Origin of the sequence: Streptomyces sp. NPDC047982 (genome assembly GCF_043204165.1) — a bacterium.
Lineage (GTDB): Bacteria > Actinomycetota > Actinomycetes > Streptomycetales > Streptomycetaceae > Streptomyces.
Map to the genome: position 1 here is coordinate 15,466 of NZ_JBIDBS010000005.1, position 57,671 is coordinate 73,136.

37 protein-coding genes and 8 pseudogenes (1 of these 45 running past the window's edge) are annotated in these 57,671 nt (G+C 71.1%); 29 read left to right on the plus strand and 16 right to left on the minus strand.

Features of this window, described 5'->3' with window-relative positions; all coding sequences use genetic code 11:
- Positions 1-1,396, plus strand: a 1,396-nt coding sequence (locus tag ACGF2V_RS07500) for an Ig-like domain-containing protein (RefSeq protein WP_392911131.1), incomplete at its 5' end; no start/stop codon positions are given.
- A 40-nt stretch (positions 1,397-1,436) separates the two neighbouring features.
- On the opposite strand, the gene ACGF2V_RS07505 is transcribed toward ACGF2V_RS07500, so the two are convergent.
- Entirely contained in the window at positions 1,437-1,559 is a 123-nt protein-coding gene (locus tag ACGF2V_RS07505; RefSeq protein ID WP_392911349.1) for a hypothetical protein, read from the minus strand.
- A 161-nt stretch (positions 1,560-1,720) separates the two neighbouring features.
- Here ACGF2V_RS07505 and ACGF2V_RS07510 point away from each other — a divergent pair, with 161 nt between their 5' ends.
- A complete protein-coding gene (locus ACGF2V_RS07510) occupies positions 1,721-2,386 on the plus strand; it encodes a maleylpyruvate isomerase family mycothiol-dependent enzyme (RefSeq protein WP_362629616.1) in 666 nt (221 codons plus the stop codon).
- Between the two features lie 59 nt (positions 2,387-2,445).
- Here ACGF2V_RS07510 and ACGF2V_RS07515 read toward each other — a convergent pair.
- Positions 2,446-2,670 (minus strand): annotated as a pseudogene (locus tag ACGF2V_RS07515) (ATP-binding protein); the annotation flags it as partial.
- A 1,208-nt stretch (positions 2,671-3,878) separates the two neighbouring features.
- Positions 3,879-4,643 (minus strand): TnsA-like heteromeric transposase endonuclease subunit, encoded by a 765-nt coding sequence (locus ACGF2V_RS07520; protein WP_362629613.1) that lies wholly within the window; start codon positions 4,641-4,643, stop codon positions 3,879-3,881.
- A gap of 257 nt (positions 4,644-4,900) precedes the next feature.
- On the opposite strand from ACGF2V_RS07520, the pseudogene ACGF2V_RS07525 reads away from it, so the two are divergent.
- A pseudogene (locus ACGF2V_RS07525) lies at positions 4,901-5,083 on the plus strand (hypothetical protein); the annotation flags it as partial.
- Between the two features lie 76 nt (positions 5,084-5,159).
- Here the strand turns inward: ACGF2V_RS07525 and ACGF2V_RS07530 are convergent.
- From ACGF2V_RS07530 to ACGF2V_RS07540, 3 genes are all read right to left on the minus strand, one after another.
- Positions 5,160-5,579, minus strand: coding sequence for a hypothetical protein (locus ACGF2V_RS07530; RefSeq protein ID WP_362630922.1), 420 nt, complete (start codon positions 5,577-5,579; stop codon positions 5,160-5,162).
- A complete protein-coding gene (locus ACGF2V_RS07535) occupies positions 5,576-6,406 on the minus strand; it encodes an IS5 family transposase (RefSeq protein WP_362630925.1) in 831 nt (276 codons plus the stop codon). Before ACGF2V_RS07535 ends, ACGF2V_RS07530 begins: the two co-directional genes overlap by 4 nt.
- A gap of 156 nt (positions 6,407-6,562) precedes the next feature.
- Positions 6,563-6,994: a GNAT family N-acetyltransferase gene (locus ACGF2V_RS07540; protein WP_362625265.1), complete on the minus strand. Its 432-nt coding sequence runs from the start codon at positions 6,992-6,994 to the stop codon at positions 6,563-6,565.
- Between the two features lie 536 nt (positions 6,995-7,530).
- On the opposite strand from ACGF2V_RS07540, the gene ACGF2V_RS07545 reads away from it, so the two are divergent.
- Both ACGF2V_RS07545 and ACGF2V_RS07550 read left to right on the plus strand, forming a co-directional pair.
- Positions 7,531-7,773, plus strand: coding sequence for a hypothetical protein (locus ACGF2V_RS07545; RefSeq protein WP_362625267.1), 243 nt, complete (start codon positions 7,531-7,533; stop codon positions 7,771-7,773).
- Between the two features lie 113 nt (positions 7,774-7,886).
- Complete coding sequence (locus ACGF2V_RS07550) at positions 7,887-8,429, plus strand: hypothetical protein (protein ID WP_362625269.1); 543 nt, start codon at positions 7,887-7,889, stop codon at positions 8,427-8,429.
- 6 nt (positions 8,430-8,435) lie between these two features.
- On the opposite strand, the pseudogene ACGF2V_RS07555 reads toward ACGF2V_RS07550, so the two are convergent.
- Positions 8,436-8,699: pseudogene (locus ACGF2V_RS07555) on the minus strand (recombinase family protein); the annotation flags it as partial.
- 315 nt (positions 8,700-9,014) lie between these two features.
- On the opposite strand from ACGF2V_RS07555, the pseudogene ACGF2V_RS07560 reads away from it, so the two are divergent.
- The 8 genes and pseudogenes from ACGF2V_RS07560 to ACGF2V_RS07595 form a co-directional block, all read left to right on the plus strand.
- Positions 9,015-9,140 (plus strand): annotated as a pseudogene (locus ACGF2V_RS07560) (transposase family protein); the annotation flags it as partial.
- 290 nt (positions 9,141-9,430) lie between these two features.
- A complete protein-coding gene (locus ACGF2V_RS07565; RefSeq protein ID WP_362625359.1) occupies positions 9,431-10,351 on the plus strand; it encodes a transposase in 921 nt (306 codons plus the stop codon).
- Positions 10,352-10,671: 320 nt separating this feature from the next.
- Positions 10,672-10,882 (plus strand): annotated as a pseudogene (locus tag ACGF2V_RS07570) (helicase); the annotation flags it as partial.
- Between the two features lie 513 nt (positions 10,883-11,395).
- Positions 11,396-16,567 carry an acyltransferase domain-containing protein gene (locus ACGF2V_RS07575; RefSeq protein WP_362704506.1) on the plus strand — a complete coding sequence of 1,724 codons (5,172 nt, stop codon included), beginning with the start codon at positions 11,396-11,398 and terminating at the stop codon, positions 16,565-16,567.
- Positions 16,564-19,818: a beta-ketoacyl synthase N-terminal-like domain-containing protein gene (locus ACGF2V_RS07580; protein ID WP_362704509.1), complete on the plus strand. Its 3,255-nt coding sequence runs from the start codon at positions 16,564-16,566 to the stop codon at positions 19,816-19,818. The genes ACGF2V_RS07575 and ACGF2V_RS07580 overlap by 4 nt, the downstream gene beginning before the upstream one ends.
- A complete protein-coding gene (locus ACGF2V_RS07585) occupies positions 19,815-27,830 on the plus strand; it encodes a non-ribosomal peptide synthetase/type I polyketide synthase (RefSeq protein WP_362704512.1) in 8,016 nt (2,671 codons plus the stop codon). The genes ACGF2V_RS07580 and ACGF2V_RS07585 overlap by 4 nt, the downstream gene beginning before the upstream one ends.
- A gap of 47 nt (positions 27,831-27,877) precedes the next feature.
- Entirely contained in the window at positions 27,878-28,429 is a 552-nt protein-coding gene (locus ACGF2V_RS07590) for a carboxymuconolactone decarboxylase family protein (protein WP_362625275.1), read from the plus strand.
- A gap of 72 nt (positions 28,430-28,501) precedes the next feature.
- Positions 28,502-29,419: a hypothetical protein gene (locus ACGF2V_RS07595; protein ID WP_362704515.1), complete on the plus strand. Its 918-nt coding sequence runs from the start codon at positions 28,502-28,504 to the stop codon at positions 29,417-29,419.
- A 175-nt stretch (positions 29,420-29,594) separates the two neighbouring features.
- Here ACGF2V_RS07595 and ACGF2V_RS07600 read toward each other — a convergent pair whose 3' ends face one another.
- Positions 29,595-29,924 (minus strand): MarR family transcriptional regulator, encoded by a 330-nt coding sequence (locus tag ACGF2V_RS07600; protein ID WP_362704517.1) that lies wholly within the window; start codon positions 29,922-29,924, stop codon positions 29,595-29,597.
- Between the two features lie 9 nt (positions 29,925-29,933).
- Between ACGF2V_RS07600 and ACGF2V_RS07605 the strand changes: the two genes are divergently transcribed.
- Positions 29,934-30,089, plus strand: coding sequence for a hypothetical protein (locus ACGF2V_RS07605; RefSeq protein ID WP_362704520.1), 156 nt, complete (start codon positions 29,934-29,936; stop codon positions 30,087-30,089).
- A gap of 448 nt (positions 30,090-30,537) precedes the next feature.
- On the opposite strand, the gene ACGF2V_RS07610 is transcribed toward ACGF2V_RS07605, so the two are convergent.
- The gene (locus ACGF2V_RS07610) at positions 30,538-30,858 is read right to left on the minus strand and encodes a hypothetical protein (protein ID WP_362704523.1); all 321 of its coding nucleotides are present in this window, start codon (positions 30,856-30,858) and stop codon (positions 30,538-30,540) included.
- 253 nt (positions 30,859-31,111) lie between these two features.
- Between ACGF2V_RS07610 and ACGF2V_RS07615 the strand changes: the two are divergent.
- Positions 31,112-31,219, plus strand: a pseudogene (locus ACGF2V_RS07615) (DNA-binding response regulator); the annotation flags it as partial.
- Between the two features lie 123 nt (positions 31,220-31,342).
- Here ACGF2V_RS07615 and ACGF2V_RS07620 read toward each other — a convergent pair.
- Positions 31,343-31,906: pseudogene (locus ACGF2V_RS07620) on the minus strand (E3 binding domain-containing protein); the annotation flags it as partial.
- Between ACGF2V_RS07620 and ACGF2V_RS07625 the strand changes: the two are divergent.
- Positions 31,860-32,705 carry a universal stress protein gene (locus ACGF2V_RS07625; protein ID WP_362625283.1) on the plus strand — a complete coding sequence of 282 codons (846 nt, stop codon included), beginning with the start codon at positions 31,860-31,862 and terminating at the stop codon, positions 32,703-32,705. The pseudogene ACGF2V_RS07620 and the gene ACGF2V_RS07625 overlap by 47 nt on opposite strands.
- Before the next feature lie 584 nt (positions 32,706-33,289).
- Here ACGF2V_RS07625 and ACGF2V_RS07630 read toward each other — a convergent pair.
- Both ACGF2V_RS07630 and ACGF2V_RS07635 read right to left on the minus strand, forming a co-directional pair.
- Positions 33,290-33,970 (minus strand): CBS domain-containing protein, encoded by a 681-nt coding sequence (locus tag ACGF2V_RS07630; RefSeq protein ID WP_362625285.1) that lies wholly within the window; start codon positions 33,968-33,970, stop codon positions 33,290-33,292.
- A 43-nt stretch (positions 33,971-34,013) separates the two neighbouring features.
- The gene (locus ACGF2V_RS07635) at positions 34,014-34,475 is read right to left on the minus strand and encodes a cyclic nucleotide-binding domain-containing protein (protein WP_362625287.1); all 462 of its coding nucleotides are present in this window, start codon (positions 34,473-34,475) and stop codon (positions 34,014-34,016) included.
- Positions 34,476-35,007: 532 nt separating this feature from the next.
- On the opposite strand from ACGF2V_RS07635, the gene ACGF2V_RS07640 reads away from it, so the two are divergent.
- Positions 35,008-37,407, plus strand: coding sequence for a glycosyl hydrolase family 65 protein (locus ACGF2V_RS07640; RefSeq protein ID WP_362704526.1), 2,400 nt, complete (start codon positions 35,008-35,010; stop codon positions 37,405-37,407).
- Between the two features lie 455 nt (positions 37,408-37,862).
- Positions 37,863-38,231 carry a hypothetical protein gene (locus ACGF2V_RS07645; RefSeq protein WP_362704529.1) on the plus strand — a complete coding sequence of 123 codons (369 nt, stop codon included), beginning with the start codon at positions 37,863-37,865 and terminating at the stop codon, positions 38,229-38,231.
- Between the two features lie 151 nt (positions 38,232-38,382).
- Here ACGF2V_RS07645 and fdhF read toward each other — a convergent pair whose 3' ends face one another.
- The gene (gene fdhF / locus ACGF2V_RS07650) at positions 38,383-41,073 is read right to left on the minus strand and encodes a formate dehydrogenase subunit alpha (protein ID WP_362704532.1); all 2,691 of its coding nucleotides are present in this window, start codon (positions 41,071-41,073) and stop codon (positions 38,383-38,385) included.
- Complete coding sequence (locus ACGF2V_RS07655) at positions 41,070-42,755, minus strand: NAD(P)H-dependent oxidoreductase subunit E (RefSeq protein WP_362704535.1); 1,686 nt, start codon at positions 42,753-42,755, stop codon at positions 41,070-41,072. Before ACGF2V_RS07655 ends, fdhF begins: the two co-directional genes overlap by 4 nt.
- A gap of 949 nt (positions 42,756-43,704) precedes the next feature.
- Here ACGF2V_RS07655 and ACGF2V_RS07660 point away from each other — a divergent pair.
- A complete protein-coding gene (locus ACGF2V_RS07660) occupies positions 43,705-44,358 on the plus strand; it encodes a hypothetical protein (RefSeq protein ID WP_362704538.1) in 654 nt (217 codons plus the stop codon).
- 140 nt (positions 44,359-44,498) lie between these two features.
- Here the strand turns inward: ACGF2V_RS07660 and ACGF2V_RS07665 are convergent.
- Positions 44,499-44,909: pseudogene (locus ACGF2V_RS07665) on the minus strand (Ku protein); the annotation flags it as partial.
- A 663-nt stretch (positions 44,910-45,572) separates the two neighbouring features.
- On the opposite strand from ACGF2V_RS07665, the gene ACGF2V_RS07670 reads away from it, so the two are divergent.
- The 7 genes from ACGF2V_RS07670 (at position 45,573) to ACGF2V_RS07700 (ending at position 53,977) form a co-directional block, all read left to right on the plus strand.
- Complete coding sequence (locus ACGF2V_RS07670) at positions 45,573-47,612, plus strand: PhoX family phosphatase (protein WP_362704541.1); 2,040 nt, start codon at positions 45,573-45,575, stop codon at positions 47,610-47,612.
- Positions 47,613-47,991: 379 nt separating this feature from the next.
- Positions 47,992-48,732 carry a class I SAM-dependent methyltransferase gene (locus ACGF2V_RS07675; RefSeq protein ID WP_362704544.1) on the plus strand — a complete coding sequence of 247 codons (741 nt, stop codon included), beginning with the start codon at positions 47,992-47,994 and terminating at the stop codon, positions 48,730-48,732.
- Positions 48,729-49,379: a bifunctional 4-hydroxy-2-oxoglutarate aldolase/2-dehydro-3-deoxy-phosphogluconate aldolase gene (locus ACGF2V_RS07680; protein ID WP_362625302.1), complete on the plus strand. Its 651-nt coding sequence runs from the start codon at positions 48,729-48,731 to the stop codon at positions 49,377-49,379. The genes ACGF2V_RS07675 and ACGF2V_RS07680 overlap by 4 nt, the downstream gene beginning before the upstream one ends.
- An 83-nt stretch (positions 49,380-49,462) precedes the next feature.
- Positions 49,463-50,716: an aminotransferase class III-fold pyridoxal phosphate-dependent enzyme gene (locus tag ACGF2V_RS07685; RefSeq protein ID WP_362625303.1), complete on the plus strand. Its 1,254-nt coding sequence runs from the start codon at positions 49,463-49,465 to the stop codon at positions 50,714-50,716.
- Entirely contained in the window at positions 50,713-52,092 is a 1,380-nt protein-coding gene (locus ACGF2V_RS07690) for an aspartate aminotransferase family protein (RefSeq protein ID WP_362625305.1), read from the plus strand. The genes ACGF2V_RS07685 and ACGF2V_RS07690 overlap by 4 nt, the downstream gene beginning before the upstream one ends.
- Positions 52,089-52,904 (plus strand): inositol monophosphatase, encoded by an 816-nt coding sequence (locus ACGF2V_RS07695; RefSeq protein WP_362704547.1) that lies wholly within the window; start codon positions 52,089-52,091, stop codon positions 52,902-52,904. Before ACGF2V_RS07690 ends, ACGF2V_RS07695 begins: the two co-directional genes overlap by 4 nt.
- On the plus strand, positions 52,901-53,977 hold the full coding sequence (locus tag ACGF2V_RS07700; protein WP_362704550.1) for a Gfo/Idh/MocA family oxidoreductase: 1,077 nt from the start codon (positions 52,901-52,903) through the stop codon (positions 53,975-53,977). Before ACGF2V_RS07695 ends, ACGF2V_RS07700 begins: the two co-directional genes overlap by 4 nt.
- Positions 53,978-54,111: 134 nt before the next feature.
- Here ACGF2V_RS07700 and ACGF2V_RS07705 read toward each other — a convergent pair whose 3' ends face one another.
- Complete coding sequence (locus ACGF2V_RS07705) at positions 54,112-55,020, minus strand: hypothetical protein (protein WP_362625311.1); 909 nt, start codon at positions 55,018-55,020, stop codon at positions 54,112-54,114.
- Positions 55,021-55,047: 27 nt separating this feature from the next.
- Here ACGF2V_RS07705 and ACGF2V_RS07710 point away from each other — a divergent pair, with 27 nt between their 5' ends.
- The 3 genes in view from ACGF2V_RS07710 to ACGF2V_RS07720 are tightly spaced (each overlapping or abutting the next) and all read left to right on the plus strand, a layout consistent with a single transcriptional unit that may run on beyond the window.
- Positions 55,048-55,758 carry a hypothetical protein gene (locus tag ACGF2V_RS07710; RefSeq protein ID WP_362625313.1) on the plus strand — a complete coding sequence of 237 codons (711 nt, stop codon included), beginning with the start codon at positions 55,048-55,050 and terminating at the stop codon, positions 55,756-55,758.
- Positions 55,751-57,442: a GMC family oxidoreductase gene (locus ACGF2V_RS07715; RefSeq protein WP_362625315.1), complete on the plus strand. Its 1,692-nt coding sequence runs from the start codon at positions 55,751-55,753 to the stop codon at positions 57,440-57,442. Before ACGF2V_RS07710 ends, ACGF2V_RS07715 begins: the two co-directional genes overlap by 8 nt.
- Positions 57,439-57,671 carry the 5' end (the start) of a hypothetical protein gene (locus ACGF2V_RS07720; protein WP_362704555.1) on the plus strand. Its footprint extends 823 nt past the window's final position, so 233 of the gene's 1,056 nt are visible here — the first part of the coding sequence; its start codon is at positions 57,439-57,441; the stop codon falls past the right edge of the window. Before ACGF2V_RS07715 ends, ACGF2V_RS07720 begins: the two co-directional genes overlap by 4 nt.

Genomic DNA, 57,671 nt, shown 5'->3' on the forward strand with positions numbered 1-57,671 from the left:
CGTCGCGCCGGGCGCGGGAACCCCCACCGGCACCGTCACCTTCACCTTCGGCGACGGCACCGCCACCGCCCCGGCACCCCTGGTCAACGGGGTCGCCACTACGCAGCACACCTACAGCGCGGCCGGGCCGTACACCGTCACCGCCGCCTACGGCAACGACAGCAACTTCCGTTCCTCCAGCGGCACCGACACGCAGACCGTCAACCAGGCCACGACCACCACCACCGTCGCCACCACGCCGGACCCGTCGGTGGTGGGCCAACCGGTCGCCTTCACCGCGACTGTCGCCCCCGTCGCGCCGGGCGCGGGAACCCCCACCGGCACCGTCACCTTCACCTTCGGCGACGGCACCGCCACCGCCCCGGCACCCCTGGTCAACGGGGTCGCCACCCTCACCCATACATACGCGACGCGCTCCGGCAGCCCCTTCACCGTCACCGCCGCCTACAACGGCTCCCCCGACCACGCCCCCTCCGCCGGCACCGACACCCAGACCCTCAATCGGGCCACGACGACGACGGCGCTCACCTCGTCCCCGAACCCGTGCGTGGCGGGCCAACCCGTCACCCTCATCGCGACCGTGGCCCCGGCGGCACCCGCCACGGGAACCCCCACGGGCACCGTCACCTTCACGTGGGGCGACGGGACCGCCAGTACTTCGGCGCCGCTCGTCAACGGGGTCGCCACGCTCACCCATACGTATGCGACGCGCTCCGGCAGCCCCTTCACCGTCACCGCCGCCTACGGCGGCGACACCAGCTACACGACCTCCAGCGGAACCGGCACACAAACGGTCAACCAGGCCACGACCGCCACGACGGTGACCTCCACACCGGACCCGTCGGGGATCGGGCAGCAGGTGACCGCCACCGCCGCGGTGGCCGCCGCGGCCCCGGCGTCCGGCACGCCGCCCGGCACCGTGACGTTCAGCTTCGGGAACGGCACCGCACCCGTCACCGCCGCGCTGGCGAACGGGGTGGCAACGGCCACGACCACGTACAGCGGCACGACAGGCAGCCCGTTCTCGATCACGGCCGCCTACGGCGGCGAGACGGGCTACGCACCCTCCACCGGCACCGACACCCAGACCGTCAGCGGCGCGGCGACCACCACCTCGGTGACCACGTCCCCCAATCCCTCACGGCCGGGAAACAAAATCACCACCACTGCCACGGTGGCCGTGGTCCCCCCGGCCACCGGCACCCCCACCGGATACGTCACGCTCACCCTCGCCGACCGCGAGACCCAGGTCCTGCCCCTGAAAGGGGGCATCGCCACCACTACCTTCACCTCCGTCGACCCTGGCACCTACCCGGTCACCGCGACCTACTCCGGTACCGGCACCTTCGCACCCTCCACGGGAACGACCACTCAGATCGTCAACCAGCCGTCCTGAGGGGTTGTCAATTTAACGACGATCTTGGTTGTTGAGTTGGTCAGTGGTCGGTGGGGGGCAGGCGGCCCTCGAAGGCGACCTGGAAAGCGTTCAAGGGCGCCTTCCAGCGCATGGTCCACCGCTTGCGGCCCTTGCCGGTCGGGTCCAGGCTCATCAGCGCCATGTCTGCGAGGTCCCGGTTCGGGCGCCTCGAGGAATGGTCACCCTGTGGGCGATGACTTTGCTCTAGTGGGAGAGTCTCTTCTTCGAACACCCTGCCGGACGACCACGTGTTCCGGTCCAGGTGCAATGCAGAGCACGACTCGTGACAGGAGACTCGCCCGTATGACTGGTTCGGAACTGGCAGCAGATCGCAGTCCGGGGACCGGGGTCTGGCCACTGATCGGTACTGAGCGAGCGGCACTGGTAGCCGATCTTGCAGATTTGTCTGACGATCAGTGGGCGACCCCGTCGCTGTGCACCGGGTTGATGGTGCGTGAGGTGCTGGCGCATCTCACTGCGGGGGCGAGCCTCAATGCTGTGCGCTGGCTGCTGGGCGTGATCCGCTGCCGATTCGACTTCGACAAACAGGTAGCAATGCGGCTAGCCGAACAGCTCGGTGCAACCCCGGCCGAGACACTTGAGCGGTTCCGGCGTGTTGTCCCCAGCAGAACCAAGCCTCCCCTCCCTGCCGTGGCCATGCTTGGCGAGACGATCGTGCATGCGGAGGACATCCGGCGTCCGCTGGGCATTCGTCGCGACTACCCAACTGAGGCGGTCACATGGGTGGCTGAGTACTACCAGGGGTCGGATCAGGTGGTCCTTGCCAAGGGACGCATCGGCGACCTACGACTCGTCGCGAACGACGGCCCGTTCAAGACCGGAGCCGGGGCACTCGTGTCCGGCAGTACCTTGGCCCTGACGATGACCATGACCGGACGCGCGGCGTATCTCGACGACCTGGAAGGCGACGGCGTTGAGCGCCTCCGCGAGCGCTGTGGAATGGCGTAACGGTGAAGGCGGCCCACCGCCCGTGAAGGCAGCGGGCCGCCGAGGTGGACCTGCGGGTGTCAGCCGGCCTGGGCGGGTTCTTCGGTCCGGGCTCGGGTGGAAGCCAGGCGGTAGGAGTCGGTGCCGGTTTCGATGATGGTGCCGTTGAAGGTGAGACGGTCGACGATGGCCGCGCAGAGGCGGGGGTCGGTGAACGTCTTGGTCCAGCCGCCGAAGGACTCGTTGGAAGCGATGGCGACGCTGTTCTTCTCCTCGCGTTCGGTCAGGACCTGGAAGAGGAGTTCGCGCCGTGGCGGTCGAGCCGGCATCCGCGGGCGCTCCGCCATGACCCACGTCCAGCTCGCCGACGCCCTCGACCCCGCCAAGGGCACATGAGGGACGCTTGAGCGCCGCGCGGGGTCGCCGCTCTCTGTCCTGACTTCGCAGCCGTACTGCCGGTTGAGTCCTTACAGCCCGTGCACGTGCGGTAGGCGGACCTTCTCGCCGCGCAGGTCATCGGGCGCGACGGCCGGCGTCGCGTCCGGAGCCTGATCTGGAAGACCCTGTGTGTCCGGCCTGCGCGGACCGTACTTCTACGTCGATGGAGTCCTCGGCGAGCCGGACGCTCGATCCGGCCTATCCGGCGTTTGCTGTGTTTTCGCAAATTTCCTTTACTCGGGCCGGAGTTCGCGTGTTCGCTGCTGGGTGGGGGTGGCGTCCGGGTGGCGCGGGATGGCTTAAATCTGCTGGATGAGCGATGGCGAACTGGTATGCGTCACCAGCCATTCACTCTCGGTAACTTTCTTTGGGTTGCCACTGCACACATCAGGATCCGAAGACGTCGTTGTGGGTGGAGGCACGCAACAGCGCGCTCCGGGACCCGTCCGCGGGCCCCCGCCTTAGGGAAGGAACCATCACCGGTGAACAGTCAACTCGCTGCGGACTGCTCACTTTGGCCGTAGCGTTCGGGTGTTCGGCCGTGACGCCGCCGTACTCCTGCGTCGGATCGCGGCCGCCGGAGTAAGGGCTGGCGTGTCGGAGCTCACCGACCGCGGCGCGGAAAGGGACGTGTGGTGACCAAGAGCAGCTTCGCGTGAGCAGGGTCCAGAGCCGCGAGCTCCGCCACCTTCGCGTGCCAGCGCTCGGTGAGCGTCGTCGTCGCCGGGTCGTCTCGGTTCACCCGGGCCCGGGTGGAACGGGTCACCGGAGCGGAACCCAGTCGCCACTTCCAGCAGGTGGGCCATCCGCAGCTCGGTCAGCTCCAGCCGGCCCGCTTTCAGGTCCTCGGACGCCTTGCGCTGGCGGCCCCGGTCGGCCCCCGCCGCCGACGTCCGCGACGACGGCCGACACTGCGGATGGTTAGCGAGGAACCTGAAGGTCATCCGCTCGCGGGTGCCGTCGGCGTTCACCAACTGCACCCGGCCCAGGTGCGGTTCGCGCCGCTCGACCGCCCACTCCGTCCCGTCCAGCACCAGCCCGGCACCGGGGGAAAGGTCCAGCACCGCCGCCGCGGTCACCGGCCCGCCTCCCCGGCGGGCAGCACGAGCGAGCGGTCCTGCAGCGGGCCGGCCAGGTCGACTCCCAACTGCCGGGACCACAGCAGGTGCAGCAGATGGGCCCGGGCGACCGGCTCGAAGCCCGTGACCGCCGCGAGCTCGCCGAATCTTCGCCCCCCTTCGGCCTCGGCGAGCAGCACCGGCTGAAGCCCCAGCGGATCGGACCTCAGCCGGCGCCGCGACGCCATCGCGTCCAGCCCTGCGAAGGCGTGCTCGCTCCAGCGGGCGGCCACCGCGTAGCGCCAACCGCAGGCGACGGCGACCTCGGCGGCCGCGGCGAACGACTCCCAGTCCGCCTCCTTGATCAGAGGCTCGGGGCGTACATCGATCAGCCAGACGCCGCGGCGGGTCACCGCGAGGTAGTCAGGGGTGTGGGCACGGCGCTTTCCGCAGGTGGCGAAGGAGATCTTCAGTGGCTGCGAGACGACGTCGACCACGTCGCCGGCAAAGTCAAGGGCAAGCAGCACCCGGCTCTCCTCCAGGATCTCCGCGCCATGGTGACGGCCGGTACTGGTCAGAAACTGCAGGCCAGGACGGTGCCGTTGGTCCCGGCGCCAGGTGAAGTGCCGCATCGGGTCGCTCGTGAACACCGGCTCCTGTACGAGATCGTGCACCGAGCAGGACGCATCGTCCCCACCGGCCCGCCACGAGACCGTCCACCGTCTCGTCCAGCCGTCGCCCAGCTCCAGGCCGGACCTGCCCGCATCGACGTCCGTCGGCACGAAAAGGTCCTCCTATCTGCACTGATGCGACCAGACGGACCCGGCGTCAGCGGGTTCGACCGACCTGCCTGATCCGGCATGTGTGTAGCGGCCATGAGCTCATCGAAGCGCCGCGGAGAACCTCTGGCTCCCGATCTTCGTTTCTGGTGACAGAAAGACTGCTGAATGAGCGTCTGTGACAAGACGGACGCCTCGTCTGCGGCGGTCGGGGCGATATTAAATCGCTGGGACTGGCCGTCCACTGGCAGGCTGCCCGCATGGATCACGCAGAAGTACTGCTTATCGGAGGACGAGCTGGTGTCGGCAAGACGACAGTGGGGTGGGAAGTCTCGGCGCTGCTGCGCTCCGCGGCAGTCGCTCACGCGATCATCGATGGTGACTTCATGGGGCAGGTGCATCCTGCACCAGAGGGAGACCCGCACCGTGCGCAGATCACTGAGAGGGCGGTATGAGACTTGATGCCCGATTCTTCGTTTCGTGCGGGACGAGTGGGCAGGTCGCGGCGACGTCGGTCGACTATGGCCGAGGCTGGGTGAACAAGCCTGGCTCGGTCTCGGCCAGGATCCCGCGGTCGGCCAGCCGCTTGAGTTTCAGGCGGACGTTGTTGATGTTGTTGGGCGCGACCGCCAGGTCCATCGCCTCGCACACCTGCCGGGCCCGCAGCGGATGGTCGGCTGCGGTGAACACCGCCATGATCTGCTGGTAGGCCGGATGATCCGGCAGCTTCGGTGCCGGCGGCGCGGGCGGTTGCGGGTCGGGCAGCCCCAGCAGTGTCTTGCGGGTGATCCGGACTTCCTCGGCGGCCCGGCCGAGTTCGTCGAGCTGTGCGGTCAACTGCGCGATCTGTTCCCGCGTCTCCTCGGCCTGCGCGGTGATCTCCCGTTCCCGCTCCTCCAGCCGCGCCAGCACCGCGCCAAGGGTCAGCTCCCCGGTCATGCGGTGCGCCAAGCCGGCACGGTCGCCCCGGTCAGCCGACGCAGTATCACCGCGGTCATCGCCCAGTACACCCGCGACTCCGAACTGCGGGGCAGATGCTCGTAGTCGCGCACCAGCCTGCGGTGCAACATCAAGATCCCATAGGCGCGCTCCACGACCCACCGCTTGGCCTGGGGAACGAACCCGGTCTGCGCGGGGTTGCGCTCCACGACCTCCACCTCGATGCCTACCTTGTCCCCGTGCGTGACGACGGCGTTCTTGAAGCCCTGGTCGACCAGGGCCTTCTCCACGGCGTCGGTGTCGGCGGCGACCTTGTCCAGCAGCGCGATCCCGACGGCGTTCTCGTGCGCCGACGCGGCCACCACGACCACTGCGATCACCAGCCCCAGAACATCAACGGCCAGGCCGCGCTTGCGGCCCGGTACTTTTTTTGCCGGATCGTGCCCCGTCGACTCAGCGGGCACTCCGGCCGCCGCGTGCACGCTCTGGGTGTCGAGCACCACCAGGCTCGGGTCCGCCTTCCGACGCGCCATTTCCCGCACCTGCCAGCGCAGCAGGTCGTGAATGGTCTGGTCGATGCCGTCGTCGCGCCAGGTGTAGAAGTAGTACTTCACCGCGCCGGGCGGCGGGAAGTCGTGCGGGAGCAGCTCCCACTGGCAACCGGTCCGGCCCTGGTAGAGCAGCGCGTTGACGATCTCCCGCATCGCGTACCGGCCCTGATGGCCACTGACCGAGGGATGCGCGGCCTTCCACGCGGCGATCACCGGCTCGACCAGCATCCACTGCTCGTCGCTCACGTCGGTCTTGTAGGGCTTGCGCTCGCTCACGGTGCCCAGCCCAACATGCCCATGGCCGCCGACCGGCCGGGACGCCGCACCGCCACACGTTCAGGTGACGACAAAACTCCTATGTACTCTCATTCCGCCCTCTAAGACGTCATCTCATTTAGCGAGTCCGCTACCGCAGGCTGTCCGCTCCCTTCACTACTCGGCGCTCAGAATCATGAAGTTCTCCGGGTTCGGTACGGGGGTGAATCCGGCCTTCGCGTAGACCTCGTGCGCGTCGAGGGTCGACAGGAGAACGCGCTGGAGTTGATAGGGAGCAAGGTGGTCGCGAACCGCTGTCGCAAGCCACGTCCCGAGTCCCTTGCCGCGGTGGGCGGGGGCAACGTAAACGTCGCAAAGCCAAGCGAAGGTGGCACGGTCGGTGACCACGCGAGCGTAGGCAGCCTGGTCGCCGCCGGCGTCGTAGATGGCGAAGTTCAGCGAGCCGCGCATCGACTCTTCGACAGTCTTCCGGGTGCGCCCCAGGGCCCAGAACGCGTCCGTTGAGAGCCAACGGTGCACCAGTTCCACGTCGAGGCGATCCGGGTCTGTCGAGAGCTCGTACCCGTTGTTTCCACCGTTGGCGGCCATGGAGCGGCAGCGTATCCGTGATACTTGGTTTTTCCAAGTAATTGTCACGCGGGATCGGCGATGAACCCCAAACCCAGGATGCGGGGACGACCTGACCGGCGGCGGTCCCTTCCGCCGACAACCTGCTAGTCCCTTGCCCACGGGCGGGCGCCAACAGGCGCCCGCCCGTCCGCATTCCTGTCAGGGGAAGCAGCCGGGCGGGCTCCGTGGACCACACGCTACCGGCCGCCACAGACCGCCATCCGCACCTGACCGCCTCCCTCCCAAGACCCCCACGAAACGTCACCCGATCGAGGGGTGGGGCCACTCCAAACCGTTCCTCTCCAGCACCGCCGTGGCCCGTCACCCACACGGCCCAAAAGTGGGGCCAGGCGAAACCGTTCCAGTGGGGCCAAAACACACCGTCGAAAACAGACGGCGCCCTGGAGGTCCTGGCGGGCGGCGCGCACGAGCGCCCGCTAGCGGCCCTGCTCGCCGCGTACGGGAAGCACACGCTCCACAGCGTCCTGCTCGCCGCGTTCGGCATCGAGGCCACCATGACCCGCGATGAGACCGGCCAGCGCGTGGCGGAGCTCAACGGCGACCCCATGGCGCGCATCGTCTTTCTCCTGACCGACTCCCTGCACCACGAAGCCGTCCTCGCCGGCGACGACCTCGTCACCGCCAAACGAATCGGCAAGTCCATCCTGCTCGCGATCCACGCCTTCACCGACGCGGACAACCCGGACGCCCTGACCCTGCTGCGGGCCCTGCGCAGCCAGGTACTCCAAGCCGGCTGAATCGCCCCCGCACGCCCTGGTCCCGCCCGCCGAAGCGAAGGGCGATGGAGTCGTGGGCAAGCAGCACGGGGACCAGGAGTACGGCGCCGAACCAGCGCGGCCACCGACGCCAGTTGTTGATCTTGAGACCCGGATGGCGTGTCGCCCGCGAGGGTGCTGACGCGGTTCGCGTACTCGCGGCGTGCCTTGCGCTGGGCCGGGACCGCCGGGAAGCCCTGGCCGCCGTCGAGGGGCTGGCAGAGGTCGAGGAGTCGGCGGTGGATCGCGGGGACGGCGGTGACGTGCAGGGTGTAGCCCTGGCCACGCCGTGCGGTCACACCCTGGTCGAGCGCGGTCCGCTCGACGGGCTCCAGCTCGGCCGCGCGGAGGAAGTCCGCGACCTTGCCCGGTATGTCGAGAGTGACAGGCAGCTCCGGGACCGGGGCGCCCTGGTCGTCGGCGGTGTGCTCGGGGAAAAAAAGGAGGTCGGCGACGGCGGTGCGGATGGCGCCGCGGCTGACGCCGTGGTCGCGGGCGAGGGCGGCGATGGAGCGGCCTTCCAGGTACGCGGTGCGTACGGCGTCGGTCTTGTCGGCCGGGACGGCGGGGCGGCGCCCGCCCTTGTTACCCTTCGCCTCGGCGGCCCGCAGCCCGTCGTACGTCAGCTCCCGCTGTAGGTCGCGCTGGAGTTCGCCGGCGGCGGCGAGGGTCTGCACCATGAACTTCACGCTGGACAGCAGTTCGCCGGTGCGCGGGTGGCGGGCGGTGAGGTGCATCGCGGAGAACGCGCCGTCGTGGACGCGCAGGGCGAGGCGGTCGCGGTGGAGGACATCGAGCACGTCGAGAATGTGCCCGGTGCCGCGCACCAGGCGGAACATCTCTGAGATGCGCACGGTGTCGCCCGGCCGCGCGTACGTCAGCAGCTCGCCGAACTTCGGGCGCTCCAGTGGGTGGAGGCGGCTGGAGGTGCCGGCCTGCTCCTCGAAGACGACCGGGTCCTCGGTCCCGGTGGCTTTGTTCGCGAGTTTCGGTTCTGGCTCACTTTCCGTGGACCACCACGCTGAGTGACGTTTGTCGGGCGGGCAGGGCCTCGGGAAGCTGCCTGAAAATGATCCGTCCCCAGTGCGGTGTGGCTGACAGTTCGGCCCGTGGAAGAAGTGGTGCTCCGGCTGGAGGAGTTGCTGTTTCCGTCAATCGCAGACGTGGCTGTGCTGTCGGTCGACGTGAACGATGAGGCGGTACGCATTGAGGCCCGAAGCACGGTGGCCGGGTCCGCTTGCCCTGGCTGCGGGAGCTGGTCTCGGCGCGTTCACAGCTCCTACCTGCGGTTTCCCGCTGATGTGCCCAGTGGGGGCAGACGGGTCGTCCTCTGCTTACGCGTCCGCCGGTTCCTCTGCCCGGTCATCTCTTGCGGGCGCCGGACCTTCGCTGAGCAGATGTCGGGGCTCACTCGTCGATATGGCCGGCGGACCGAGCGCCTGCGGTCGACGCTGGCTGCGGTCGACCTCGCGCTCGCCGGTCGGGCCGGGGCCCGCATGGCGAGAGTCTTCGGCTTGTCCGTCAGCCGCAGCACGGTGCTGAGGCTGGTCGAAGCCTTGCCCGACCCGGAAGTTCCCGCCCGCGCGTCGTCGGCGTCGATGAGTACGCGACCCGCAAAGGCCGCCACTACGGGACCGTCCTGGTCGACGTCGAAAGCCGGCGTCCGGTGGACCTGCTGCCCGACCGGGAAGCCTCTAGCCTGGCCGCTTGGCTCGCGAAGCGGCCAGGGGCCGAAGTGGTCTGCCGCGATCGGGCACCGTTCTTCGCCGAAGGCGCCACCGCCGGGGCGCCCCAGGCGGTGCAGGTTGCGGACAGGTGGCACCTCTGGCACAACCTGAGCGAGGCCGCCGAGCGTTGCGTCGCAGACCACCGTGGGTGCCTGCGGGTGCTGGCGGCAGATCCAGCTCAGCCTGCCCCCGAGCCGGAGAAGTTCGCAGACCCGTCTGGCTCGCCGTGGCCTACCGGCCATCGATTCGCCGACCGCACCCGCGCCAAGCACGCGACCGTCCACGAACTGCTGGCGGGCGGGCTCAGTCGTAGGGCGATCGGCCGCCAGCTCCGCATGACCTCGCGCACCGTCAAGCTCTTCGCCGACGCAGCCGCCCCAGAGGACCTTTTCCGCGGGCAATGGCAGGGTCGGCCGTCCAAGCTGGATGCGTTCAAGCCCTACCTGGATGACCGCTGGAACCAGGGCTGCACCAACGCCTGGACCGTGTGGGAGGGGATCGTGCCACTTGGCTATCAGGGCAGCTACCAGCGCGTTCGCGCCTACTTCCGGGAGAAGAGGACCTCTCCCAACCCGATCACAGCTCGGCCGCCGTCACCGCGCGTCGTCGCTGACTGGATTCTCCGACGCCCCGAAACCCTCCCAGAGATCGACCACCTTCGACTCAAGGCCGTCCTGGTCCACTGCCCCGAACTCGACGCCCTCACCACTCACGTCCGGGCCTTCGCCCAGATGCTCACCGAGCGCCAAGGCGAACGGCTGCCGCAGTGGCTCGACGCCGTCCGACGACGACCTCCCCAGCCTCCACACTCTCGCCGCGGGCATCGACCGTGACCGCAACGCCGTCATCGCCGGGCTCACCCTGCCCTGGAACTCCGGCGTCGTCGAAGGACACGTCAACCGGATCAAGATGCTCAAGAGGCAGATGTTCGGCCGTGCAGGGTTCCCGCTCCTTCGAAAGCGCGTTCTTCTCGCGTGACCCTGCGTGACTGGCTCACGGAACTTGTGCCAGACCCCAAAACACACCGTCGAAAACACGCGATCGTCCCGGGCTGGTGCCCCGCCTGGGACACCACCCCAGAACCCTGGAGAACACGGATGTACCTGATCCCCCTGCTGCTGAGCCGACGTGCAGGAGGGCCTGAGTTCCCACTCATCGCCGGGCCGGCCGGCTGTGCGTGCTCGCCTCTCGTCACCGGCAGGCGTGCATCGTCGTCGCCCGCGAGGGCATCGCCGATCTTCTGGACAGCCACCCCTCGACCGACCCGGTGCACCTGTCCGTGCGCGCCAAGTTCCCCGACGGCTGGGAAGCCAACCACGCCGTGCTGACGCACCTGGGCGCGGAGGCGGGCCTGGCGGCCGTAGGGGCCGCCCGGCCCATCGCGCCGCAGCGGGAACCGGAACCGCCGAGCCCGCCGAGCCGTCGAACCCGGAACCCTCCGAACGCCGAACCCGCTGAGCCCGCCGAACAGGAGCCGTGGGTCCGGGCGGTGGCGGGACGGGTCCGTGACCGGATTCCGCCGGGCATCATTTCGCCACCGCCGAACTCCCGAAGATCGTGCCCGTGAACGGTTCGGGTGCTTCGGGGTGGAGCGCGGTGGTCATCCCTGCAGGTCTTGGCCCTGCCCCGGAAGGGAGGTGCGGGTGCGCCACCGTCGATGGCGCGCCAACTCCCCCTTAAATACCGGTCGGTACGCACGTAATTCCTCTCTCGCCGCCGGACCCTTTGATATCGTCAACCCAGTTGACGATCATTAGGGGATTCGGGGGGTTCTCCAGCATGTCTTCCGGGCTGCCGTACCGGCGTGCCATCGATCCGCTTTCGGATCTACCCACTTCCGGCATCGAAACAATCCGGCCTCGCACGGGACGGTGCGCATGACCTGCACTCCGGCCGAACGGGACGTGGCGGCCGTCGCTGACTGGATCGCCTCCCATCTCGGCGCCGAACTGTCCACTCCTGTGGAGCAGTTGGACCGGGAGGCGACCTTCTTCTCGCTCGGCCTCACCTCACAGGCCGCCGTGACCATGGTCAGCCGCTTGGGCGTGCGCCTCGGCCGTGACGTCCCCGTCGCCACACTGTGGGCCTCCCCGACGGTGAACGGGCTCGCCGCCGCGGTGGTGTCCGCGGAGCACGGCACCGACGTACCAGGGGGCCGGCGGTCCACCGACGCGCGACCGGGTGAGCCCCTGGCAATCGTGTCCATGGCGGCGCGGCTTCCGGGCGCCGACTCCGTCGCGCAGCTGTGGGAACTGGTCCTCGCCGGCAAGGACGCGATCGGCCCGCCCCCCGCCGGGCGGTTCCCGGACGCCCGGGAGGCGATGCCCGACGCGGGCTATCTGAGCCAGCGGCTCGACGAGTTCGACCACCGGTTCTTCCACCTCTCGCCCCGTGAGGTGGCAGCGCTCGATCCGGTACAGCGGCTCTTCCTGGAGGTGTGCTGGGAGGCCATCGAGGCGTCGTCGCTGCCTCGGACGGGACTGCGGGGCAGCGCGACCGGGGTGTACGTCGGAAGCATCTGGAACGAGCGCGGCGCGGCGTCGAGGCCGGGCCGGCACACGATGCACACGGCGACCGGTTCGAGCCTGTCGATGGTCGCGAACCGGATCTCCTACCTGTACGACCTGCACGGGCCATCGGTCACGCTGGACTCCGCCTGCTCGTCCTCCCTGGTGGCCGTGCATATGGCCGCCCAGGCACTGCGTCTGGGCGAGATCGACGCCGCCGTCGTCGGCGGCGTCAACCTCCTCCAGTCGGCGGCGACCATGGACGACCTCACCGCCTTCGGAGGACTGGCTCCCGACGGGCGCAGCAAGGCGTTCGGTGCCCTGGCCGACGGCTTCGGCCGTGGCGAGGGTGCCGTTTCGCTGGTCCTCAAACGCCTCTGCGACGCCGAGCGGGACGGCGACTACATCTGGTGCCTGCTCCGTGGAACGGCGGTCAACAACGACGGGCACACCAACGGGCTGACCGCGCCCAGTCCCGGCGCGCAGCAGGCCGTCATCCAGGATGCGCACGCACGGGGCGGGACGGATCCGGCCGAGGTGCGGTTCGTCGAGACGCACGGCACCGGAACCGCGCTGGGCGACCCGATCGAGGCGTCGGCCCTGGCCGCCGCGCTCCGGGGCGCCACTGCCCCGGTCCACCTCGGCACGCTCAAGGCCAACATCGGCCATCTCGAAGGCGCCGCGGGGGTGGCGGGGCTGGTCAAGGCCGCTCTGGTCATGAATCACGGTGTCGTCCCGCCGTGTGTCCTGTCCGGTGGGACCAACCCGCACATCGACCTGGACGCGCTCAACCTCGCCCTCCCCCTCGCCCCCGTGTGCCTGCCGTCCGGCGAGCCCTTCCTCGGCGGGGTCAGCAGCTTCGGCTGGGGCGGCACCAACGCACACGTCGTGGTCGAGCCCTACCACCGCCCGGGTGCCCCGGCGCAGAAATCTCCCGCCGAAGCGGCCGAAGCGGCCGATGGGACCGACGGAACCGACGGCGTCGGCCTCGAGCCGGCCTTCGTGTTCTCGCCCTTCGGCGGGCAGTGGACGGAAATGGGCCGGGAACTCCTGCGGGCCGACGCGGAGTTCCGCGCCGCGGTCGCCGAATGCTCCCGCGGCGCGGCCCCGGTGCTCGGCCTCTCGCTCCTGGAGCTCATCGCCTCCGGTGCCGACCTCGAACCGTACGGCGTGGCCGTGGCTCAGCCGGCGGTCTACGCGATCCAGGTCGGCCTGGCCCGGAGCCTGGCGGCCCGCGGTATCCGGCCCGCCGTGGTCGTCGGCCATTCGCTCGGCGAGATCGCCGGAGCGGTCGTGGTCGATGCGCTCACCGCGTACGAGGGCGGCCGGATCGTGGCCCACTACGCGGCGGCGCAGCAGCGGCTGACCGGCCGCGGCGGCGGTATGGCCGTGGTGGCGCTCTCGCGCGAGGAGCTGGCTCCATATCTCGGAACCCGGCCGGGCATCGTGGTCGCCGGGATCAGTTCGGCACGTTCGACCAACCTGTCCGGGCAGGTCCACGAGTTGGACGAGTTGGTCTCGGCCCTCTCCGAGGAGGGCCACAAGGCCAGCCGGATCAATGTCGGGCTCGCCGCGCACGGCCCGGACATCGACGAGGTGCGCGGCGACCTGGTCGAGGCGCTCGGGGAGATCGACCAGTACCCGCCCGCGCTCCCGATGGTCTCGGCGCTGGACGGCCGGGTCATGGCCGCCGGCGGCTTCACCGCCGAGTACTTCGCGAAGGCCCTGCGCGAACCGGTCGACTTCGCCGCCGCGCTGGCACACCCTTTGCTGAGTGCCCCGGACGCCCTGGTCGAGATCAACGCCCATCCCATCCTGGGCAACGCCCTGCGCGAGACGTACGGCGAACGGGTACGCGTCGTTCCGGCGTACTCGCGTTCCGGTCACGGTCCGGCCGATGTCGTCGCCGTGTGCGGAGCGGTCGCGCCGCCGTCCCGGGAGGCGCTGCTGACCTTGAGCGCGCACACCCCTGCGGCGCTGGCACGACGTTGCCGGGAAGTCGCGCAGTGGTGGCCCGCGGGCAGCACGCCCGCCGCCGTCGCTCCCGTGCTGGGGGGCCTGGCGACCCTTCCGTACCGGGCGAGCTTCGTCGCGGACGACCGCGACCGGGCGGTGGCCCGGCTGAGCGAGCACGCGGACGCCCTCGATGCCGCGGGCGCTTCGGCCGCCGACCCGGCCCCCCGCGTCGTCTTCGTCTTCCCGGGCCAGGGCGGGCAGTGGTTAGGCATGGGCCGCGATCTGTACGCCCGCGACGCGGTGTTCGCGCGGCAGTTGCGGCGCTGCGACGCGGCGGTGCGCGAGGCGTGCGGCGCACGGATTCTGCCGCTGCTGCTCGACGGCGCCGACGACGACGCGTTCACCAACGTCGCGACCGCCCAGCCACTGCTGTTCGCCATGCAGGTGGCGCTGGCGCGGACGCTGGAGCACTACGGTGTCGCCCCACACGCGGTGGTCGGCCACAGCATGGGCGAGGCGGCGGCGGCACACATTGCCGGTGCCCTGTCGCTGCACGACGCGGCGGCGATCATCGGCCGCCGGTCCCGGCTGATGAACGACCTCACTGGGACGGGGGCGATGCTGGCCACCGAGTTGACGCTCCACGAAGCCGAGGCCGTGTGCGCCGGCACTCCCTCGATATCGGTGGCCGTCAGCAACTCGGCTCGCTCGACCGTGCTGTCCGGAGCCTGCGCCGACATCGGGCGGACGGCGCGCGAGCTCACCGGGCGAGGGGTCTTCAACCGGCCCGTCCGGGTCCAGGTCGCCTCGCACAGCCCGCAGATGGACCCGATCCTCCCCGCGCTGGTCGAGGCCCTCGCGGGCATCTCCCCGACCTCTTCGGCGCTGCCGGTCTACTCGACCGTCCTGGGCCGGGTGGCCGACGGGGCCGAGATGGATGCCGGCTACTGGGCTCGGAACCTCCGCGACCCCGTGCTGTTCGCGGACGCCGTGGGCCTGTTGCTGGACGACGGCTTCTCCTGCTTCGTCGAGATCAGCCCGCACGCGGTGCTCAGCCCGGCCGTCGAGGAGACGGGCGCGGGCCGGGACCCGCTCGTGGTCCCGGCGCTGCGCAAGGAGCAGCCGGAGTGGCCGACGCTGCTGGCTGCGCTCGGCCGGCTCCACGACGCCGGTGTCCCGGTCGATCGTGCCGCGCTGGATCCGGCGGGCCGCCCCGCGCCGCTGCCCCTGCCGTATCCGTGGCAGCGGGTCTCCTCGCCGGTCCTGACCGGCACGGCCGGCCGCGGGAGCAACGATCCGCTCGGCGTCCGTACGCAGGTTCCGCACGATCCCGCGCTGTCCGTGTACGCCGGCCGGCTGGGACCGTCGACGTGGTCGCTGGAGGACCATGTCGTCGGCGGCCGGGTCATGGTTCCCGCCGCTGCCTTCGCGGCCGCGGCCCTTCAGGTCGCCGGTCCCCTGCCGGCGGACGGTCCGGTGTCCGTCCGTGACCTCGTGCTGACGGCGTCCCTGGAGGTGACCGGCGAGGACACGGCCCTCCAGACCACCATCCGGGTCGACGGCCAGACGCCCCGGGTCGAGTTCTTCGGAAGGGAGGGCGGGACCTGGGTGCGCGTCGGGACCGCCGCTGTCGAACGGGCCGCCACCGGCGCCCCGCCCCTCGAACGGCCCGCCGGTGAGGGGGGCCCGGCCGACGAGCTGTACGCGGGGTTCGGCGCACGGGGGCTGGACTTCGGCCCGCAGTACCGCCGGGTGCGTCGGCTCGATGTCGGGGAGAACGGCGCGACCGCCGAGATCGACTGGAACCCCCGCCACGCCGACGCCCGGCTCCCGCTCGACCCGCGGCTGCTGGACGCGGCCCTCCAGGTCGCCGCGGCGCCCCTGCTGACCGGGCCGGGTGCGGTGGGGGCCGACCGGTCCCTGCTCACCACGATGGTCCGTGAGGTGTCCGTGCTGTCCGGTGTGGGTGCCGATCCGCGGGCGGTGGCGACCGTCACCGCCGGCCCGGACCCCGACACCCGTCTCGCGGACGTCGACCTGATCAGTGGCGACCAGGTGGCCCTGCGCATCCGCGGGGTCGAGATCCGCCAGATTCCGATGGTGCCGTCCGGCACGGCCGACGAGGCCGCGCCGGCGCTGAGGGACGAACTGCTGGCGCTTCCGGCGGCGGAGCGCGTCGCGCGGACGGCCCGGGTGGTGCAGGAGACCGTCGGCGACATAGCGGGCCTCGCGACCGCCGAGGTGGACCCGGCCGAGCCGTTCCACAGCCTCGGACTCAACTCGATCATGGGGCTGGAGCTCCGCAACCGCCTGGAACGCCGGCTCGGGACGACGCTGTCCTCGACGGTGGTGTGGAACTACCCCACCGTCGACGCCCTCGCCGCCGAGCTCACCGCCCGGCTGGAGACGGCCGGAGAAGCGGGAGCGGACCGTACGACGCACCGGCCGGAACGGCCGCGCACCACCGAACGGCCGCGTACCGCCGGCCGGGACTCGATGGCCGAGGAAGCGCCCTCGGACGGGAGCGATCTCGACGCCCTGCGCCGGGAACTGGCGGAACTGGAAGAACTCATGGGGGAGATATGACGGAGCAGGGCGAGTCCGACATAGCACTGAGCACTGCCCTGACAGCCGTCAGGGGTCTCCGGGCCCGGGTCGAGGAGCTGACACGGGCGCGGCGGGAACCCATCGCGATCGTCGGCCTCGGCGTACGGCTGCCCGGCGGCATCACCACGCCCGGGGCCCTCCACGAGTCGCTGGCCGACGGGATCGACGCGATCGGCGAGATCGGGTCGGACCGCTGGGACCACGCCGCCTTCTACGACCCGGACCCCGAGGCCGTCGGACGCACCCACATGCGGCATGCGGGGCTCGTCGACGACGTGGACGCCTTCGACGCGGCGTTCTTCGGGATCTCGCCGCGCGAGGCCGCTCATGTCGATCCTCAGCAGCGCCTTCTGCTGGAAGTCGCCTGGGAGTCCTTCGAGGACGCCGGGATGCCCGCCGACCGGCTGGCCGGCTCGGGGACCGGCGTCTACGTCGGCGCCAACTCCGCCGACTACCTCACCATGCAGCTGGCGCGGCCGGAGACCGTCGACCTCTACACCGTCGTCGGCGGCACCAACTGCATCATCGCCAACCGGCTGAGCTACCAGCTCGATCTGCGCGGCCCCAGCCTGTCCGTCGACACGGCCTGCTCGTCCTCCCTGGTCGCCGTGCACCTGGCCGTACAGGCGCTGCGCTCCGGCGAGTGCGACTCGGCGGTCGCGGCCGGGGTGAACCTACTGCTGTCCCCGGCCAGTACGGTCGCCCACTCCAAGGGGTTGCCGCTGTCCCCGGACGGGCGGTGCAAGACCTTCGACGCCGCCGCCGACGGCTACGTCCGCGGCGAAGGCGTGGTCGCCGTCGTCCTGAAACGGCTCTCCGACGCGATCGGCGACCGCGACCGCATCTACGCGACCATCCGCGGCTCGGCGGTCAACCAGGACGGCCGGACCAACGGCCTCACCGCGCCCAGCGGGCGCGCCCAGCGGGAGTGCATCACGTCCGCGCTGAGGAATGCCGGAGCCGACCCGTCACAGGTGAGCCTCGTGGAGGCGCACGGCACGGGCACCAGCCTCGGTGACCCCATCGAGGTCGAGGCCCTCGCCCAGGTCTACGGCACGACCTCCGGCCCGGTCTGCCACCTGGGGTCCCTGAAGACCAACATGGGTCATCTGGAGGCCGCCGCCGGTATCGCGGGGCTGGTGAAGGCCGCCCTGTCCGTGCACCACAGGACCGTCTACCCGTCGCTGCACCTGAAGACGGTCAACCCGCACCTCCAACTGGACGGCGTACGGCTGGACCTGCCGCGCGACCGGGCCCGCCCCTGGGAGGCGGAGGACGGACAGCGGCTCGCGGCCGTTTCCGCGTTCGGCGCGGGCGGAACGAACGCGCACGTGATCCTGGGGCCGGTGGACGGGCGCCTTTCGGATGCCGGGTCCGGGGCCGGAGCCGATGACGCGTCCGGTGACGAGACCGGGGCGGCGCCGCTGACCTTGCGGATCTCTGCCGCCACTCCCACCGCCCTGGCCCGGCTCGCGGACCGGTACGCCGACCTGCTGGACGGCGCCGACCCGGCGCACGCCCGGGATGTCGTCCGTGCGGCCGACCACCGCAGGACCCTGCTGACCAGTCGGCTGTCGGTCTCCGGTGCCTCACCGGCGGAACTCGTCACGCTGCTGCGCGAGGCGGCCGCGGGCGAGCCCGGCCCGGCCGGTGTGACCGGACCGGCCAAGGGATCGGGCCGCACGGTCTTCGTCTTCCCGGGCCAGGGGCCGCACTGGATCGGCATGACGGCCCGACTCCAGGCCACCGACCCCGCGTTCGCCGCGGCCACACGCGAGGTCGACCAGGCCATGCGCCCGGTGCTGGGCCGCAGCGTGCTCGAACTGATCGAGCACGGCGACCAGGGGCGGCTGCCCACCGAGTTCGTCCAGCCGGCGCTGTTCACGATCGCCGTCGGACTGGCGGCGATGTGGCGCGCGGCCGGGGTGGTCCCCAACGCGGTCATCGGGCACAGCATGGGCGAGGTCGCGGCGGCGTACGTCGCCGGTGCCCTGCCGCTGCCGGACGCCGTGCGGGTCGTCTGCGAGCGCTCGCGGCTGCTGGCACGCATCGCCGGGCAGGGCCGCATGCTCGTCGTGGGCGTCGGCCAGGAGCGGGCCCGGCAGCTGTGCGAGGGGTACGACGACATCTGCGTCGCGGTGATCAACTCACCGCACTCCACCGTGCTGTCCGGGGCCGGTGCGTCGTTGGAGCGGGTCGCCGCCGGGCTCGCGGACGAGAACGTGTTCAGCAAGTTCGTCGCCGTGGACGTCGCCTCGCACAGCCCCCAGATCGACGGGCTGCGGACGGGGCTGCTGGGAGCGCTCGACGGTATCCGGTCCTCGGTTCCGCAGGTGGAGATGGTGTCCACGGTGACGGGCGCACCCCTGACCTCGGCCCCCACGCCGGACTACTGGTACGCCAATATGCGCGAAACCGTCCGCTTCACTCAGGGCATCGGGACGCTGCTCGCCGGCGGCCACGACACCTTCATCGAGATGTCGCCCCACCCCACGCTCGTCGACGCGCTCGAAGGACTGTGCGCGCAAGCCGACGGGGCGGCCGCGGCCACCTGGACGCTCCACCGCGACCTCCCCGACGACATCGCCGTAGAGCGGAACTTCGGGTTCATGTACACCCACCGGCGACGCGGCCCCTGGCCGCACCGGGGCGACGCCCGGGCGGACCGGGCGGTTCCCATGGTGCCGCTGCCGACGTACCCGTTCGCCCGGGTGCGCTGCTGGTTCACCGAGGACCGGTGGGGGAACCCGTGGGCGGCCGGCCCGGCGGCGGACTCCTCTCCGGTGCCTGTCCCCTCCGCCGCAGACGCCCCGCCGACGTCCGCGGAGTGGACCCGGCAGGAGGCGACCGCGGCCGTCGTCGGCGCCGTCGCCAGGACCTTGGGGCTGGACCCGGACCATCTCGACCTGGATGCGGGCTTCTTCGCCCTCGGCATGGACTCCATGCTCGCCACGCGGGTCAAGAACGAGCTGGCCCGGACCTTCGGACTTCCCCTGCCCACCCGGGTGATGTTCGAGTACCCCACGACGTCGGAGCTCGCCGCGTTCCTCGTGGCCTCGGTCTGCCCGGGCGGGCCTTCCGGCGAGGTCCCCGGAACCGCGCCGGCCGGGCCCGGCCCCGTCGAGCCGCCGCCCTCGGCATCAGCCGCGCTCGCCGACGACGAACTCATCAACGCGCTGGCAGCCGAGATCGCGCGGTCGTACCAGCCGACGCCCGGGGGACACGCATGACCACCCATATACCAGAACACGCGCGCGAGCTGCTGAGCGCGGCGCTGGACCGCATCAAGTCCCTGACCAGCGAACGGGACGCGCTGCGGGCCGAGACGACCGAACCGATCGCCGTCGTCGGCATGGGCGCGCGGATGCCCGGCGGGGCCGACAACACGGCGGCGCTGTGGGACCTGCTGGCTGAGGGGCGCAGCGCGGTGGCACCGTACCCGTCCGCACGGCTGGACGACGTCCCCGGCGGGTTCCCGGAAGGGGTGCCCTCGGGCGGCTTCCTGGAGTCGGTCGACAGCTTCGACGCCGGGTTCTTCGGGATCTCCCCGCGCGAGGCACGCTACATCGACCCGCAGCAGCGGTTGCTGCTGGAGGTCGCCTGGGAGGCGCTGGAGAACGCCGGTGCCAGGCCCGCCTCCCTGAAGGGCAGCAGGGTCGGCATCTACATCGGAGTGACCAACAACGACTACATGCAGTCGCTGCTCACCCAGGTGGCGCCAAAGGAGCTGGAGGCGTACGCCCTCACCGGCAATGCGTCGACGTTCGCGGCCGGCCGGATCGCCTACTGGCTCGGGGTGCACGGCCCCAGCCTGTCCGTGGACACCGCGTGCTCCTCGTCCCTGGTCGCCGTCCACCTCGCCGTGCAGGCGCTGCGGAGCCAGGACGCCGACATGGCGCTGGTCGGCGGCGTCAACGTACTGCTCTCGCCGGAGTGGTACACCGTGCTCGGCAAGGCGAACATGCTCTCCCCGGACGCACGGTGCAAGACCTTCGACGCCGCCGCCAACGGCTACGTGCGTTCCGAGGGGTGCGGTGTCGTCGTCCTCAAGCGCCTGTCGGACGCGCGGGTCGACGGGGACCGGGTCCTCGGTGTCATCCGCGGCAGTGCGGTGGGCCAGGACGGCCGGGCCAGCGGCATCACCGTGCCCAACGCCAAGGCGCAGCGGGACGTCATACGCACCGCCCTGTCCGCGGCCGGGCTGACGGCCGAGGACATCGACTACGTCGAGGCGCACGGCACCGGTACGGCGCTCGGCGACCCGATCGAGGCGGGCGCGCTGGCGGACGTGCTGTGCCCGCAGACCCGTGCCACGCCCCTGCTCGTGGGTTCGGTGAAGGCCAACCTCGGCCACCTCGAACCGGCGGCCGGCATCACCGGTCTCATCAAGGTCCTGCTCAGCCTGAACCACGGCCTGCTCCCGCCCCATCCCGGGCTGTCGCGGGTCAACCCCGAGATCGACCTGGACCGGCTCAAGCTCGCTGTACCGGTCGAAGGCCGGCCCTGGCCCGCGGGGGAACGGATCCGGCGCGCGGGCATCAGTTCGTTCGGCGCCAGCGGCACGAACGCGCACGTCATCGTCGAGGAGGCACCGGCCCGGGAGGCGGGCGACCCGCCGTACAACGACCCCGGAACCTGCGTCCTGCCGCTGTCGGCCCGCACTGCGGACGGTGTCATCGAACTTGCCCGGAAGTACCTGGCGCGGCTCGGCGAGGACGGCGAGACCCCGCCCGACGCGGCGATGGCGGACCTGGCCTACACGGCCGGCGCGGCCCGTGACCACTGGCCCGTCCGGTACGCCGCCGTCGCCGGGACCGCGTCCGGGATGCGCGCCGAGCTGCGGCGGCTGGTCGACGGGGAGTGCGACCTGCCCGACGCGGTGTCGAGGTCCCGCGGCCGGACCGCATTCCTGTTCACGGGCCAGGGGTCGCAGTACCCCCGGATGGGGGCCGACCTCTTCGAGTCCTCGCCCGTCTTCCGTACCAGCCTGCAGCACTGCGCGGGCCTGGTCGACGGTCTGCTGGACCGTCCGCTGCTGGACGTCATGTTCTGTCCCGACGACCCCGCTGTCCACGACACCCGCTACACCCAGCCGGCGCTGGTGGCGCTGGAGTGGTCGCTGGCGCAGATGTGGCGCTCCCTGGGCATCGAGCCCGACGTCGTCGTCGGGCACAGCGTGGGTGAGATCGCCGCGGCCGCGGTGGCCGGGATCCTGGACATCGGTGACGCGCTCGCCGTGGCGGCCGGCCGTGGCCGGCTGATGCAGGAGCTGACCGAGCCGGGTGCGATGGCGGCGGTCTTCGCGTCCGCGGAGGTCGTACGCGAACTGCTCGAAGACACGGGACGCGTCGGTGTGGCCGCCGTCAACGGGCCGGAGCACGTGGTGGTCTCGGGCCACCCCGAGGACGTCCGCGAGGTACTGGACCGGGCCGGCGCGCGCGGGCTGCGCAGCAGACCGCTGAAGAGCGGCCGGGCCTTCCACTCGCCCCTGATGCGCCCGATGCTCGACGCCTTCGAGCGCGAGCTGTCCGGGATCGACTTCGCCGCGCCCTCCGTCCCGCTGGTGTCGACGCTGACGGCGCGGACGGTGGGCCCCGGGGAGTGGAACGCGGCCTATCTGCGGGAGCACTCGCTCCAGCGGGTCGACTTCCACGGCGCGATGACGACGCTCATGCGGAGCGGGGTCGACCACGTCCTGGAGCTGGGGCCGGCCCCGACGCTCATCGCGGCGGCGCGCAGGTTCGTCCCCGAGGAACAGCGCCCGGGGCTGTGGGGCGCGTCCCTGCGGCCGGGCCGCACCGACCGCTCGGCCGTCGCGGCCGCGGTGGCCGAGGCCTACACCGCCGGTCTGGACATCGACTGGCTGCGGCTGTGGTCCGGCCGGGCCGCCGCGCTGACCGACGCCCCGACGTACCCGTTCCAGCGGTCGCGGCACTGGTACGAGCCGAGCCGCGTGGTCGGCGGCACCGTGGCGCGGCGGCAGCCCGCCGTTCTTCTGCCGCGCGGCTCCGACTCCCTCCTCGGGACGCGCGTGCCGGCCCCCGGTTCCGGCGCGGCCTTCCTGACGACCTTGGACAGCGCCGACGACCCCGCCCTCGCCGACTGTGTGATCGGGGGCGAGCCCATCGTCAACGTGGGCTTCTTCCTGGAGGCCGCCGTGCAGGCGGCCCGGGCGGTCGGCCGGCGGGACACCATCCGGCTGGAGGGCGTCACGGTGCTGCGGCGCCTGGGGTACGACAAGGAGCACCGCCCCACGGTCGTGCTCACCCTGGAGCCCGCGCCCGACGGGACGCTGGGCTTCGCCTACCAGTCCGACCCGGCCGACCCGGCTCTGGCCTGGCACGTGCACTGCCGCGGTCGCGTCTCCGGTACCGGGGCGGCTCCGGCTGCACCGGCCGAACCGCCTGCGGATCTTCCGCACCGCATGACCGGCGCCGAGTTCTACCGGCAGATGTGGTCCCGCGGCCTGTACCTGGGCGACGGGGCCAAGTGGCTGGAGGAGGTCGCCTTCGACCGCGACCACGCCTGGGCCCGGATGCGGCCCGCCGCACCGGAGGAGGCCGGACGGTACGTGGTGCCTCCCGGTCTGACCGACGCGATGTTCCAGGCGCTCTTCGCGCCCCTGACCGCCCGTGGCGCGTCGGACACGGCCTTCATGGTGGTGGGGATCGACTCCTTCGCCGTACGCCCCGGGCTGCCGGCCGGTCCCCTCCAGGTGCGGCTGCGGCTGCGTGAGGGAGCGGCGGACGCGCGCACGCTCGTGGCCGATGTGTTCCTGCTCGACGAGGCCGGTGCCTGCCGGGTGTCGGCGTCCGGCATCACGCTCGCCCAGGCCCGGGCGCGGCCCAGGACCGAGGCGGACGGCCGGGCACCGGACGCGCAGGCGTGGCAGCCGGTGACGGCGCCCGCGCAGTCCGGGCGTCCGGCCCTACGGGAGGAGGCGCTGGACCCGCTCGCGGTGGTGACCAGGGCGTGCGCCCGGTCGCTGCGCACCGATCCGGACAGCATCCCGCAGGACGAGCCGTTGCAGAACCTCGGCCTGGACTCGCTGATGGCCCTGGAGATCAAGGACGCCGTCGCGGCCCTCGGCGATGTGTCGATCCCGCTCGCCGTGTTCCTCGACGGTGCGAGCCTCGCCGAGCTGGCGGCGTACGTCGAGCAGCACTCCCCCACCGCCACCGCCGCCCACCGGCCGGTACCGGTGTCCCGGATCGACGAGGCGCGCGGCGCCGGCCGTGACGCCGCGTCCGCAACCGGCGCACCCGGTCGTGAACTGGTCGTCGATGCCGCCGCCCGGTATGAGCCGTTCGAGCTGACCGACCTCCAGCAGGCGTACTTCGTCGGCCGTTCGGAGGGCATCGAGCTGGGTGGCGTCTCGACCTTCTTCTTCATCGAGACCGATCTGCGCGGGCTGGACGTCGCGCGGTTCGAGGAGGCCGTCGGCGCGGCCGTGGGTCGGCACGACATGCTGCGCGCGGTGATGACCGACGACGGCCGGCAGCGGGTCCTCCCGGAGGTCGGGCGCTACCGTGTCGACCGCCTCGACCTCACCTCAGTGCCGGCGGAGCGGCTGGCGGCCGAACTGGCCGAACGTTCCCGGAAGTTGTCCGCACAGGTCTTCGACCCGACCGTGTGGCCCCTGTTCCACCTGGCCGTCACGGAGCTGCCCGGTGGGGTGAGCCGCCTCCATGTCGGCATCGACGCGCTCATCATCGACGCCTGGAGCACGGCGCTCTTCTTCGCCGAGCTGGCGCTGACGTACCACGGGCAGGACCTCGCCCCGCTCGAACTGACCTTCCGGGACTACGTCGGGCACGTCCGGGCCCTGGAGTCCGAGCCGGCGTACGCTGCGGCACGGGCCTACTGGATGGACCGGATCGCTGCCCTGCCCCCCGCACCGGAACTGCCGCTGACCGCCGACCCGGCCACGATCGGGCGGCCCGAGTTCGCCCATCTGAGCGGGACGATCCCGCCGGAGCGCTGGGAGCGGTTCAAGGCCCACGCCAGTGCCGCGGGGGTCACCCCCTCGGCAGCCGTCGCCGCCGCGTACGCCGAGACCATCGCGCGCTGGTCGGCGAACCCGCACTTCACGCTGACGTTGCTGTTCTTCAACCGCAGGCCGGTCCATCCCGAGGTGCGTTCGGTGCTGGGCAACTTCTCCACCACCACGCTGCTGGAGGTCGACACGCGGGGCTCGGCCGACTTCGCGGCCCGCAGCAAGCGGTTGCAGGGCCAGCTGTGGCGCGACTTGGAGCACAGCGCGTTCAGCGGGGTGCAGGTCCTGCGCGAGCTGGCCACACTGCACGGTTCCGCCAAGGCCGGCCGCGCGCCGGTGGTCTACGCCAGCACGCTCAACTTCTCCTCGGACGAGGGCCACGCGTCCAGTGCGCTGACCGACCACCTGATCGCGCTGACGGGCGACGGACACGAGGTGTCCTCGTTCATCCGGACGCCCCAGGTGTGGCTGGACCACCAGGTGATCGAGGACGCGAGCGGGCTGCGCCTGAACTGGGACTACGTGCGGCAGCTGCTCCCCGAGCCCACGGTCGCGTCCATGTTCGCGAGCTACCGCGGACTCATCGAGCGGCTCTGCGACGACGAACAGGCATGGAGCAGCGCGCCGGAGATCGAGCTGGGCGAACAGGAACTCGAACCGCGCCGGCGGGCCAACGCCACGGCCGGGGAGCGCCCCACCGGGTTGCTCCACCACGGCTTCGAGAAGGCCGCCGCGCAGTATCCGGACGCCGTCGCCGTGGTGTGCGGCGAGGAGTCGCTCGACTACGCCGGGCTCGACCGGCGCGCCCACGAGATGGCCTGCCGTATCGCGGCCCGTACGGGTCCCGATCCCGAAGAGCTGGTGGCGGTCATGCTGCCCAAGGGGATCGACCAGGTCGTGGCCGTCCTCGCGGTGCTGAAGGCCGGCAAGTCGTACGTGCCCGTCGCCGCCGACCTGCCGCCCGAGCGTGCCCGCCGGACGCTGGAGCTGTCGGGCGCGACGCTGACCGTGGTGGACTCCGAGGTCCGTACGGCGCATCCGTGGCTCGACGCGTGTGCGGTACTGGACGTCACGGAGGCGGCCCCGGACGGTGGAGCGGCCGGTGAACTCCCCGCCGTGGTGGCCGAACCCGACAACATCGCCTATGTCATCTTCACCTCCGGCTCCACCGGGCAGCCCAAGGGCGTGGTGATCGAGCACCGCGCCGCCCTGGGAACGCTCCAGGACGTCGGCGAGCGGTACGGGATCGGGCCCGCGGACCGGGCGCTGGGGCTCTCGGCGCTCACCTTCGACCTGTCGGTCTTCGACGTCTTCGGCATCCTGGCGGCGGGCGGCACACTGGTGCTGCCCCGACCGGATCAGCTGCGCGACCCGCAGGCGTGGTCGGAGCTGGTGCGCGAGCACGAAATCACGGTCTGGAACTCGGTGCCCGCCCTGCTCCAGATGCTGGTGGACCATCTGGAGGGCCAGGACGCCACGGTCCGGTCCCTGCGCACGATCATGCTCAGCGGTGACTGGATACCCACCCGTCTGCCCGACCGGGCGCGGCGGTGCGCACCCGGCGCACGGGTCCATTCGCTGGGCGGCGCCACCGAGGCCAGCATCTGGTCGATCACGTACCCGGTCGACACCGTGGACGCGTCGTGGTCGTCGATCCCGTACGGGAAGCCGTTGCGGAACCAGTCCTTCTTTGTTCTGGACGAGCAGTTGCGGCACCGGCCCACCTGGGTTCCGGGAGATCTCTACATCGCCGGCGACGGTCTGGCACGCGGCTATCTGGCCGATCCCGACAGGACCGCGGCGAGCTTCGTGGACACCCCGCACGGACGGCTCTACCGCACCGGGGACCTGAGCCGGTACCTGCCCGACGGCAACCTGGAATTCCTCGGCCGCCAGGACGGCCAGGTCAAGATCCAGGGGTACCGGATCGAGCTGGGGGAGATCGAGAGCGCGCTGAGCGCGATGCCCGGCGTCCGCGCGGCAGTCGCCGCGGCGGTCGGCGGGTCCATGGAGTCCAGGACCCTGGTGGCCGCTGTCGTCCCGGAGACGGCGGGGGCGGATCTCGGCGCGTTCACCGAGGCGTTGCGCGCCCAGCTGCCCGCGTACATGGTTCCCAGCCGGCTCGTGGAGCTGGACGCCGTGCCGATCACCGCCAACGGCAAGGTGGACCGCCGCGCCCTGGAGGAGCTCTGCCGGGTGTCGGCACCCCGGGCCTCGGCAGAGCCGCCGCGGGACGGCACCGAGCGCGCCGTGGCCGAGTTGTGGGCCCAGTTGCTTCCGAACGCCCCCGTCAGCAGGGACGACGACTTCTTCGCGCTCGGCGGGAACTCCCTGCTCGGCGTACAGCTGATGTCCCGCGTCAGGACCGGTCTGGGAGCGACGCTCCCGCTGTCGGTGCTGTTCACGCACTCCACGGTCGCGGCCATGGCCGAGGCGGTCCGCGACGGGCGGGCGCTGCGCACGACGCTGGTGCCGATACGGTCCGGGGGGACCGGCCCGACGTCGTACTGGATCCACCCCGTGGGCGGCGATGTCGTCTGCTACCGCGGTCTGGCGCAGTTCCTCGACATGCCGATGACCGGTGTCCAGGTCCCCGACGGCCTGGCCGCTCCGTTCGGCCTCGACCAGCTCGCGGACCTGTACGCCGACGCGATCGCCGACGACGCCACGGGCCAGGAGGTACGGATCGCCGGCTGGTCGATGGGCGGGGTTCTCGCGCTGGAGGTCGCCGAGCGGCTGGCGGCACGCGGCTTCGCCGTGGCGCCGGTCGTCGCGCTCGACCTGATGGAGCACCCCGACGAGGACCGGAGCGAGGTGTTCCACGCCGAGTTGCTGGCGTGGTTCGCCCGGGACGTCGCGCACATCGCCGGCGCGCCCGATCCCCTGGCCGGGCACGACCTTGCGGGGGACGAGGACCCGGACGCCGTGCTGGCCGAGCGGCTGCGCCTCAGCGGGCTGCTGGGGCCGGACACCGACGACGAGACGATCAGCGCGCTGCTGGCTCGCTTCACCGCCAACTCCCGCGCTCTGTCCGCCCATCGCCCCGGCACCTACCACGTGCCCTCGGTACTGGTCCGCGCCAGTGACGGGGCGTCGAAGGCCGTGACATCGGCGTGGGCCGGCCGTCTCAAGGACCTGGTCGCCGTCCACACCCTCGACGGCGACCACTACTCCGTGCTCCAGCCCGACCGGATCGAGAGGTTCGCCTCGGCGGTGCGCGCGAGCTGGAACACCCAAGACCAATGAGCGACAACCCCGTCGCTCGCATCACACCCCTCAGAAAGGAAGTCATCATGACCTTCACTCGCCACGACGTCTCGTCGGCGCCGGAGCAGTCCCGCCCGATCGTGGAGAACACCGCCAAGGGCTTCGGTTTCCTGCCCGCGCCGGTGGCGATGATGGCGGAGTCGCCGGAGCTGCTCGAAGCCTTCATGACCGGTAACGGGCTGTTCAACAAGACGAGCCTGAGCCAGCTGGAGCGTGAGGTCTTCATCCTCACCATGGCCACCACGGTGGAGTGCCACTACTGCGTGGCCATGCACTCCTCCATCCTGACCCGGTCGAAGGCGGACCCGTCCCTCATCGAGGCGCTGCGCGCCCGCAAGTCCCTGGACGACCCGAAGCTGGAGACGATGCGGGTCTTCACCCTCGCCGTCATGGAGGGGCACGGGCACGTCGAGCCGGAGACGATGGAGGCGTTCCTCGCCGCCGGCTACACCCGGCGCAACGCGCTCGAGGTCGTTCTCGGCCTGGGCGTCTACACCATCTCGACGTACGCGAACCGTATGACCGGGGCCCCTGTCGACGAGCCCTTCAAGGCGTTCGAGTGGCACGCCGGGCACTGAGCGCCTGAGAACCACGCGCAGGAGCCGCGTGCAGGAACCACGTGTAGGAACCAAGGGGGGAGAAAGCCACCGATGAAGATGTCCGCAAGCCGTGTGCGCTGGTCGCTGGTCGGCCTCGCGTTCGGCGTGACCACGATGATCGGGCTCGCTCCGATGGTCTCGGCGATGAACGCCTCGGACTCCGCCGTGGAAGCGGCCGATTCCGACCTTCCGGCGCTCAAGCTGTTCAACCAGGTCTCCCTGGGCGACGGCTTCGTCCAGACCCTTTACGCCACCGACGGTGCGAATCACCCGAAGGTTCTGGCAGTCAAGATCGACGCGGCAGCAGTGAACTCACTGCCGACGACGCCGACCCACGACGGCCAGACGTGTTTCGACAAAGACGGCGACGGCATCGGCCTCGAAACGGACTGCGCGAGCGGCCACGAGCGGAACCTGTGGTTTCCCAAGCTCCCGGGGCTTCCGTTCAAGTGGCTGATGTTCAACTGGCAGCGCAATGGCCACGGTCCGACGCATGTCTTCGACAAGCCGCACTTCGACTTCCACTTCTTCATCCAGGATTTCACGGAGCGGAACAAGATACGGACGGGGCCGTGCAATCTCGTCATCAACTGCGATGACGAGGCGACAGCGATGAAGCCGGTCCCGTCGCAGTACATGCCCGCGGGATGGGGCATGCCCGGCGCCGCCGGCCGCATGGGGAACCACATCGTCAACCCCAACGCGGCCCCGGCCAACGGGGATCCGTTCACCCAGGCGTTCGCCTACGGCACCTGGGACGGGCATGTCACCTACTGGGAGCCGGTCGTCAACAGGGACTGGGTCGTCGCGACCAAGCCCGCCAAGGCATGCCAGCCGATCACCCAGGCACCGGAGGTGGAGCTCTCCGGCTACTACCCGACCCAGATGTGCACCCGCTACGGCTCTGCCGGTGACGTCACATTCACCATGGAGGACTTCGTGCAACGCACGGCCCCGAGCGGGTCCTGACCTCCGATGCACCCCCATCGGACCCCGGCCCGCGCGACAGCGCCCTGACGGCGGGCCCGTCACCGTGCCCGTGCGGCTCACCGACCGTGAGCCGCACGGGCACCGCGCTGTCGGCACTGCTTCCCGCCCGTACGCCAGTGCTGTGGCCGGTGTCCCGTACGCCGTCCCGTGACGGTCAGGGGCCCAGCCAGCCCATGACACGTTCGATTCCGCCGGGCCGGCCGACCCGGGCCAGCGTGTCCTCGACCAGGGCCATCTCGGGCCCGCCCACTGTCGCGGCCCACTCCTCGCGCAGTTCGTTGAGGATCTCACCGGACAGCGCGAGCGCCTCCATCCCTCGTTCCGTGAGTGCGACGTCGACCTGACGCTGGTCCGTGGCGCTCGGAGTCCGACGGACATATCCGAGTTGCTCCAGCCCTCCGACCGTCTTGTGGGCAGCCTGCTTGGACACTCCCAGCCGCCGTCCGAGATCGGAGATACTCCCGCCCTGCCTGATCATTTGCATGGCGAACCCATGGGCCGGGCGCAGATCGGGATGACCGACCTCGGCGAGGCGTACGTGGAGCTCATCGATCAGGGTGCGGAAAGCCTGGAGGAGAAGAAAGGGAAGCGCATTCCCAGGGCGGTGCGACGGCATGAGGAGACCCGAATTATACGTGCGTTCACTTAATTTAAAGTGAAACTGTATCAGCTCCTGGAAGGTACGTTACGCGACCCCTGTCCAGAACGATCGCACAATCTTGCCCCTCGGCTTCCACGCGGCCGATCGAGATCTAAATCGTATCCCCTGCGTAACATTTCGCCTGCGCATGAACAAAGCAGGGAGAGTCACCTGCCGGCCCGGAAGGACGCTTCGACCAGGAAGCATCACGGCACCCTCCGCACCCTGCGCCGCCCCCTGCCGGGAACCGAAACGACCGGTCCGGTCACAAGATCGGAGCAACACAAAAGCCCCGGCCCGCACGGCCGTCAGGGCACCCGGAGCCCCGCGAGATGAGCCAGGACCGCGTCACCGACCCGCCGGCTCGGTGGCGGTGCACCGGGCCGCGAGCCGCCCGGCAGCCCCGGAGAAGGGTGCCGGAACCCGTGCGGGCCAGGGCGTGTGTCGCTTCAACCGGTCACGGACCGGCGATGTCTCCAGCACGCTTGAGCACGGAGTCGAGCGTGTCCAGCACGTCGTTGTGCCGCCTCGCGCGCACCACCCGGTCCGCCGGCACCAGCCGCACGGCGGCCTGCACGGCGCAGGCGTCCGGGTTGCCGAAGGCAGTTTGCGGGTGCTCTCCCGTATCCGCGCAGTGCGCCGTGACGTCCTTGACCGCTTGGAGCACGACTGCCCGGTCCACGCCCGGCTGCATGGCCAGCCGTACCTGGAAACGCGCCATCCACTTCTCGCGGCCCTCCTCCCCCGCCGCGTCCGTCGTCCGGTCCTTCTTCACCACGTGCTCTCCCGGTCGATCGGCAGTTGTCCGTCATGGAGTTGGACGCCCGGGCATCGAAGTGGGTTCCTGAAGCAGGAATCTGATGAGCTTTCAGATAACTGCCGGGACAGCCGCACCGGGCCCCTACCGGCCGGTCCACTGTTGCAGAACGTCACAGAGCGCGGGCTCTGGCACAGTTTCCAGACTGTGCTCCTGTGGCTGTGGCGTTGTCGTTGCGTTTTGGGTAGGTCGCGGTGGCAGGTGGGGTATTCGCTCCGTCACGGTCGCCGGGGACGGTCTCGCCGCCCTGGCCGAGGTCCGGCATCGGGAGCCCGATCTGCTGGTGCCCGATGTGATGATGCCGCGGGCCGAGGCCGGCGATCGCCTGGCGCACGGCCGCCGTCCGGTCCTCGGTAGGGCGTGGAGGCTGCTGTGCGGGGGTGGTGACGTGGCGCGGAGGCGGGGCCACGGCCGTGGGACCGGGCGCTGCTGTGCGTACGTCTGCGGCGCGGAGGGCTGAATCCTTGCCGGTGCCGGCCACCGTTGCCAGGTCGACGTCCAGTTCGGCTGCGAGCCGACGGGCGAGGGGCGTGGCCCGTACGCGCGACGGCCGAGCGGCGCTCGCGCATCCGCGGTACAGCGTCCTTGCGGATCGTCTCCCAGTGCATGGGGCGCTCCTCCCGACGCCTACCTCTCCCGGGTCGCCGAGCCTGTCGCGGACCGCATCGCCACGGGCGTCGACCTCGACCTGGCGTGGTGCCGCGGTGCGGCCCGGTCCGGTGAACGAACGGTCCTTCGGTGCGGGGCAGCCCTGCCGCGGTCGGCAGGGCTGCCCACGGTGGCGACTGGCTCCGTGGCGACTGGCTCCGTGTCGTAAGAAGCTGGAATGGCGGTGACCGAGTCCGTCTGTCCATGCGGCGGCGGCACGCCAAGCACGCCATTTCTCGTCCGAGGAATAGCCCGAACCTTCCTGCGGCGCGTACGCACCCATGGAGGCGGGGCTCGGGAGCGTGGAATCCGCCATGAGAGAGGAGACGTGGACCGAGATGATTCCCCTGGTGGTCGGCATCGACGGGTCCGAGTCGAGCTTGGAGGCGGTGGACTGGGCCGCGGACGAAGCGGTTCGGCACAACGTGCCGCTCCACCTCGTGCACGCGGCGGCGCCGTACCACGAGCCGTCCGACATGATCGCCACTGCCTTCGAACGGGCCAGGAAGAATGCTCCCACGGTGCGGCTGTCGAGCGAGGCGCTCCACGACGATCCGGCCTCCGCCCTGGTGAGCACAGGGCGCAACGCCTTCGCGCTCGTGCTCGGGTCCAGAGGGCTCGGAGATCTCGCCGGGATGCTCCTGGGCTCGGTCAGCCTGGCCGTGGCAGCGCGAGCCGATTGCCCGGTCGTCGTCGTGCGCGGCGCGGCGGAGCACCGGGACGCACGGTTCGGGAGCGTCGTCGTCGGCGTGGAGGACGGAGAGGGAAGCGGCACGGCGGTGCAGTTCGCGTTCCGCGAGGCCCACGTGCGGCGCTGCGGGCTGGTGGCGGTGCACGCCTGGTGTGCCCCGTTCGGGGCCGCTTGCGAGCCTCCGCCTGCGTCGGAATACGCGTTCGAGGCCCACCGCCGTCCGCCGGCGCAAGTGCTCGACGACGCTCTGCGCGACCCCGCGGAGCAGTACCGGAACGCCGCCCCAGTCAGCCGCCGGGTGGTCGAGGGGCCGGCGCGGCAGGCGCTCCTGGAGGCCGCATCGGATGCCGACCTGCTCGTCGTCGGAGCCCGCAGGCGGCGTGGGGGCCTCGGCCTGCAACTGGGTCTGATCAACCACGCGGTGCTGCATCACGCACCGTGTCCGATAGCGGTCGTTCCGCAGATTTGACTGCCACCCAAGCAGACCCCGGTCACAGGAGCTGAAGGTCCCCGGCGGGCGGCACTGGAGTCCCCCGCGTCAGCCGACGCGGTCGGTCCCCAGCACATCCCCTCCCGCAGGTAGGACAGGGCCATCGTCACTTCATACAGATCGGTCGTCGTCGCATCGGACATCGGTAATCACCTCCACGGCTTCGGAGCAGCCGTGGACCCGCCACGGACACCAGCCAGTCGGTGGCCCTCGCGTTGCACACGGGCATCGGCGGGCGGCCTATGGTTCCGTCCCGGTCCACCCGGATCCGCGCCCCGGCGCCCTCGGCCGTGCCCGACTTCGCTCCGGTCCGGCGGGGCGGACCGGAGCGTACGGCGAACCTCGTGCATTCACGGTCTCGCCTCCAGCAAGCTGCTGGTCCGTTCGCCCACCGCCACGAAACGGCAACCGCCCGCACCTGGCCGGTGAACTTCAGACCGCGCAGCGGCTCCAGATCCCGCGGCGGCCGGTGCAGCGCGGAGGCGAAGGCATCGATGTCCTCAGGGCCGACGTGGGGACGCCGACGAGCACCACCTGTCCGCGCACCCGTGCCGATGCCCGTGTCACTGGGCGGCCCCCTCGGATCCGGCCGGGGTGCCGGAGGCGCCGGTGAGATGGGGCTCGACGTCCACCACGCCCTCCACGGCGCGGACGAGGCGCGCGGCAACCGAGACGAGCGAGGTGTCCTGCACTTTCCCGCGGAGGGTGACAACTCCCTCGTGCACGTTCACATGGATGGTGTGGCTGAGCGCGGGGAACAGGTAGGACACCACGGTTCGGCGCACCTCTTCCTCGATGTCGTCATCCGATCGCAGGAAGACCTTCAGCAGATCCCCGCGGCTGACGATCCCCTTCAGCACGCCCTCGTCATCGACCACGGGGAGGCGCTTGACGTGCCTCACCGCCATGATCCGGGCCGCCTGGGCCAGCGTGACGTCGGGATGCACCGAGATGGCGGGCGTGCTCATGGCCTCCTCCGCGGTCACCGCTCCCGCCTTGGCGACGTCGGACAGGCGCTGACGCTGCTGGCGCAGGCTCGCAGTGCTGTCGCGGAACTCCTCCTTGGGCAGCAGGTCGGCCTCCGAGACCACACCGATGACGCGCCCATCGCCCTCCAGGACCGGAAGGGCACTGACCTTCCACTGCCCCATGGTCCGGACGATCTCCTTGAAGGGTGCGTCGCGCCTGACGGCCACCACCTTCCGGGTCATCACATCGCTCACGATGTGCGGAGTCTCAGGCACGTCGATCCTCCTCCCTTGCCCCGGTCAGGGCACGTCTGCCCCGTCAGGGCACATCGCCTGCTCCGTAGGGCGCGTACAGGTCCAGCAGTCGCACCCGCGCAGCCCTGAGCCGGTCCGCTATCACCCCGGCGACATAGGCACACAGGGCGTGATCGAGCGCCGGGTCCTTCTGGCACAGCTCACGGACCGCGGCCGCGTCGAACTCGTAGGCACGGACCGGGCTGCCGGCCTCGGCCCCCAGGTGCCAGTGCCGGGGAGGGACGAACCAGGACCAGCCCAGCATCCGTCCGGCACCGAGGCTCTCGACGACCACCGCACGCCGGCCCGGCACGTGGAGGTCGAGGGCCACCGTTCCCGTGTGGATGACCCAGAAGCGGTCGGCCTTGCCGCCCTCGTCGAAGATGCGCTCGCCCGTATCGAAGGACACCTCACGGGCGAGTGACATGAGCTGGTCGCGATGGTCCTTGGCCAGGGCGCCGAAAAAGCCTGCCCGTGCACCGGCCATGGCCTTCACTCTCTCCCTGGTCTCGAAGGTCTCGGGTCTCGAAAGGTCTCGAAGTGAGGGACGCATTGCTTGTCCAGTCGCGCACGCCCCGGCACACGGGACGCGCCGGACTTCATCGGCGAGACCGAGCAGCGTCTGTTTCCGCTGGACGGCGGGCGACCGGCGGCTCCGGGGCGCTGTTCCTCTCGGCCGTATGACTCCACCATCGCTGCAAACCAGGGCCGTGCAAGTCGGCCTCAGGCCCCGAGCCGGCGAGCCGGTCCGCATGTCGCGGCGGTTCCCGTGCGGTGCGACGGTAGTCACAGGGTCTCTCGGCGACTGGACAGGAAGGTGAGGAGGACATGGAATTTCCGCTGGTCGTGGGTGTCGACGGCTCGGGTTCCAGCCTGCAGACCGTGGACGAGCAGGGTCGCCCACGCCCTGCCGCATCACGCCGCGTGCCCGCTCGCCGTCCTCTCCCAGCGTGCCTGACCTGCGGCACGTGAACCGCGTTCCTGTGCATCTCGCGAAGGGAAAGAGGTGAGGGCGGGGGATGTCGGAGTGGACGTGGGAGTACGAGGGCTACGACCCCGCTGCCGAGCGATTGCGTGAATCGCTGTGCACGCTCGGCAACGGCTACTTCGCCACGCGTGGCGCGGTGCCCGAGTGCAGGGCCGGCCTGGTGCACTGCCCCGGGACCTATGTGGCCGGATGCTACAACCGCCTGGAGTCGACCGTGGCGGGGCGACAGGTGGTGAACGAGGACCTCGTCAACCTCCCGAACTGGGTGCCCTTGCGGTTCCGTTGCCGCTTGCCCGGCGGACCCTGGGGCCCGTGGTTCTCCCCGGACGTCTGCGCCGTCATGGACTACCGGCACACCCTGGACCTGCGCCGCGGCACGTTGACCCGCACGTTCCGCTACCGGGACGACGACACGGGCGTGCTGGGCGTGGAGCAGATCCGCTTGGTGCACATGGGGGACCCGCATCTGGGCGCGCTGCGGACCGTCTTCACGGCCGAGGACTGGTCGGGAGAGATCGAGGTCGAGGCCGCTCTTGACGGCGACGTGATCAACAGCAACGTACACCGTTACCGGACTCTCAACCGCCGCCATCTGGCCCACGTCCGGACCGGAACGCAGGAGCCCGACCTGGTGTGGCTGCAGTGCCGCACCAGCAGCTCCGACATCGGCATCGCCATGGCGGTCCGGACAGTGGTCACCGGGGGGCAACCGGTCTCGTCGGGGGTGTACTCCAACCGGCGCCGCGTCGTCCACCGCCTGGTGATCCCGATCGCTCCCGGCCGACCCGTCGACGTGGCGAAAAAGTTGGCGTTGCACACCTCACGCGATACGGCGACCAGCAACCCTCTCGGGGCCGCGGTCGACCAGGTGTCCGCAGCCGCGGACTTCTCAGCCCTGCTGAACTCCCACGTCGCCGCGTGGGAGCAGTTGTGGCGGCGCACCGAGATCCAGGTGCCCGGCCAGGCCGGTCGCGTCCTGCGCCTGCATCTGTTCCACGTCCTGCAGACGCTGTCCCCGCACACCGCGGACCTGGACGTGGGCGTACCGGCCCGCGGACTGCACGGCGAGGCGTACCGGGGCCATGTCTTCTGGGACGAGCTGTTCGTGCTGCCGTACCTGAATCTGCACGTGCCGGAGGTCTCGCGGGCCCTGCTGAACTACCGTCACCGACGCCTGCCCCAGGCATGCAGGGCAGCCGCCGCGGTGGGCCGAGCGGGAGCGATGTACCCGTGGCAGAGCGGCAGCGACGGCCGCGAGGAGACCCCGCAGTGGCACCTCAACCCCCGCTCGGGCCGCTGGCTGCCAGATCACTCCTGGCTCCAGCACCACGTCGGCTCGGCCGTCGCCTACAACGTGTGGCAGTACTGCGAAGCCACCGGCGACACCGAGTTCCTGCACACCAAGGGCGCCGAGATGCTGCTGCAGATCGCCCGCTTCTGGGCGGACGTCGCGGTCCTCGATCCCGAGTCGGGCCGTTACCGCATCTGCGGCGTCGTCGGTCCCGACGAGTACCACGACGGCTACCCGGGCGGCGTCCGGCCGGGCCTGGACGACAACACGTACACCAACGTCAGTGCCGCCTGGGTCCTGGGCCGTGCCCTGGACCTTCTGCGGAACCTTCCCGCATGGCGTCGGGACGAACTGTTCGAGCGTGTGCAGTTGGACGTCGACGAACTCCCGAAGTGGGAGGAGATCTCCCGGCGGTTGCGTGTGCCCTATCACCAGGGCGTCATCAGCCAGTTCGAGGGCTACGACGACCTCGCGGAGCTGGACTGGGACGCCTACCGCGCGCGGTACGGCAACATCCGGCGACTGGACCGGATCCTGGAGTCCGAGGGCGACACGGTCAACCGCTACAAGGCGTCCAAGCAGGCCGACGTCCTCATGCTCGGCTACCTCTTCTCGCCCAAGGAGCTGCAACAGCTGTTCCGCCGTCTCGGGTACGTCCTGGACGACGAGGTCTGGCGCAGGACCGTCGACTACTACCTTCGACGCACCAGCCACGGCTCCACCCTCAGCGGACTCGTCCACGGCTGGGTCCTCGCCCGGGTCAAACGGGCCGAGGCATGGACTTACTGCCAGGATGCCCTGGAGGCGGACATCGCCGATCTCCAGGGCGGCACGACCGGCGAAGGCATCCATCTCGGCGCCATGGCCGGCACCCTCGACCTGGTCCAGCGCGGCCTGACGGGCCTGGAGACCCGCGAGGACGCCCTGTGGCTGGACCCGGTGCCCCTTCCGGCGCTGTCCGAGTACGGATTCTCACTGCGCTATCGCGGCCACTGGGGCGTCGGCGTACGGCTGCAAAGCGGACAGCTGCGCATCGGTGTGCCCGGCTCGGAGGAATCACCGATCCGCGTGGTGCTGGCCGACCGGGCCGTCACCATCGCACCGGGAGAGACCTGCACGCTCGTGCTGCCGACGAGTTGATCGCCCAGGAGGCTCGGAACGGACCTGAGGACCGCTGAGGGGCAAAGGCCGCAGGGACTCGCGCATGACTGCTTTGACGGTCGTGGCCTTCGCGGTGGCCGCCGACCCTCGGCACGTGCGTTGCCCGGCCCCGGCCAGGCAGGAAACCACGCGCAGCAGCCGAGCGAAACGCGCCTGGAGTCACAAGCCTTCGTGCCGTCGCGGCACCGACTGCCACGGGCAGAGCGGCCGGCCGCAGGCCGCGCCCGCTCTCGTGACGCACCGCATGACCTCGTCGGTGCGTCCTCCGGGCCAAGCGCCCGGCTCCGCCCGAGCTCGCCCGAACCGCCTGATCACCTGCACGGGCCTACCGGTCCTGGACGAGGGCCCATGTTTCCCCTCTCCATCGACGTCGCACCACGTCATCCTGGAAAAAGGACTCAAAGCAGTGGGCGGGCCGAGCGAAGGTGATCGGCGTGATGGGGTACGACGGCGGCTGGGGCTGGGGCGGCTGGTTCGTCATGACCGTGATCATGATCCTGTTCTGGGCGCTGTTGATCGCCGGGGTCATCACCCTCGTCCACCACTTCACCCGCGGACAGCACAGTCACCAGTCCGGCCAGCCACCGGCCTCTCCGCCTGGGCGGGGAAGCCAACGGGCCGAGGACGTGCCGGCGGAACGCTTCGCCCGCGGTGAGATCGACGAGGACGAGTACAAACGCCGCGTCACGCTCCTGCCGGGGGTATCGGTGATCGCGCGGCGGCGCCCGGCGGCAGCGGCCGTATCACGCGGCCTGCCCCCGCACCGACGCCACTGCGGCAGCCGAGGTCAGTCCCTGCGGTGAGGTGCCCAGCGCGGCGAACACCTCCCTGGTCGGCAGGGTCTGCACCGCGGGGCCGTGTATCGCCTCCTGGGCCGCATGCCCGTGGCCCCCGTCACCGGGTTTCAGTACGGATGTTCCGGTACCCATCGGCGTGTTCCCTTGCCGGTCGCTGTTACCGCGGGGTCAGGCGTACGGCCGTGACCTTGTACTCGGGGCAGGATGTGACGGTGTCCGCGTGGTCGGAGGTGAGACGGTTCACTCCGCTGGCGGGGAAGTGGAAGGAGCAGAAGACCTGGCCGGGCACCGTCTGTTCGCTGATCCGGGCGATGAGCCGGGCCGTGCCGTGTCGGCTCTCCACGTCGACCTGTGCTCCGTCCCGGACGTCGTACCGGATGGCGTCCTCCGGGTGAAGGTCGAGGAAGTCGACCGGATCGAGAGCGAGGTTGCCGCTGCGTCGGGTCATGCTGCCGGAGTTGTAGTGGGCCCAGCGCCGCCCGGTGACAAGGACCAGGGGATAGGCGTCGTCGGGGTGTTCACCGGGTGGGAGGTAGGGGACTACGGCGAGGTGGGCCCGCCCGTCGGGCGTGGCGAACCGGTTCTCGTACAGTCTGACCGCCCCCGGGCGGCGGGGGTCCGGGCAGGGCCACGGTACGGCGCCCTCCCGGTCCAGCCGGTCGTGGGAGAGACCGGCGAAGACGGGGGCGATGCGTCCGCACTCGGCCAGGGCGTCGGCCGGGGTTGGGCAGCCCAGGCTGACTCCCATGGCCGCGGCGACTGCGTGGACGGCATCGAAGTCGCTCCGCGCTTCGCCCGGCGGGGGCACGGCGGACCGGACCCGCTGGAACCGGCGGTCGAAGTTGACGAAGGTGCCGTCCTTCTCCAGCCAGGACGTGGCGGGCAGGACGACGTCGGCGTGGCGGGCGGTCTCGGACAGGAACAGCTCGTTGCACACCACGAGCGGGCACGCATCCAGGGCTTCGGCCACCCGGTTGGTGTCGGGATCGGTGGCGCAGACGTCCTCCCCGATGACCCACAGCGCCCGCAGGCGCCCCGCCCGTGCGGCGGCGAACATCTCCGGGATCCTCAGACCGGGCCGTTCCGGAACCGGCACGCCCCACACCGCCTCGGCCCGGGCACGTACAGCAGGGTCGGTCACCTTCCCGTAGCCGGGCAGGCAGTCGGGCAGCGCGCCCATGTCGGAGGCGCCCTGAACGTTGTTCTGGCCGCGCAGCGGATTGACCCCGTACCCGCGGTCGGTGCCCACGGCCCCGCGCAGGATCGCGAGATTGGCGAGGGTCCGCACCCCGTCCGTGCCGTGCAGGTGCTCGGTGACACCCAGGCCGTAGACGATCGCGGGCTGCCCGGCACGGCCGTACAGCCGGGCGGCGGCGACCAGGTCCGCGGCGGGCACCCCGGTGATGTCCGCGACCCGGTCGGGCGGGTAGTCGTCCAGCAACTCGGTGAGTTCGGGCAGGCCGGTGGCCCGCTCGCGAAGGAATTTCTCGTCGGTCAGGCCGTGGGTGAGCAGGATGTGGGCGAGCCCGTGGAAGAGGGCGGCGTTGGTGCCGGGCCGGGGCCTGAGGTGTACGTCGGCATGTTGGGCGAGGCCGACAGCGCGTGGGTCGGCGACGACCAGCTTCGCCCCGTGCAGCACGCGCCGGAGCAGTCGCGCGCCGACCACGGGGTGGGCCTCGACGGGGTTGGCTCCGACCACGAGCAGGCAGTCGGACCGCTCCACGTCGTCGAAGCTGTCGGTGCCGCAGGGCAGGCCGAAGGAGGCGGTCAGGCCGGCGGCGGACGGGGAGTGGCACAGGCGGGAGCAGTTGTCGACGTTGTTCGTGCCGATGACGACCCGCATGAACTTCTGGACGAGGTAGTTCTCCTCATTGGTGGCACGGGCCGAGGAGATCGCCGCCACGGCGTCCGCGCCACCGACCGCGGTGGCCTCACCCATGCCTCGGGCGACACGGTCGAGCGCCTCGTCCCAGCCGACGGGCTCCAGGCGGCCGTCGCGCCGCAGCAGGGGGCGGGTGAGCCGTTCGGGAGAGGTGAGATATCCGTGGGCGAAGCGGCCCTTGACACAGGCGTGCCCCTGGTTGACCGGGCCGTCGCGGGCGGGCAGGACCGCCGTGACCTCGCCGTCGCGGGTGGCGACGTCCAGGGTGCAGCCGACGCCGCAGTATCCGCACGTCGTGCGGGTCGCCGCGGCGGGCCGGTGGGCGGAGGTGAGTCCGCTGCCCGGGCCGGGCTGGGTAATCGCTCCGGTGGGGCAGGTGTCGACGCAGCCGCCGCAGGCCACGCAGTCCGACTCGGCCCAGGGCCCACCAGTGCCCGGAGCGACCACGGTGCCAGAGCCCCGGCCGACCAGGGTCAGGGCGAAGGTGCCCTGCACCTCGGCACACATGCGGACGCACCGGCCGCAGGCGATGCACAGGTCCCGGTCCAGGTGGACGTACGGATGGGAAACGTCCCCGCCCCGGCCACCGGCGACCTGAGCCACCTCCGAGCCGATGCCGAGCGTCCGGCAGACCTGTGCCAGCTCGCTGGGACTGTCGTCCGCGAGGGCGCGGGGCGGCAGGGCGGAGACGATGACAGTCACCGCCTCCCGGCGCAGCTGCCAAAGATCGTCCGTGGCGGTGTCGACACGGACGCCGGACGTGGCCGGGGTCACGCATGCCGCGGCGATCTGCCCGTCGGCTCGGACGAGGCAGGTACGGCACGAGCCGGCAGGGCTGAGCCGGTCGTCGGAGCAGAGCGCGGGCAGCTCGATCCCGGCCGCCCGCACAGCCACGAGCAGTGAGGCGCCCCCGGGAACGGCAACTGCCGTGCCGTCGACCTGGAGCTCGATCGCTGATCCGGTCATGGACCCCATCCCGCCAGTCGTCCCCCGTAGGCACGGGCAAGGCTGCGCACGGCAGGCGGGATGCGCCGCCCGAACGCGCACAGGCTCGCCTCGGCCATGACGCGCGCGAGCCGCTCCCATTCCGGTCCGGGCGGGGTGCCGGCAGACGCCAGATCCAGGCCACGGCGCGAGCCGACACGGCAGGGCGAGCAGGCGCCGCAGCTCTCTGCCGCCGCGAACTGCCAGATGTGCCGCAGCACCTCCTGTGGGGCCGCGCTCTGGTCGAAGGCCACGAGTCCGGCATGGCCGAGGGCCGCTCCCCGGGCCGCGAGATCGGCTGTGGTCAGCGGTACGTCCAGGGCGTCCGGGGCGAGGAAGCCGCCCAGCGGTCCGCCGACCTGCACGGCGGTCAGCTCGCAGCCGTCCTTCAGGCCACCGCCCAACTCGGTGACGATCCGCAGCAGCGAAGTGCCCACCTCGACCTCATATGCCCCCGGCCGGGCGAACCGCTCCGACAGGCAGACCAGCTTGGTCCCGGTCTCGTTGAGGGTCCCGCGCCGGGCGTACGCTTCCCCGCCCCGCGAGACGATCCACGGCACGGCTGCAAGGGTCTCGACGTTGTTCACCACCGTCGGCGCGTCCCACAATCCCCGCTCGGTCGGGTAGGGCGGGCGCGGCCGGGCGCACCCGCGGTCCCCTTCCAGGCTTGCGATCAGCGCGGTCTCCTCACCCGCGACGTACGACCCGGCGCCCTCCACCACCTCGACGTCCAAGACCGTGTCCGTGCCGTGCACGGACGGCCCGAAGTGCCCGTCGGCGTACGCTTGCCCGACCGCCTCCCGCATCCGCGCCAGCGCACGCGGATACTCCGAACGCACCAGCACCACGGCCCGCCGGGCTCCGCACGCGAAGCAGGCCAAGGCCAAGCCCTCGAGGACGCGCTCCGGGTCTGCCTCCATCAACAACCGGTCGGCGTAGGAGCCGGGATCCCCCTCGTCCCCGTTGACCACCACGACGGTGCCCGATACCCCGGCGACCGCCTCCCACTTCGCGGCCACCCGGAACCCGGCCCCACCGCGTCCCCGCAGCCCGGATGCGGCCACCTGCAACTGGACCTCGTCGGGGGAGCCGACCGTCACCATCCGCGGCCACACCTGCCACGGAGGCTCACCGGCCAGCGCCCCTCCCAGCAGCACGGGGTCGCCGGTGTCGTCGGCCACCGGGATCTCCGGAGCCCGAGGGGGCTCGCGCCTCGCGAGCTGGTCGGCCAGCGTCGGCCCTGCGCAGACTGACTCACGATCGAGCGCGGCGGGACCCGCGTAGCAGTAGCCCAGACAGCGGACGGCCTGCAACGACGTCTCTCCGTCGGGTGACACCGTGCCCGCGGGGAGGCCCAGCTGGTGCTCCACATCGGTGAGGTGCCGTCCGGCCTGCGCGGCGAAGCACGCCGTCGCCTCGCAGACCCGGACGTGACGGCGGCCATGAGGGACGTCGAGGTCCGCGTAGTAGCGGGCGGGTCCGAGGGCGGCGGCTGCAGGCAGGCCGAAGCCACCGGCGACAGCCGGAGCCCACGCCTCGGGGCTGTTCGCCGTTTCCTTCCTGACCTCGTCCAGCGCCTCGACCAGCCGGTCTCCCGGCCGCCCACGCCGGTCGGCCAGGGCCCGAAACGCGTCGAAACGATCGGCACGACCCACGGGAACCATGCCCTCATCGTGGAGGCCCCCTCGCAGGGCCGCAATCGGGCTGCCGCCCGAGGGGGAAACCGTCTGCGCACTTCGCGCACCGGCGGAGGAACGGCGTCTTCGGGCGGCTCACCGGGCCGCTGGGCCGCCGCGAGGGCCGCACGTCGGGCATGGCTGTCGGCATACGTCATCGGCACCCTGGAAGGTGGCGGCCCGCCGCTGCCGCAGGGATGGTGTGAAGGGATACCAAGCGCGACCAGGCAGGTGCGTGATGGGTGACGAAGCGACATCAGTTGCGCGGATCGTGGTGGGTCGACGTTCTGGGCAGTGACATCCGCCCTTCTCTTCCCGCCCGCAGTGCTCGTGACCGGTGTGCTGGCCCTGTCCTCGGAGCGGGCATCACGGTGCGTCGTGGACAAGGATGCGTGCGCCCCCGGGCTGCCGGCTCCGCTTTTCGTATGGGGTGCGGGCATGGGTGTTGTGGCGCTCGTGGTCGCCTTGGCCGCTCCAGCCGTGCGAGTTCGGCGCGTGGCAGTCGCTGCACAAGTGTGTGCCGAGTGCCTGGCGTTGCTCGTCCTCGTCACCCATGTATGACTGTGACCGCCTCGTGGCAGGCCGGCTCACGTTTTATGTCGCTCCATCAGGTGCTGACGCTGCCCGCAGGAGTCCGTGTTGTCGGCCGGGCGCCATCGTCCGGGAACTCGCGGTGTTCCTGCCGTGGTGGGGGTGGCGTCCGCGTGGGTCATCGGCCCGGCCGGGGCACCGGCGCTCGCTACGAGGGCGACGGTGACGACGGCCATGGCTGCGATCGACCGCGTGGGCCCCGTCCCGCCGAACTCTGCACGTCGTGGAGCGCGAGGAGACCCAGGCGGATCACTGCGAAGATCTCCGACACCGCAGTCCCAGAGTTTCAACGAGCAGATGGGGCCCGCCCAGTTGGATGTCAGTGGCTGCTGGCATCATTTCGATCATGAGCCGGATCATTTCGTACAGCACAGCCGACAAGGCCGACGTCCTGGGCTTTCTCGGAGCCGCCGGAAACCTCACGTCCGACCAGCAGCGCATCCTCGGCATGGTGCGCGAGAGGGCGCGGAAAAGCCAGCTTGAGCTCGACCGCCAGGGCATCGACTGGGGTCTGTCGATCCCCGACGCCCTCGACCACCTCATAGCAGGTCACGCAAGTTCGAACGCCGAGTACGCGGCCGGCGCCTACTACTCTGCCCTTCAGCACATCATCGACTGCAACGCGTCCGACCCCTACGACCTGGGCGTGTATTCCAAGCCGTCCACCTTCTTCGGCCTCGTTGATGAAGAACTGCGCCGCCTGGACGTGAGTGCTGATCTGCTGCTGCATGAGCACCTGTTCTCAGGGCCCCCGGAGGAGATCCCGTTCCACATCCCCTACCCCGTGGACGGCCCGCACATCGGCATGTTCCCGTTGGCCAAGGCCAAGCCCGCTGCCGACGCCTACCGCGCCGTGCTGGACCGCATGGAAGAGGGCTTCCGCTACGACATCCAAGAACTCATCGAGAAGCTCGAGTTCGAGCACAACGAATGGGAGTACGCGACGAAGAACATCGACTGGTACACCCAGGACACGATCTTCTTCTCTGTCACCGGGTGATCGATCAGCCTCCTCGGGGCAACCACAGGCTGTGAGCGGCACGGACCTGTGGGCAGAGCCATTTCAAAGAGCGCCATCCATGGGCCCTGGTCACAGAATGTCGTCCAGGGTGAGGTCGGGGCGCAGGCGGTGCCAGGGGGCGCGGCCTTGTCGGAACGCTCCAGCGCCTTGCGGAGCAGGGTGTAGGGCTTGGTGGCGACCTGGCCGTCGACCGCAAGGTAGTAGCTGTCGCCGATCCGGACCGGGTCGATGCTGTCAGCGTCGACGAACGCGACGATCTCGATCGCCTTCGTGGTCGGCAGGGGCATCTCGGCGAGCTCCTCGTCAGTGACCGGGACTGTCTCGCCCCCGGTGAACTCGTACCCCTTGCCGATCTCATCCTGCGGCACGGTCTCGCCGTCGAGCTCGCACACCTTCCTCGTACGGACCCGGCCCATGTCCTCCAGGTGGACCTGATGGAAGTGGATCGAGTGGCCCTCGGTCGCGGAGACGACCTTCACCGAATTAACCAGCCCAACGCTGATGGCACCGGCCCATACGGGCCTCGGCATACCGACCTCCAGCCCCCGCGTCCCCCTACCACGATGCTGGTCCCGGCCCGGACGGCACGCATCTGGATCAGCCGACCGTGCCCCAGGCAGGGACGAGAACGGCCGGTTCTCCAGCTCTCGGCGAAGGTGAACCGCCGCCCACCGGCAATGCAGGCCGTCGGCCAGGGCCACGCTCGCCCATTACGCGCTCGCTGCGTGCGTCCCGGCCTCCTGCGCCCCGGTTCCACGGAATGTGGGCTGGTGTCGCACGCTGGCGCGAGGCCGGGCTCAGTTGCCGCGGTTCCGGCCGGTGCCCGGCAGCCTCGTGGCGGACCGGGGGTGGCGGGCCGGGTTCCGGCTCGCCACCCCACAACCTCCTCGGTCGGTACACCCGGGGCGGGCGAAGCGGCCGTCGCCGCGCCCACGGCCACTGCTCCTCCCCACCGCCGCAATACGGGAAGCACGCCCCGGGGACCAGGGCCAAAAATGTTCGTGCCGGGGCCGCGCGTGTGCGCGAAGCCGATGGTTTCCGGTCAATGACGATGCCGGCACTTTACCTTCGCTATGCATGAAGGAATCCTGGCCCGAACAAATCCCGGCGGCGCGATCGGTCACCCGTCCAGGGCCCATGCACACCGAAGGCGGAAGTCGGCACAGGTGCTCCTGAGGAAGGATTCTTTCAGCGTGTCATCCCGGAAGCTCCCCCTGCTGGACATCGGCCACGACGTCCGGCGCTCCCCGGAAACGTGCACATTCAAATGCGGGAACGCCTGTGCTCGCGACGCGCCGAACACCTCCGGGAACACCTATTTCGGCGAGTTGTTGCGCAGGGCTCTGTCGCGCAGGGCCCTGCTCGGCTGCGGGGCGCTCTCCGTGGTGTCGGCGGCCGCGCCCGCGGCCCGGGCCCAGGGCCCCGGACCGCGCGTACGAGGGGAAGACAAGCGCGGGTTCGAGCCGGTGCCGCCCGACAGCCAGGACCGCGTGACCGTTCCCGAAGGCTTCACCCACGAGGTGCTGATCGGCTGGGGGGACGCCGTCCTGCCGGGCGCCCCGGCCTTCGACTTCGACCACCAGGACGAGGCGGCGCAGGCCCGGCAGTTCGGGGTGAACAACGACTACTGCGCCCTCGTCCCGCTGCGCGCCGCAGGACGGTGGCTGATGGTCTCCAATCACGAGTACGCCACCGAGCCGCTCATGTTCCCCGACTGGAATCCGCAGGAGCCGACGGAGGCCCACGTGCGGACGGCCTGGATGGCCTACGGGTTGTCGGTGGTACTCGTGGAACGCGCGGACGACGGCAGGCTGCGGACCAGGGTGGACGGACGGTGGAACCGCCGCATCACCCTGCTGAGCCCCTTCGAGGTCCGCGGGCCCGCCGCCGGCTCGCCGCTGCTGCGTACCTCGGCCGATCCCGCGGGTACCCGGGTGCTGGGCACGATGGCCAACTGTTCGGGCGGCACCACCCCGTGGGGCACCGTGCTGTCGGGCGAGGAGAACGTGCACATGCCCTTCGCCCATGCCGACCGGGTGGCGGACCCCCTGGTGTCGGAAGGGCTGAGGCGGTACGGGTTCCCCGAGGGGCCCTCCCTGCGCGGCTGGGAGAAGTACGACGCGCGATTCGACCTCGGTCGCGAGCCCAATGAGGCGCACCGGTTCGGCTGGATCGTCGAGGTGGATCCGCTGGAACCCGACTCCGTGCCCGTGAAACACACGGCTCTGGGCCGCTTCAAGCACGAGGGAGCCAACATCTCGGTCGCCCCGGACGGGCGGGTCGTGGCCTACATGGGGGACGACGAACGGTTCGAGTACATATACAAATTCGTGTCCGACGGGCGCATGCGGTCGGGCGACGATCCTGCCTGCCGCGCGCACAACAAGCGTCTGCTGGACTCCGGAACCCTCTACGTCGCGCGGTTCGACGGGGACAGCCCGGCGGAGGAGATCGACGGATCCGGCCGGCTGCCGGCCGACGGGGCGTTCGACGGGACGGGGCGGTGGATTCCGCTCGCGCACAACGACCGCAGCTTCGTGCCGGGCATGAGCGCGGACGAGGTGTACGTCTTCACCCGGATCGCCGCCGACCGCGCGGGGGCCACCCCCATGGATCGGCCCGAGGACGTCCAACCGCACCCCGTGACCGGGCGGGTGTATGCCTCCCTGACCAACAACGACCAGCGCGGGGCTCCCGGCCTGCCGGCTCCCGACGAGGCCAACCCGCGCTCCGGCAATCGCGACGGGCACGTCCTGGAACTGTGCGAACGCGGGGACGATCCGACGGCTGAACGCTTCGGCTGGCGGCTGCTGCTGGTCTGCGGCGACCCCAAATCACCGGGGACGTACTACATGGGGGTGGACAAGAGCCTGGTCAGCGCGATCTCCTCGCCCGACAACCTGGCTTTCGACGACCACGGCAACCTGTGGATCGCCACCGACGCGAACGGCCGGGGCGGCCGCAACGACGGCCTGTACATGGTGCCGCTCAGCGGTCCGGAACGCGGACGGGTGCAACGGTTCCTCACGGTGCCCACGGGGGCCGAATGCTGCGGACCGGTGATCGGGCCGGATTTCGTGCTGGTCTCGGTGCAGCATCCCGGAGAGCTGCCCGACGCCAGTCCGCAGCGGCCCGCGTCCCACTGGCCGGACGGAGGGTCCGCCCAGCCCCGGGCGGCCGTCGTCGCGGTGCGCCGCGAGGACGGCGGCCCCCTTCTGGGCGGACGGCGCTAGCGCCGCACCCCGGCGGCGCCGCTGCCGGGGCACCTGCGACCGCGTGCCGCGCCCGGCGGACCGGCGAGGCAGGTTGCTTTCGCGCCATCATCGAATCATCGTCGCCAATCGTGTCCGGCCCCCTTGCGGACCCGCCCCCGCAGGAAATTATGGTTCAGTAGCAATCCGCCCGGCCCGTCGTCACCGGCGGACGACCGATCAGAATGTCCGCCTGAAGAACCGTTGTTCCCTCCGGGGTGAACAGCCGTTGTTCTCCCCTTCCATCGCACCGAACTTTACGGTGCGCAGAACCGGGATTCTCCGGTGCGAAATCCCTTTACCGAACGGGCTTCAGGCAGCATTCTCCACAACCAGTGAGTGGGTGACAGTGCAGTCGTCTGTGAATTTCTCCCCGGCAGCCGATTTCTACGACAAGACGCGTGGGGGTGAGGCACGCGGCCGAAGGATCGCGCCGGCCATCGCCGAACGAACGGCGAAGGACCGCCTGATCCTCGACGCAGGCATGGGCACCGGCGTGGTGGCCCTGGCGCTCACCGACCTCGGGTACTCCGTGGTGGGGATCGACCTGTCGCACTCCATGCTCACGAAGGCCGTGAGCCGCGTCGGGCAGACGGCCGCGGCGGCCTCGCTGACCGCGCTGCCGTTCCCGGCCGGATCCTTCTCGCAGGTGTACAGCGTGTGGGTGACCCACGTCGTGGGCGACCTGCGCAAGGGACTGCAGGAGGTCCACCGCGTGCTGGAGCCGGGCGGGCGTTACGTGGTGATCCCCGGCATGATCCTCTTCGACGACCACCCGGTCAGCAGGATCATGGAGGAGATCCAGTCCCGCACGGCGGAGGCGGACGACCGGGCCCAGCGCATCCTGCCGCTGGCCGAGTCGGTGGGCTTCACCGCCGTGGAGGTGGGGGAACTGGACGCGGCGACCCACGAACACAGCCCGGAACAGATCGCCTCCGGACTCGAACAGCGCATGCTCTACCACTTGTGGGCCGTGGACGACGCGGTCTTCGAGGAGAAAGTGGCGCCCCTGGTGAGGGAGTTGCGGGCGCTGCCGGACCCGGACCACCCGGTGAAGCGGCAGACCCGGCGGCAGATCATCGTTCTCGAGAAGCGGGGGTGAGCGTGTCCGGGGACCACAGCATCGACCTGGCCGCCGAGGTGGCCGCAGCGCCGCTCATCGCCATGCTCACCGAACCGGATTCCCCCGCCGTTTCGGCCGTGACCGAGGAACTGGGCAAGGCGGGTGTGAGGGCTGTGGAGATCACTCTCACCTCCCCCGGCGCGCTCGACGCCGTCCGGCGCAGTGTGGCCACGGGCGCCGCGCTGGTGGGTGCCGGGACCGTACGGGACCGCGAGACCGCCCGGCGTGCCGTGGACGCCGGCGCGCACTACCTCCTCACCCCCGGTGTGCTTCCGGAGGTGCTCGACGAGGCCCGGGGGCTGGGGGTGCCCGTGGTGTGCGGTGCGTTCACCACGACCGAGGTCATGGAGGCGTGGCGGCTCGGCGCCGCGCTGGTCAAGCTCTTCCCCGCGCGGTTGGGCGGACCGGCGTATCTGGCCTCGCTCACCATGGCGTTCGGGGACATTCCCATCGTTCCGACCGGCGGGATCACCTCCGACGACCTCGGCGACTACTTCGCCGCGGGGGCGCACGCCGCGGCGCTCGGCCGGCCCCTCGTGGGTGACGCGCTGCACGGCGGGAACCTCACCGACGTGTGGCGCCGGGCCACCGATCTCCTGGACCGGGTCCGGACCGCCCGGCGCTGAGCGCCCGCCCGGCGCCCCGCCGTCCTGACGTCCGCTGCTCCCCGCAGCACGCCGCTCAGCCGTTCCTCACGAAAGGGAGACCCTTGGGTCTGGACCGTTCCTTCGCACTCGACCGCAGGGCCGAGCAGATCGACGCTCTGGCAGCCAAACGGAAAAAGGTGATCGCCTCCGACCAGATGGTCGAGGGACACTACCCGGTCTTCGCCGACCGGGCCCACGGGGCCCACTTCTGGGACGTGGACGGCAACAGGTATCTCGACTTCTTCCTGTCCTACGGCACGGTCATCCTCGGCCACGCCGATCCGGACGTGGACGAGGCCGTGGTGCGCGAGATCCGGCGCGGTTTCGCGGTCGGGCTGATGAAGCCCGTCCAGACGGAGCTCATCGAGGAACTGCTCGACATCGTGCCGGGCGCGGAAATGGGCATGCTGCTCAAGACCGGATCGGATGCCACCGCTGCGGCCGTGCGCCTGTCCCGGGCCTTCACCGGCCGGGACCGGGTGGTGCGCTGGGGCTACAACGGCTGGCACGACTGGTGCGCCCAGTGGGACCGCGGCATCCCCGCCGTCAGCCGGGCGCTGGTGGACACGTTCACCTACAACGATCTGGACTCGCTGCGGGCGGTCTTCGAGCGTCACCGGGGGGAGATCGCCTGTCTGGTGATGATGCCGTTCATGGTCGAGCGGCCTGCCGAGGGGTTCTTGCAGGGCGTGCGGGAACTGACGCGGGAACACGGCGTTCTGCTGGTCTTCGACGAGATCCGGTCGGCTTTCCGGCTCGCCCTGGGCGGCGCGCAGGAGTACTACGGAGTCACCGCCGATCTGGTGACGCTGAGCAAGGCATTCGCCAACGGGTACGCCATCTCGGCGCTGACCGGGCGAGCGGATGTGCTGCGCACTCTGGACACGGTGCACATCTCGTCCACGTACTACGCCAACGCCGACGCCATGGCCGCCGCGTTGGCCACGGTGCGCAAGCTGCGGTCGGGCGACCACCTCAAGCGGATCTGGCAGATGGGCGAGCGGCTGCAGAACGGTCTGGGCGCGCTGGCCGAGGAGTTCGGGGCACCGGTCGACGTGGTGGGGCACCCGCCGATGCCGTTCCTGGACTTCCGCTTCGGCGACGAGGACCGCAACCAGCAGGCGAAGAGGTCGTTCTACGCGGCGACGATCCGCGAGGGCGTCTTCCTGCACCCGAACCACCACTGGTTCATCTCGGCATCCACCACCGACGACGACATCGACACGGCGATCGGCGCGGCCCGGCGCGGCTTCGAGGCACTTGCGCAGGACGGCTGGCTGCCGTCGCGCCGGCGGACCGGGGACGGAGCGATATGACCGACCACGAGCGGAGCTCCGGGCTTGCGGGGGGCGGCGGCGCGCCCGGTGCCGGACATGGCTACGGGATGCTGCGCCCGCGCGTACGCGGAGAGGCCCACTGGGCCGAGGAGCAGGAGGTGATCGGTCCCGGTCTGCAGGCCGTGATGCTGCTGTCCCGGTTGTGCGTGGCGGACGCGGACGGCGCCGAGATCGTGGACGTCGACGGCAACCGCGTCATCGACTTCCAGGGTGCGGGCGGGGTGAACTCCATCGGCCACGCGGAGCCGCGTTTCACCGCGGCCCTCGCCCAGGAGCTGACCCGCGCCACCGCCGGGGCCTTCGGCAGCCCCGCCCGGCTCGACATGGTGCGGGCGCTGCGCGATTTCCTGCCCGAGGACCTGGACACGATCCAGCTGTACAGCGGTGGCACGGAGGCGGTGGAGGCCGCGCTGCGCCTGGCGAAGTCCGTCACAGGAAAGCACGAATTCCTCTCCTTCTGGGGCGGCTTCCACGGAAAGACCATGGGCAGCCTGGCCCTGACCGCCGGCGCCCGCTCGGGTCTCGGGCCGCTCCCGCCCGGCTACTTCTCCGCCCCGTACGCCAACTGCTACCACTGCCCCTTCAAGTTACGGGCGCCCGAATGCGGCTTCGCCTGCGTGGATCACGCCCGTGACGTGATCAAGGAGAACTCCACCGGGGCTCTCGCCGCGATCGTGGTGGAGCCCGTGCAGGGCAGGTCCGGCAACGTGGTGCCGCCCCGGGGCTACCTCGCGGCCCTGGGCGAGGTGGCCCGCGAGTTCGACGCGTTGCTGATCGCCGACGAAATGATGACCGGTTTCGGCCGCACCGGTGCCGCCTTCGCCCATCAGCACGAGGAGGTCCGCCCCGACGTGCTGACCGTCGGCAAGGGCATGGGCGGCGGCTACCCGGTCACCGGAGTCGTCGCCTCGGCGCAGACCATGGCGGCGGCCCCGTTCTCCGAGCCCAGTGCGAGTTCGTCCAGTTTCGGGGCGTTCCCCATGGCGTGCCGGGCGGTGGCCGCGACCATGAGCGTCCTCACCGAGGACAAGCTGGTCGACAACGCCGCCGCCCGGGGCCGGGAGATGCTCGATCAGCTGGCCGACCTGACGGAACTCGCCCCGCTGGTCGGCGACGTGCGCGGTGCGGGGCTCGCTCTCGGCATCGAGCTGGTGGTGGACAAGCGGACCCGTGAGCCGGCGCCCAAGAGCCTGGTCCAACGCGTCTACCTGGAACTGCTGGAAGCAGGCGTCCTGGTGATGCTCGGCGGCAACACACTGCGGCTGTACCCGCCGCTCACCGTCGACCGCGCTCAGGTGGAGACCGCCGTCGGCATCATCCGCGAGACCCTGATCGGCATGGAGGGTGAGGCGTGACCGTCGTGTTCGACACCGACCGCCTCACCGTCACGGCGGCGCAGGCCGCGTCGGAGGCCGCGAAGGAGCTGCTGCGCTGGCGCGGCACCCGGTTGACCGTGCGCACCAAGGAAGGCGACGCGCCGGTCAGCGACGCCGATCTGGCCGCCGAGCACCAGGCGCTGGCCATCCTGCGCATGTACACACCGGACTTCGGGATCGTCTCGGAGGAGTCCGATCCCGTCGCCCCCGGGGACGGCCGGCCGACCTGGATCGTGGACCCGCTCGACGGCACGACCAACTACCTGCGCGGACTGCCCGACTACGCGGTCGCCCTGGCGCTGGTCGTGGAGGGCGTCACGCGGTTGTCCCTGATCCGGTTCCCCGAGTCCGGCACGGTGTTCCGGGCCGTGGCCGGGCAGGGCGCGTTCCGCGACGAGATGCCCCTGCGCATCGCGGAACGTCCGCCGGGCAGACCGCTGGCGGGCACCGGCTTCGGGACCGAAGGGGTGGTGCGGGGGCGGCAGCGCTCGGTGGCCGACCGGCTGCTCGACGCGGGGTTCGAGATACGCGAACCGGGCAGCGCCTCCACGGGGCTGTGCCGCGTCGCCTGCGGGGCGTACGACGGCTATCTGGAGTTCGGCATCGGGATCTGGGACACCGTGCCCGGTGCGCTGCTGGTCGCCGAGGCGGGAGGCGTGGTCACAGGGTGGGGCGGTGACGCCTTCACGTCCCGTCACGACAACATCGTCGCGGCGTCGCGGACCGTCCACCGGGAACTGGTCGAGGCCGGGGGCTCCTGCCCGCCGGTGGCGTCGGGAGGGAAGGCATGAGCACGAACGGGACACCCCTCGCGCCGGTGCCGATCGGCCGGGACAGGTCCGTTTCGGTGGTCGTCGTCGGGTTCGGCACGGCGGGCGGCGCCCGGCTCAGCGGGTACGGATCCGTACCGGGCGTCGAAGTGGCGGCGGTCGTCGACCCGTCACCCGAGCGCCGCGCGCGGGCGGCGGGTCTCCTGCCCCACGGCCGGGTGTTCTCCTCACTGGACGAGGCGATGGCGACCGCCCCCGCGGTGGACGTGGTCGACGTGTGCACACCGCCCGCCTTCCACGGCCCGCTCACCCGGGCCGCGCTCTCGGCGGGCCGTCACGTGATCTGCGAGAAACCGGTCGCGGCGCGCGGCGCCGAGGCGCGCGAGCTGACGGAGCTGGCCCGCGCCCGGGGCCGGCTGCTCTTCCCCTCGCACAACTATGGGACGTCACCCCTCATGCGGACGCTGCGCGAGGCGGTCACCGGGAGCCCCCGCACCGGGAACGGCGGCGTGGGGCGTCTGGAATCGGCCACCTTCCGCATCCTGCGCGACCGGCACGCGCGCGGGGTGCCGGGTTACTCCCCCGACTGGCGCCGGTCTCCCGAACTGGCCGGTGGAGGAATCCTGTTGGACCACGGGACGCACTGTGTCTACATGGCGCTGCGGCTGTTCGGCCGGGCCCCCGTGAAGCTGTCCTGCACCGTGGAACGGCCGGACGGCGATCCTGCGGCGGTGGACGAGGCGGCCAGGCTGCGTCTGGACTTCGGCGACGGCCGGTGCGACATCCGGCTGAGCTGGACGAGCGACGAGCGGTCCAACCACTACGCGGTCCGCGGCTCCGCCGGGTCGGTGCGCATCGACGACGGAGAGGTGACCGGTCGCACGGCGGAGGGGCAGTGGCGGCGGTCCCTCGTCTCGCCGAGCAAGGACCAGGCGCACCTGGAGTGGTTCACGCCCATGTACGAGGATTTCCGGCGGGTGCTCTCGGACCCGGGGCTGTGGGGCATGTGCGCCCGGGAGATCGTGGACACCGCGCGGGTCGTGGAGGCGGCCTACGCCTCGGCGGACGCGGGTGGTCGCGTGGTGGCGGTATGAGTTCGCCGGCCCTGCCCGCCCGGTGGCGTGGCGGCCGCAGGGGTGCGGTGGTGGATCCGTGGACACCACCGCCCCACCACGGTCCCCGCCGGGGCGACGCACCGGCGGGGACGGCCTGCCGGTGCGTGTGCGGATCAGCCGCCCGCGCCGATGGCACGGGCGAGCAGCGGGCCCTCCTCGGACAGGTTGTCGAACGTGGTGGAGCGTTCGTGGGACGCGAAGTAGTGGCAGATCACCCGGCCGTCGATGGCGGGCAGCCATTCCAGGCGGCCGGAGCGGTACGGCTCTCCCAGGTTCCGCGTCCGCCCCTCGCCGAGCCGCCCTCCGAGCAGCGAGTACGACATCTGGGTGACGTAGCGCGGCGCGAAGCTGATCTCGCGGGGCAGGGCGCTCAGGGTGTGCTCCAGGAAGTCCGCGTCGAAGAAGGCGGCGGAGTCGACGCCGGCGAAGCCGCAGCACATGTACGGAACGTAGGGGGTGCCCGGCAGGTGGTCCGCTATCCAGTGCACGCCCTGGGGCTCCCACCCGAACTCGGGCGAATAGAGGAAGGCGGGACGCTCGTCCGATGCGGCCGTCGCCCAGTCGACGAGGGCACGCGGACGGGACAGGAACACCACGTCGCTGTCCATGCTGACGACCGACGGCGCGCGGCTGAGCAGGTAGTAGTCGACGAGCTGGAGGATACGGACGTTGTTGCGGCGCACCGCGGCGAGCGTGGGGTGGTCCGCGAGCAGTTCCTCCACGTGCCGGTCCGCTTCGGCGCGGCCGATGATCCGGGCGTCGGGCACGTGCCGGCGAAGCCGGGCCGTATCGCGCGGGGTGAGCGTGCCGTCGTCGTGCACCACGGGCGTCACCTCGGGCCAGAAACGGGCCAGCGACTTGGCGGCGAAGAGGTAGAGCGGCACGTGGTCGGAGGAGACCAGGCTGTGCACCTCCACTCCGTGCTCGCCCGTGAATCGGGGGGTCTGCGTGGCCAGCAGCCGTCGGGTGAGGGCGAACACGTCCTGCGTGTCACCGGCACTGACGGCTCCGGACTGACTCATGCGGGTCTCCTTGACCGAAGGGCAAACGTGAACGAACACCATGATTATCAGCAAATCGCTTTATCTGTGGAGGAGTTGGGACCGGACGACCGGAACTGGCTCTTCTTCACCCCGCACGAGGCGGACGTGGTCCGTGAGGCCATGGCGCTGCTCGTCCCCGGCCCCGCCGACGCGCCGGGCGAGCCCGGCCCCGGGGCCCGCGAAGCGGACGCCGTCCGGTACGCCGACCGGCTGCTCGGCGCGTTCACCGTCGAGCCGCCCCTCGTGTACGCGTCCGGCCGCCCCGACGGCTCCTTCCTCCCCCTCACCCCCGCCCAGCGAACGGGGTGGCGCCGCCGGGTCTCGGACCTGCGCCGCGCCTACCGCACGGGAGTAACGGTTCTGGACCGCCTGGCGGGCGGCGACTTCGCCTCCGCCTCGCCCGCATCGCGGCACCGGGCCCTGTGCGACGCCGAGGCGGCCGTCTTCCGCGACCAGCTCTTCGACCACGCCGTCGAGGGAACCTACGGCGCCCCCGTCTACCGGGGCCGGCCCGCCCCGGCGAACCCCACCCTGCTCGGACTGCCGGCGCCCCGGGGCGCCGGGACGGCCACGACGCCCGCCGGACCGCCGCGGACGGACCCGCCCGAGGCCGTGGGGCCGTACGCCGGCCCGGGGCCCGATCCCGTCGCCGTCCTCGCCCGGCACTTCACCAGGGCCGCACGGCTGATCGCGTCGTCCGGGGGCTACGGTGGCTGAACGCGCGGTGGTCGTGGGCAGCGGCCCGGGCGGATCGACGGCAGCGATGGTCCTCGCCGAAGCGGGCTGGGACGTCACCGTCCTGGAGCGCGGCCCCAACCACTTCGAGGACCTCTCGGTCCCGGCTCCGCGCCACGTCTTCTCCGCCGACGAGATCAAGGGCCCGGTCCGCGGTTTCGAATACCCTGACCCGCTCGCCGAGCCCCGCGTCTACCACGACCGGGCCTTCCCCGGGCAGCCCGTCACCGGGTTCGTCAACGCCCTGCCGGCGGCCGTCGGCGGCGGCTCGGTGCACTGGGACGCCAAGACGCCCCGGCTGTGGGATCTCGACTTCGCCAAGCGTTCCGCGCTGGGCCCGCTGCCGGGCGGCGACGTCGTGGACTGGCCGTTCGACTACGCGGAGATCGCTCCCTACTACGACGAGGCCGAGGCGCTCCTGGGTGTGCAGGGCGACCGCGCCGCCCTGCCCGCGACGACCTTGCGCCACGCCCCGCGCTCGCGGGACTTCCCGATGCCGCCGGGGCCGGACCAGACGTCGTCGGTGCGTGTGGCCGAAGCCGCGCGGACGCTGGACCTGCACCCCTACCCGATGCCGATGGCCGCCAACTCCCGTCCCTACGACGGGCGGCCCGTCTGCGTCGACTGCGGCGCGTGCTGCGGCTACGGCTGTCCCGACCTCTCCCGCGGCAGTGCCCTGACGGCGCTGCGCCGCGCGGTCCTGGCGGGCGCCGAGGTGCTGCCGCTGGCAACGGCCGTGCAGGTGCGGTACACGGGACGCAGGGCACGCGCGGTGGTGTACGCGGATGCCGAGGGCGTCCGGACGGAACTTCCCGCCGACCGGGTGGTGCTCGCGGGATCCGCGGTGGAGAGCTGCCGCCTCGCCCTGCTGTCGGAGCTGCCCGATCCGTCCGGGCTGCTGGGACGCCACCTGATGTTCCACTGGTACTCCGTCGCCTACGGACTGTTCCTCGGGGAGCGGGTGCGCAGCCCGAGGGGCCGGAACATCACCCACGCCCTGGACGACTTCGCCGACCCGGACCACCCCGGCGCGCGCGAGGCCGCACGCGCGGCGGGGCTGCCGTATCTGCGGGGTGGCGTGGTCGAACTCGGCGGCGGGCAGCCCGGCCCCGTCCAGGAGGGCCGTCTCTACCGGCGGCTCCTGCCGGAGCTGACGGACGTCCCCTACGGCCGGGCCTTCCAGCGGCTGATGCGCGAGAGCCCCCTGCGGGACCGGTTGCTCGGGGTGCAGATGCACGGGGAGGACGTCTCCCAGCGGGAGAACCGCGTCGGCCTCGATCCGGCCGTCCGGGACTGGCTGGGGCTGCCGGTGCCCTGCATCTCGTGGGCCCCGCACCTCCACGAGACCACGGCCCAGCGCTTCTACCTGCCGCGGCTGGCCGCGCTGCTGAAGGCGGCGGGCGCGGACGCGGTGGCCGCGGTGCCCGAGACTCGCTCGCGGGCCTTTCCCGGTGAACCCGGCACCGTGCCCGGCAACTTCCACACCCTCGGGGGGTTGCGGATGAGCCACGACCCTCGCATGGGGGTGACGGACGGCGCGGGCCGGATGCACGCGCTGGACAACGTCTTCGTCGCCGACGGCGGCCTCTTCCCCACCTCCGGGGCGCACAACCCGACTCTGACGATCACGGCCACCGTGCTGCGCAACACCAGGAGGACGACGTGAGCGACACGACCGCCGAGGACATCCGCCCCTATGCCTTCGATCCCGCCGCCGCACTGGGCTGGAAGAACATCGGCCTGGACGGTCTGGGGTGCTTCATGCGCTCGGTCGAGGCCGTGCTGCTGCACCGGGGCTACGACGCGGACGCGGTGGCACGCGGCCTCGCCGTACCGCTCGACCTGGTGCGGCGCGGGGAGTGGTACGGGCCGATGAGCGACTTCCCGGCCTGCGC

Excerpts from the sequence above, each read along its gene's own strand:
- ACGF2V_RS07505 (WP_392911349.1), bottom strand. The coding sequence starts at position 1,559 with ATGGCGCTGATGAGCCTGGACCCGACCGGCAAGGGCCGCAAGCGGTGG.
- ACGF2V_RS07510 (WP_362629616.1), top strand. The coding sequence starts at position 1,721 with ATGACTGGTTCGGAACTGGCAGCAGATCGCAGTCCGGGGACCGGGGTC.
- ACGF2V_RS07530 (WP_362630922.1), bottom strand. The coding sequence starts at position 5,579 with ATGACCGGGGAGCTGACCCTTGGCGCGGTGCTGGCGCGGCTGGAGGAG.
- ACGF2V_RS07540 (WP_362625265.1), bottom strand. The coding sequence starts at position 6,994 with ATGGCCGCCAACGGTGGAAACAACGGGTACGAGCTCTCGACAGACCCG.
- ACGF2V_RS07545 (WP_362625267.1), top strand. The coding sequence starts at position 7,531 with ATGACCCGCGATGAGACCGGCCAGCGCGTGGCGGAGCTCAACGGCGAC.
- ACGF2V_RS07575 (WP_362704506.1), top strand. The coding sequence starts at position 11,396 with ATGACCTGCACTCCGGCCGAACGGGACGTGGCGGCCGTCGCTGACTGG.
- ACGF2V_RS07580 (WP_362704509.1), top strand. The coding sequence starts at position 16,564 with ATGACGGAGCAGGGCGAGTCCGACATAGCACTGAGCACTGCCCTGACA.
- ACGF2V_RS07585 (WP_362704512.1), top strand. The coding sequence starts at position 19,815 with ATGACCACCCATATACCAGAACACGCGCGCGAGCTGCTGAGCGCGGCG.
- ACGF2V_RS07590 (WP_362625275.1), top strand. The coding sequence starts at position 27,878 with ATGACCTTCACTCGCCACGACGTCTCGTCGGCGCCGGAGCAGTCCCGC.
- ACGF2V_RS07595 (WP_362704515.1), top strand. The coding sequence starts at position 28,502 with ATGAAGATGTCCGCAAGCCGTGTGCGCTGGTCGCTGGTCGGCCTCGCG.
- ACGF2V_RS07600 (WP_362704517.1), bottom strand. The coding sequence starts at position 29,924 with ATGCAAATGATCAGGCAGGGCGGGAGTATCTCCGATCTCGGACGGCGG.
- ACGF2V_RS07605 (WP_362704520.1), top strand. The coding sequence starts at position 29,934 with ATGGGCCGGGCGCAGATCGGGATGACCGACCTCGGCGAGGCGTACGTG.
- ACGF2V_RS07625 (WP_362625283.1), top strand. The coding sequence starts at position 31,860 with ATGAGAGAGGAGACGTGGACCGAGATGATTCCCCTGGTGGTCGGCATC.
- ACGF2V_RS07635 (WP_362625287.1), bottom strand. The coding sequence starts at position 34,475 with ATGGCCGGTGCACGGGCAGGCTTTTTCGGCGCCCTGGCCAAGGACCAT.
- ACGF2V_RS07640 (WP_362704526.1), top strand. The coding sequence starts at position 35,008 with ATGTCGGAGTGGACGTGGGAGTACGAGGGCTACGACCCCGCTGCCGAG.
- fdhF (WP_362704532.1), bottom strand. The coding sequence starts at position 41,073 with ATGACCGGATCAGCGATCGAGCTCCAGGTCGACGGCACGGCAGTTGCC.
- ACGF2V_RS07655 (WP_362704535.1), bottom strand. The coding sequence starts at position 42,755 with ATGGTTCCCGTGGGTCGTGCCGATCGTTTCGACGCGTTTCGGGCCCTG.
- ACGF2V_RS07660 (WP_362704538.1), top strand. The coding sequence starts at position 43,705 with ATGAGCCGGATCATTTCGTACAGCACAGCCGACAAGGCCGACGTCCTG.
- ACGF2V_RS07690 (WP_362625305.1), top strand. The coding sequence starts at position 50,713 with ATGACCGACCACGAGCGGAGCTCCGGGCTTGCGGGGGGCGGCGGCGCG.
- ACGF2V_RS07700 (WP_362704550.1), top strand. The coding sequence starts at position 52,901 with ATGAGCACGAACGGGACACCCCTCGCGCCGGTGCCGATCGGCCGGGAC.
- ACGF2V_RS07705 (WP_362625311.1), bottom strand. The coding sequence starts at position 55,020 with ATGAGTCAGTCCGGAGCCGTCAGTGCCGGTGACACGCAGGACGTGTTC.